Annotated in this window: 53 protein-coding genes (2 of these 53 only partly in view); 37 read left to right on the forward strand and 16 right to left on the reverse strand. The window is 41.9% G+C overall.

The genetic code is table 11. From position 1 onward, the window contains the following. Positions 1-2,909 carry the 5' portion of a reprolysin-like metallopeptidase gene (locus PY091_RS11155; protein ID WP_275649734.1) on the reverse strand. The gene continues 886 nt to the left of window position 1, outside the view, so the window shows 2,909 of its 3,795 coding nt (coding positions 1-2,909); the start codon lies at positions 2,907-2,909; the stop codon falls past the left edge of the window. Between the two features lie 56 nt (positions 2,910-2,965). Between PY091_RS11155 and PY091_RS11160 the strand changes: the two genes are divergently transcribed. The 17 genes from PY091_RS11160 to PY091_RS11240 all read left to right on the forward strand — a co-directional run bounded on the left by PY091_RS11160 (position 2,966) and on the right by PY091_RS11240 (position 15,888). Further along, complete coding sequence (locus tag PY091_RS11160; protein ID WP_275649735.1) at positions 2,966-3,895, forward strand: bifunctional riboflavin kinase/FAD synthetase; 930 nt, start codon at positions 2,966-2,968, stop codon at positions 3,893-3,895. After that, positions 3,896-5,212: an HTTM domain-containing protein gene (locus tag PY091_RS11165; RefSeq protein WP_275649736.1), complete on the forward strand. Its 1,317-nt coding sequence runs from the start codon at positions 3,896-3,898 to the stop codon at positions 5,210-5,212. Between the two features lie 50 nt (positions 5,213-5,262). Further along, positions 5,263-6,534, forward strand: a complete 1,272-nt coding sequence (gene serS / locus PY091_RS11170) for a serine--tRNA ligase (protein WP_275649737.1) — start codon at positions 5,263-5,265, stop codon at positions 6,532-6,534. Between the two features lie 77 nt (positions 6,535-6,611). Further along, on the forward strand, positions 6,612-8,396 hold the full coding sequence (locus PY091_RS11175) for a tetratricopeptide repeat protein (protein WP_275649738.1): 1,785 nt from the start codon (positions 6,612-6,614) through the stop codon (positions 8,394-8,396). Positions 8,397-8,431: 35 nt separating this feature from the next. Next, on the forward strand, positions 8,432-8,749 hold the full coding sequence (locus PY091_RS11180) for a DUF4286 family protein (protein ID WP_275649739.1): 318 nt from the start codon (positions 8,432-8,434) through the stop codon (positions 8,747-8,749). A gap of 3 nt (positions 8,750-8,752) precedes the next feature. After that, on the forward strand, positions 8,753-9,061 hold the full coding sequence (locus PY091_RS11185; protein ID WP_275649740.1) for a gamma-glutamylcyclotransferase family protein: 309 nt from the start codon (positions 8,753-8,755) through the stop codon (positions 9,059-9,061). 18 nt (positions 9,062-9,079) lie between these two features. Beyond that, positions 9,080-9,952, forward strand: a complete 873-nt coding sequence (gene rsmA, locus PY091_RS11190; RefSeq protein WP_275649741.1) for a 16S rRNA (adenine(1518)-N(6)/adenine(1519)-N(6))-dimethyltransferase RsmA — start codon at positions 9,080-9,082, stop codon at positions 9,950-9,952. Then, complete coding sequence (gene mgtE / locus PY091_RS11195; protein ID WP_275649742.1) at positions 9,939-11,291, forward strand: magnesium transporter; 1,353 nt, start codon at positions 9,939-9,941, stop codon at positions 11,289-11,291. The genes rsmA and mgtE overlap by 14 nt, the downstream gene beginning before the upstream one ends. 23 nt (positions 11,292-11,314) lie before the next feature. Next, positions 11,315-11,680, forward strand: coding sequence for a nuclear transport factor 2 family protein (locus tag PY091_RS11200; RefSeq protein WP_275649743.1), 366 nt, complete (start codon positions 11,315-11,317; stop codon positions 11,678-11,680). A 12-nt stretch (positions 11,681-11,692) separates the two neighbouring features. After that, on the forward strand, positions 11,693-12,058 hold the full coding sequence (locus PY091_RS11205) for a cupin domain-containing protein (protein ID WP_275649744.1): 366 nt from the start codon (positions 11,693-11,695) through the stop codon (positions 12,056-12,058). 19 nt (positions 12,059-12,077) lie between these two features. Then, positions 12,078-13,010 (forward strand): 2-hydroxyacid dehydrogenase, encoded by a 933-nt coding sequence (locus tag PY091_RS11210; RefSeq protein WP_275649745.1) that lies wholly within the window; start codon positions 12,078-12,080, stop codon positions 13,008-13,010. Positions 13,011-13,019: 9 nt separating this feature from the next. Beyond that, on the forward strand, positions 13,020-13,430 hold the full coding sequence (locus PY091_RS11215) for a response regulator transcription factor (RefSeq protein ID WP_275649746.1): 411 nt from the start codon (positions 13,020-13,022) through the stop codon (positions 13,428-13,430). A gap of 98 nt (positions 13,431-13,528) precedes the next feature. Continuing rightward, complete coding sequence (locus tag PY091_RS11220) at positions 13,529-14,035, forward strand: DUF4199 domain-containing protein (protein ID WP_275649747.1); 507 nt, start codon at positions 13,529-13,531, stop codon at positions 14,033-14,035. A gap of 7 nt (positions 14,036-14,042) precedes the next feature. Continuing rightward, entirely contained in the window at positions 14,043-14,501 is a 459-nt protein-coding gene (locus PY091_RS11225) for a DUF1801 domain-containing protein (protein ID WP_275649748.1), read from the forward strand. Next, positions 14,498-14,884 (forward strand): VOC family protein, encoded by a 387-nt coding sequence (locus PY091_RS11230; RefSeq protein ID WP_275649749.1) that lies wholly within the window; start codon positions 14,498-14,500, stop codon positions 14,882-14,884. The genes PY091_RS11225 and PY091_RS11230 overlap by 4 nt, the downstream gene beginning before the upstream one ends. Before the next feature lie 52 nt (positions 14,885-14,936). Continuing rightward, a complete protein-coding gene (locus PY091_RS11235) occupies positions 14,937-15,317 on the forward strand; it encodes a TM2 domain-containing protein (protein ID WP_275649750.1) in 381 nt (126 codons plus the stop codon). A 79-nt stretch (positions 15,318-15,396) separates the two neighbouring features. Continuing rightward, the gene (locus PY091_RS11240; RefSeq protein WP_275649751.1) at positions 15,397-15,888 is read left to right on the forward strand and encodes a GNAT family N-acetyltransferase; all 492 of its coding nucleotides are present in this window, start codon (positions 15,397-15,399) and stop codon (positions 15,886-15,888) included. On the opposite strand, the gene PY091_RS11245 is transcribed toward PY091_RS11240, so the two are convergent. The 3 genes from PY091_RS11245 to PY091_RS11255 all read right to left on the reverse strand — a co-directional run bounded on the left by PY091_RS11245 (position 15,885) and on the right by PY091_RS11255 (position 19,553). Then, entirely contained in the window at positions 15,885-17,714 is a 1,830-nt protein-coding gene (locus PY091_RS11245; protein ID WP_275649752.1) for a lysophospholipid acyltransferase family protein, read from the reverse strand. The two genes, PY091_RS11240 and PY091_RS11245, sit on opposite strands and share 4 nt — an antisense overlap. 78 nt (positions 17,715-17,792) lie before the next feature. Beyond that, a complete protein-coding gene (locus PY091_RS11250) occupies positions 17,793-19,043 on the reverse strand; it encodes an aspartate kinase (RefSeq protein ID WP_275649753.1) in 1,251 nt (416 codons plus the stop codon). A gap of 18 nt (positions 19,044-19,061) precedes the next feature. After that, on the reverse strand, positions 19,062-19,553 hold the full coding sequence (locus PY091_RS11255; RefSeq protein ID WP_275649754.1) for a GNAT family N-acetyltransferase: 492 nt from the start codon (positions 19,551-19,553) through the stop codon (positions 19,062-19,064). A gap of 113 nt (positions 19,554-19,666) precedes the next feature. On the opposite strand from PY091_RS11255, the gene fbp reads away from it, so the two are divergent. After that, the gene (gene fbp, locus PY091_RS11260; protein WP_275649755.1) at positions 19,667-20,674 is read left to right on the forward strand and encodes a class 1 fructose-bisphosphatase; all 1,008 of its coding nucleotides are present in this window, start codon (positions 19,667-19,669) and stop codon (positions 20,672-20,674) included. Here the strand turns inward: fbp and PY091_RS11265 are convergent. Beyond that, the gene (locus PY091_RS11265; protein ID WP_275649756.1) at positions 20,671-21,102 is read right to left on the reverse strand and encodes a tellurite resistance TerB family protein; all 432 of its coding nucleotides are present in this window, start codon (positions 21,100-21,102) and stop codon (positions 20,671-20,673) included. The genes fbp and PY091_RS11265 overlap by 4 nt on opposite strands. 98 nt (positions 21,103-21,200) lie before the next feature. Here PY091_RS11265 and PY091_RS11270 point away from each other — a divergent pair, with 98 nt between their 5' ends. The 3 genes from PY091_RS11270 to mfd all read left to right on the forward strand — a co-directional run bounded on the left by PY091_RS11270 (position 21,201) and on the right by mfd (position 28,057). Next, positions 21,201-23,663, forward strand: a complete 2,463-nt coding sequence (locus PY091_RS11270; protein WP_275649913.1) for a ligase-associated DNA damage response DEXH box helicase — start codon at positions 21,201-21,203, stop codon at positions 23,661-23,663. A gap of 199 nt (positions 23,664-23,862) precedes the next feature. After that, positions 23,863-24,495, forward strand: coding sequence for a ligase-associated DNA damage response endonuclease PdeM (pdeM, locus tag PY091_RS11275; protein WP_275649757.1), 633 nt, complete (start codon positions 23,863-23,865; stop codon positions 24,493-24,495). A gap of 166 nt (positions 24,496-24,661) precedes the next feature. Continuing rightward, a complete protein-coding gene (gene mfd, locus PY091_RS11280) occupies positions 24,662-28,057 on the forward strand; it encodes a transcription-repair coupling factor (protein ID WP_275649758.1) in 3,396 nt (1,131 codons plus the stop codon). On the opposite strand, the gene PY091_RS11285 is transcribed toward mfd, so the two are convergent. The 4 genes from PY091_RS11285 to PY091_RS11300 form a co-directional block, all read right to left on the reverse strand. Further along, positions 28,054-29,211 carry a serine hydrolase domain-containing protein gene (locus tag PY091_RS11285; RefSeq protein WP_275649759.1) on the reverse strand — a complete coding sequence of 386 codons (1,158 nt, stop codon included), beginning with the start codon at positions 29,209-29,211 and terminating at the stop codon, positions 28,054-28,056. The genes mfd and PY091_RS11285 overlap by 4 nt on opposite strands. 136 nt (positions 29,212-29,347) lie before the next feature. Then, positions 29,348-31,354 carry a DUF3352 domain-containing protein gene (locus PY091_RS11290; protein WP_275649760.1) on the reverse strand — a complete coding sequence of 669 codons (2,007 nt, stop codon included), beginning with the start codon at positions 31,352-31,354 and terminating at the stop codon, positions 29,348-29,350. 53 nt (positions 31,355-31,407) lie between these two features. Next, the gene (locus PY091_RS11295) at positions 31,408-32,067 is read right to left on the reverse strand and encodes an aspartate kinase (protein WP_119607470.1); all 660 of its coding nucleotides are present in this window, start codon (positions 32,065-32,067) and stop codon (positions 31,408-31,410) included. Positions 32,068-32,120: 53 nt separating this feature from the next. Next, positions 32,121-32,480, reverse strand: coding sequence for a YraN family protein (locus tag PY091_RS11300; protein WP_275649761.1), 360 nt, complete (start codon positions 32,478-32,480; stop codon positions 32,121-32,123). A gap of 170 nt (positions 32,481-32,650) precedes the next feature. Here PY091_RS11300 and PY091_RS11305 point away from each other — a divergent pair, with 170 nt between their 5' ends. From PY091_RS11305 to PY091_RS11335, 7 genes are all read left to right on the forward strand, one after another. Continuing rightward, positions 32,651-34,162: a DUF1800 domain-containing protein gene (locus PY091_RS11305; RefSeq protein WP_275649762.1), complete on the forward strand. Its 1,512-nt coding sequence runs from the start codon at positions 32,651-32,653 to the stop codon at positions 34,160-34,162. Positions 34,163-34,172: 10 nt separating this feature from the next. After that, positions 34,173-35,891 carry a DUF1501 domain-containing protein gene (locus tag PY091_RS11310; protein ID WP_275649763.1) on the forward strand — a complete coding sequence of 573 codons (1,719 nt, stop codon included), beginning with the start codon at positions 34,173-34,175 and terminating at the stop codon, positions 35,889-35,891. Positions 35,892-36,034: 143 nt separating this feature from the next. Further along, positions 36,035-38,110, forward strand: coding sequence for a methionine--tRNA ligase (gene metG / locus PY091_RS11315; RefSeq protein ID WP_275649764.1), 2,076 nt, complete (start codon positions 36,035-36,037; stop codon positions 38,108-38,110). Positions 38,111-38,121: 11 nt separating this feature from the next. Beyond that, positions 38,122-39,567, forward strand: a complete 1,446-nt coding sequence (locus PY091_RS11320; protein ID WP_275649765.1) for a hypothetical protein — start codon at positions 38,122-38,124, stop codon at positions 39,565-39,567. Between the two features lie 49 nt (positions 39,568-39,616). Further along, positions 39,617-41,749: a Tex family protein gene (locus PY091_RS11325; protein ID WP_275649766.1), complete on the forward strand. Its 2,133-nt coding sequence runs from the start codon at positions 39,617-39,619 to the stop codon at positions 41,747-41,749. Next, positions 41,750-42,652, forward strand: coding sequence for a histone deacetylase family protein (locus PY091_RS11330; RefSeq protein ID WP_275649767.1), 903 nt, complete (start codon positions 41,750-41,752; stop codon positions 42,650-42,652). Between the two features lie 30 nt (positions 42,653-42,682). Further along, complete coding sequence (locus PY091_RS11335) at positions 42,683-43,525, forward strand: phosphatase PAP2 family protein (RefSeq protein WP_275649768.1); 843 nt, start codon at positions 42,683-42,685, stop codon at positions 43,523-43,525. 286 nt (positions 43,526-43,811) lie between these two features. Here the strand turns inward: PY091_RS11335 and PY091_RS11340 are convergent, their stop codons facing one another. Then, positions 43,812-45,314: a succinate CoA transferase gene (locus PY091_RS11340; RefSeq protein ID WP_275649769.1), complete on the reverse strand. Its 1,503-nt coding sequence runs from the start codon at positions 45,312-45,314 to the stop codon at positions 43,812-43,814. A 327-nt stretch (positions 45,315-45,641) separates the two neighbouring features. Here PY091_RS11340 and PY091_RS11345 point away from each other — a divergent pair, with 327 nt between their 5' ends. Continuing rightward, positions 45,642-47,195, forward strand: coding sequence for a M20/M25/M40 family metallo-hydrolase (locus PY091_RS11345; RefSeq protein ID WP_275649770.1), 1,554 nt, complete (start codon positions 45,642-45,644; stop codon positions 47,193-47,195). Between the two features lie 73 nt (positions 47,196-47,268). Here the strand turns inward: PY091_RS11345 and PY091_RS11350 are convergent, their stop codons facing one another. The 5 genes from PY091_RS11350 to PY091_RS11370 all read right to left on the reverse strand — a co-directional run bounded on the left by PY091_RS11350 (position 47,269) and on the right by PY091_RS11370 (position 50,439). Next, positions 47,269-47,676 carry a hypothetical protein gene (locus PY091_RS11350; RefSeq protein WP_275649771.1) on the reverse strand — a complete coding sequence of 136 codons (408 nt, stop codon included), beginning with the start codon at positions 47,674-47,676 and terminating at the stop codon, positions 47,269-47,271. A 142-nt stretch (positions 47,677-47,818) separates the two neighbouring features. Continuing rightward, on the reverse strand, positions 47,819-48,151 hold the full coding sequence (locus PY091_RS11355; protein WP_275649772.1) for a single-stranded DNA-binding protein: 333 nt from the start codon (positions 48,149-48,151) through the stop codon (positions 47,819-47,821). 354 nt (positions 48,152-48,505) lie between these two features. Then, entirely contained in the window at positions 48,506-48,637 is a 132-nt protein-coding gene (locus PY091_RS11360) for a hypothetical protein (RefSeq protein WP_275649773.1), read from the reverse strand. Then, positions 48,609-49,298, reverse strand: a complete 690-nt coding sequence (locus PY091_RS11365; RefSeq protein WP_275649774.1) for an NYN domain-containing protein — start codon at positions 49,296-49,298, stop codon at positions 48,609-48,611. The genes PY091_RS11360 and PY091_RS11365 overlap by 29 nt, the downstream gene beginning before the upstream one ends. A 208-nt stretch (positions 49,299-49,506) precedes the next feature. Further along, positions 49,507-50,439: an IS1595 family transposase gene (locus PY091_RS11370; RefSeq protein ID WP_275649775.1), complete on the reverse strand. Its 933-nt coding sequence runs from the start codon at positions 50,437-50,439 to the stop codon at positions 49,507-49,509. A 796-nt stretch (positions 50,440-51,235) separates the two neighbouring features. Between PY091_RS11370 and PY091_RS11375 the strand changes: the two genes are divergently transcribed. The 5 genes from PY091_RS11375 (at position 51,236) to PY091_RS11395 (ending at position 53,740) form a co-directional block, all read left to right on the forward strand. Continuing rightward, positions 51,236-51,448 carry a hypothetical protein gene (locus tag PY091_RS11375; RefSeq protein ID WP_275649776.1) on the forward strand — a complete coding sequence of 71 codons (213 nt, stop codon included), beginning with the start codon at positions 51,236-51,238 and terminating at the stop codon, positions 51,446-51,448. Positions 51,449-51,585: 137 nt separating this feature from the next. Next, complete coding sequence (locus PY091_RS11380; RefSeq protein WP_275649777.1) at positions 51,586-51,768, forward strand: hypothetical protein; 183 nt, start codon at positions 51,586-51,588, stop codon at positions 51,766-51,768. Positions 51,769-52,009: 241 nt separating this feature from the next. Continuing rightward, a complete protein-coding gene (locus PY091_RS11385) occupies positions 52,010-52,504 on the forward strand; it encodes a Dps family protein (protein WP_275649778.1) in 495 nt (164 codons plus the stop codon). A gap of 53 nt (positions 52,505-52,557) precedes the next feature. Then, positions 52,558-53,028 (forward strand): hypothetical protein, encoded by a 471-nt coding sequence (locus PY091_RS11390; protein ID WP_275649779.1) that lies wholly within the window; start codon positions 52,558-52,560, stop codon positions 53,026-53,028. Between the two features lie 109 nt (positions 53,029-53,137). Continuing rightward, positions 53,138-53,740, forward strand: a complete 603-nt coding sequence (locus PY091_RS11395) for a GNAT family N-acetyltransferase (protein ID WP_275649780.1) — start codon at positions 53,138-53,140, stop codon at positions 53,738-53,740. Here PY091_RS11395 and PY091_RS11400 read toward each other — a convergent pair. Further along, positions 53,737-54,873: a glycerate kinase gene (locus PY091_RS11400; RefSeq protein ID WP_275649781.1), complete on the reverse strand. Its 1,137-nt coding sequence runs from the start codon at positions 54,871-54,873 to the stop codon at positions 53,737-53,739. The genes PY091_RS11395 and PY091_RS11400 overlap by 4 nt on opposite strands. 123 nt (positions 54,874-54,996) lie before the next feature. Between PY091_RS11400 and PY091_RS11405 the strand changes: the two genes are divergently transcribed. The 3 genes from PY091_RS11405 to PY091_RS11415 all read left to right on the forward strand — a co-directional run. Beyond that, positions 54,997-55,695, forward strand: coding sequence for an SIMPL domain-containing protein (locus tag PY091_RS11405; RefSeq protein WP_275649782.1), 699 nt, complete (start codon positions 54,997-54,999; stop codon positions 55,693-55,695). 38 nt (positions 55,696-55,733) lie between these two features. Further along, the gene (locus tag PY091_RS11410; protein WP_275649783.1) at positions 55,734-56,225 is read left to right on the forward strand and encodes a DUF6265 family protein; all 492 of its coding nucleotides are present in this window, start codon (positions 55,734-55,736) and stop codon (positions 56,223-56,225) included. 114 nt (positions 56,226-56,339) lie between these two features. Then, a protein-coding gene (locus PY091_RS11415; protein WP_417957159.1) for a VPS10 domain-containing protein crosses the window boundary here: on the forward strand, positions 56,340-57,671 show its 5' end (the start). 1,767 nt of this gene lie beyond the right edge of the window; 1,332 of the gene's 3,099 nt are visible here — the first part of the coding sequence; it begins with the start codon at positions 56,340-56,342; its stop codon lies off the right edge, out of view.

Consider the following 57,671-nt stretch of genomic DNA (forward strand, 5'->3'; position numbering starts at 1 on the left):
TCTTGAATCTCCAATATCCATTCTCCTAAAATTGATTCTCCCTTTAGAGAAGCCAAAGAACCCAATGGGGAAACCACACCTGAAATCGCCGGATTTCCGTTACACTCGATCGGGCTTCCATCATCATCAAAAACCGCATTGATATTATTCAGGTCCCCACAAGTATTGGAAACTAGCGCTACTTCTGTTCCCGAAGGTGAAATCAAGGTGATGATCAAATCTTCCAAATAGGTATGGTCCAATTCAAGATTCACGTTGACATCGGAAATGGGCAAGTCCTCCAAAAACAAAATGGAAGTTGTTACCGTTGGCGTACCCGACGACGGAATGGTCAATGGCAACTCATTGGATTCCCTGTTCTTACAGTCCACTTGAGAAGTGAAAAAACTAAAAGGCGGACCAAAGGTTCCCGTACCACAACCGTTGGCCGGTCTTACACGCCAAAAGTATTCGGTCTCCGGCACCAAACTGGTGGCCTTATAATTAGTAAAGGGAACATTGGCCGTTTCAACAATATTGGCAAAACCAACATCTGTGGCCACTTCCACATCATAACTGGAATACAATGGGTTTTCTTCCCAATTGAGGGCTGCATCCAACGATACGCCTATCTCACCATTTGCTGGCGACAATAACGCTGCATCCGAAAAAGTACCATCCTGTACCGTTAACGTGAGCACCACACTTTTAGTTACAGAAGCGGCCGTTGAGGTCACAACAATATCATACACACCGGTTGCCACCCCAAGGGTATTGGAAAGTGTTAAATCCACCGCGGTATCATCAGCACTGGCATTGACAGGAGTAAAATTAGCAGACATCCCTACTGGCACATCGGCCGAAAATGTTGAATTTTCATTAAAACCTGCATAGGTTTCATAAACAAATGGGATAACAATATCGTCCGGCTGGCAAACCTCATAATCCAAAGCATCGAAATGTAAAACCACCTGCGACTCCTCGATTATAAAATCCGAACTATTGACCGCAAAAAATATATTACCACTGGCCTTTACCATAACCCTCGCATTGGAAGTCACCTCACCAGGCAATAGAATTTCTGCCGTACCATCGTTCAATGTGTTCTCCAGGAGCAATATGGGAAAGCTGAGGCCCCCATCCAAGGATAGGTATATGTCCACTTCTTGGGCATTGATAGGCGCAACATTGGTATTGGCAACATCCCACCTGATTTCTTGTACAGTACCTGCTTGATAAATTTCATTGTCCGCTTGGGAAGTCACAACAAAAGGTCCTGCGGACTTAATTACATTCACATCCAATACATCGGAAACAACCTGTCCACCGCCCGGTGCATTATCTCGTACGGTAAAAGCGAAGGTAAAATTCCGCTCTATATCGGAGACAGTTTCCCATGATTCCCCAACGGAGGGCATTGTTTGAGTCAAATTTCCCTGGGCCACTTCGGACAATCTGGGAAAATAACGTATCGGTTCCAAGGTTGGGGGAAGTGACCTAAAATTAGCACCACTAGGATTGGTAGGACCAAAAGAGGAAACGGTTACCACACCATCATTGACCTGTTCCCATGTATAAGTAAGCACATCACCTAGGTTGGGGTCGGTCGCACTTCCCTCTAATACAAAGGCCGTACTCCTTGGAATAGTAAAATCATCCACTGGGTTGACTACCGGAGGTGAATTCACCAAAACATTGGTCTGTGCACAACTTGTTGTTTCGAGATAATTGGCTATCTGCAATATACTGTTGTAATGAAAATAATCATCTCCGTTGGGTGCAACATTGTTCTCACCAACTATTCCCGCATAACCCATTATGGTAGTTCCACTGGCAGGTTCTGCCTGAACTCCTGTTCCTTCAGACTCGAAAGACCAAGTATGATTGGCCCCGAATTGATGCCCCAATTCATGTGCAACATAGTCCAGATCATAAACATCACCTTGTGGAATAAAGGCCGAAGAAAAAGCACTTCCTTTTCGATTATCTATACAGACGGCCCCAATAAACCCAGCGTTACCATTATCCTCACCTTCGTTGACTTTGTGAAACAAATGCCCCACATCATAATTTTCTTCTCCGATAATCGAGGTAATTGTTGACTGTACTTCAGAATTTAAGCTACTGTCATAGGGATCGGTGGCAGAATTGGTAAATATGATAAGGTCATTGTTTGGAATAAGCTCTAAAGTGACGCCCAAATCAGTTTCAAAAACTTCATTGACCCGAGTAATGGTAGCATTGATTCCAGCAAGGGCATCTTCAACGGTGCCTCCCATTTCTTGGGTGTACTCCCCCGTTGCAGAAACTGCGATCCTATACCTTTTCAAGACCTGATCGTCAACTAGTGGGACTATGGTCTTGTCCATTGCACCAGTGGTTTTGCTACCGGCCCCATACAAATCCTTATTGGTCGCACAGATGAAATCCATTTTGGATGCAAATTCTGTAGCATCATCGTACAAAACATAGGCATCGGTACTATTGGAAACCGGCTCCATAAAAGTAGCTGAATTGTCCTTAAGGTCAACCAGCATGGATTGCAGCCCATTTTTAGAACTGCTGAGCTTTAGTTTGTACCTTCCATCCAAGCTTTTACCTGTATAGGACTTAATATCCGGAAATTTCTTGGCAAGATCGGGATGCAGTACCGAAGTTTCCCTCACACTGAACGGAACAATATTTCCTTCGCCATTGGGCAAGTATATAATTTGACCATTTGCTTTTGAAGCAGCGAAAGGTTTCAATTCTTTGGAAAAGCCCTCTTTGTTAAGGGAGAATACCTTTTTAGCACTGGTAATATCCTTTACCGAAGCACTATGTAGGTTGGCTTGTTTGGGAATTGTTTTCCAATAACCTTGCTGCCCATAAATACAAAAGCAGCTAAAAAATATGGTTATTGAAAAAACAAGATGTAATTTAGCTTTCATACACGGTTAGGGCATAGTATAAATTCAAATGTAAGCCTTTTTTATTTCTTGATCAGTTGGAAACAATCCACAACATTTCTCATTTTAAGGACATTCCGCACCATACTGTGGTGACCATCGGCACGTTTGATGGCGTGCACCTAGGACACCGCAAGATATTGGAACGCATCATAAACAATGCCAAAAACACAGGGCTAAAATCAACTGTACTTACTTTTTTTCCCCATCCGAGAATGGTCTTGCAAAAGGATGTGGACATCAAACTATTGAACACCCTCGACGAAAAAAAACAGATTTTAGAAACCTTGGGGCTGGACTATTTGATCATACATCCCTTTACCAAACAATTCTCCAGGCTTTCCGCCATAGATTTTGTTCGGGATATTCTTGTGAACAACATTAAAAGCAAAAGGATTATTATAGGCTACGACCATAGATTTGGCCGTAACCGTAATGCCAACATACAAGACTTGATTTCCTTTGGAAACACCTTTGATTTTGAAGTGGAGGAAATACCCGCCCAAGAAATCGATGACGTATCGGTGAGCTCCACAAAGATCAGAAAAGCACTTTTGGAGGGCGATGTTGAAACCGCAAACAGTTACTTGAGCTACGCCTACATGCTCACCGGAACAGTAAAAAAAGGTAAAGGCTTGGGCAGGGATTTTGGTTTTCCGACCGCCAACCTACATATTGCCGAAGAGTATAAACTCATCCCAAAAAATGGTGCGTACGTGGTCCGTAGTGACATTGATGGCAAAGAATACTTTGGCATGATGAACATCGGGTTCAATCCCACCGTGGACGGATCTCAAAAAAGTATAGAGGTCAACTTCTTTGATTTTGATGGTGATCTGTACGATAAAAAAATTCAGGTGTCACTATTGCACCGCATACGAGACGAGCATAAGTTCAACTCAGTGGAAGAACTTAAGGAACAATTAAAAAAGGACAAAAGCCACTCTTTGGATCTAATCTCCAAATAAATGCTCGACCAATTTCTATTTAAGAAAATCGACAACGCACAATTGGTGGTGTTCCGGGTTTTCTATGGTCTTCTGGTAAGCGCAGAGTGTTATGGCGCCATAGCCACCGGTTGGGTACGCCGAACCCTTGTAGAGCCCCAGTTTACTTTTTCATTTATCGGGTTTGAATTGTTGCAACCACTACCTGGCAACGGTATGTACATTTACTTTGCAGTGATGGGCACCTTGGGCCTTTTGATCGCTATGGGGTATAAATATAGGTTGAGCGCATTGGCATTTGCCGTTCTTTGGTCGGGTGTGTATTTGATGCAAAAAACATCTTACAACAACCATTATTACCTATTGATGCTCCTAGCATACATCATGGCATTTTTACCTGCCAGCCGAGATGCTTCCCTAGATGCAAAACTGAATCCAAAGCTGCGGTCACAGTCCATGTACAATTGGGTTCGATGGGTCATCATCCTGCAGTTGTTCATTGTTTACACCTATGCATCGGTTGCCAAATTATATGCGGATTGGTTGGATTTTAGCATGATCGAGGTTTTGATGAACTCCAAAAAAGATTACTTTTTGATCGGTGAGTTCCTCCAACAAAAGTGGGTACACAAAATAGTGGCGGTTTTCGGCATATGCTTTGACCTACTGGTGGTACCTGCCCTACTTTGGAAACCGACACGAAAGATCGCCTTTATCCTGTCCATCTTCTTCCACTTGTTTAACAGTGTTGTATTTCAGATAGGTATTTTTCCGTACCTCTCCCTTGCATTCACCGTTTTCTTTTTTGAACCACAGACTATCCGAAACATCTTTTTAAAGACCAAAAAAACAATTCCGGAGACCGAGGTCATCGTCCCAAAAACAAAGAATATCACCTTAACTGTTCTAGGTGTTTATTTTTTGATTCAATTGCTTCTGCCGTTACGTCATCATTTCTTCAAGGGTGATGTACTTTGGACAGAAGAAGGCCACCGTTTAAGCTGGCGCATGATGCTACGCAGCCGTGGCGGAATGATAACTTACAAAGTAGTAAACGCCCAATCCAACGACACCACCAACATCAACCTGAACGACTTCCTCACCAAAAAACAACAACGCAGGGTATCCTCCTACCCTGACTTTATCTGGCAGTTTGCACAACATCTCAAAAAAGAATACGCCAAAAAAGGAGAAAACATTCAGGTTTTTGTGGAGAGCAAAGTAAAAATAAACCAAGAACCTTATCGTCAATTTATTGATTCAAAGACAGATTTGGCCAGTGTTCCATGGAAACATTTTGCCCACAATGATTGGATTCTGCCCTCTCCCAAGGAATAAAGTTGGGCACTTCTTCAGATTAAATTAAATTTGCGGCTCAAAACAAGGCCATGCTTCAAATACAGAACATCAGGGAAAACCAGGAAAGTATCATCACCGCTTTAAAAAAGCGCAATATCGATGCAGCACCTATGATATCAAAGGTTTTGGAACTCGACGAAAAAAGACGTTCCATACAGACCGAACTGGACGCTACCCTGGCCGAATCCAACAAACTTTCCAAAGAAATTGGAATGCTTTTCAAAACAGGAAAGGCACAGGAAGCCAATGTTCTCAAAGAAAAAACCGCTGGTCTCAAAGAAGCTTCAAAAAAATTAGGGGAAGATCTAAACACTACTGCAGAAGAACTTCAGCAAGAATTGTATTTGATACCCAACGTTCCCCACGAATCCGTTCCTTCGGGAAACTCCGACGAGGACAACGAGGAAATCTTCAAGGAAGGCGATATCCCAACATTATCCGAAGGAGCACTTCCACACTGGGAATTGGCCAAAAAATACGACATCATCGATTTTGAACTCGGTGTTAAGATTACTGGAGCTGGTTTTCCAGTGTACAAAGGAAAAGGTGCCCGTTTGCAACGCGCATTGATCGCCTATTTCTTGGACAAAAACGCCGAAGCTGGATATACCGAAATGCAGGTACCACTTATGGTAAACGAAGATTCTGGTTATGGAACAGGTCAGTTGCCCGACAAGGAGGGGCAAATGTACCATGTACAGGCAGATGACCTTTACCTTATTCCAACGGCAGAAGTGCCTGTGACCAACTTGCATAGGGGCGATATTTTGGCAGAAAGTGATTTTCCTATAAAATATACCGGTTACACCCCTTGTTTCCGTCGCGAAGCGGGAAGTTACGGTGCGCACGTTCGAGGACTCAACCGTTTGCACCAATTTGACAAGGTGGAAATTGTAAGAATGGAGCACCCGAATAATTCATACCAAGCATTGGATGAAATGGTGGAGCATGTAAAAAACATCCTTCGCGAACTCAAATTGCCTTATCGCATTTTGCGTCTTTGTGGAGGTGATCTAGGGTTTACCTCCGCCCTGACCTTTGACTTTGAAGTATTCTCTACCGCACAGGATCGTTGGTTGGAAATAAGTTCCGTATCCAATTTTGAGACCTTTCAGGCCAATCGTCTAAAACTTCGCTTCAAGGACGAAAACGGAAAAAGCCAATTCGCCCATACCTTGAACGGAAGTTCGTTGGCACTACCAAGGGTACTTGCCGGGATTTTGGAAAACTATCAAACCGAGGAGGGTATTAAAATACCCGAAGTACTGGTTCCTTATTGCGGTTTTGACATCATAGATTAAGGTTTTAAGCCATTAATTTGGATTCGGTTAACAGAATCCCCCACATTTCTGCGTTATATTTGAAATAAAACAAGCTATTGCGACGTCTTTTATTTCTCATACTACTGTTATCCAGTTTTATTGGAGTGGCCCAAGAGGATTTCTTGGCCAAACAATATTTTCAGGACGGTGATTATGAGAAAGCCGTTGTTTTCTACGAAAAATTGGTAGAAACCAACCCAAGGCGTACCGATTATGCCGAAGGACTTGTGGCATGTTACCAGCAATTGGAGCGTTATGATGATGCCGAGACGTTTTTACTTCAAAAAATTGAGGACAGCTACGCATTTCCGACTTTTTACATAGAGCTGGGTTACAATTTCACCTTGAAAAATGAAGGCGAAAAGGCAAATACCTACTACGATAAAGCCATAAACAAAATTGAGGACAACCCCAATTATGGATACAGTGTAGGTTATCGCTTTCAAAAATATGCCCTATTGGATTATGCCATTCAGGCCTATACAAAGGCGATGCAACTAAAGCCCGACCTTAACTACGATTTTCAGTTGGCGCGCATTTATGGAGAACAAGGAGATATTGCCAAAATGTACCAATCCTACCTCAACCTTATCTGGGAAGGCCGTACCTCCCGTTCCAACGTACTGCGCAACATCGATGATTTTATCTCCGAGGAACCATCCAACGAAAACAATATCCTATTGCGAAAAGTATTGCTGCAGAACGCACAGCAAACGCCCGACCTGCTTTGGAACGAGCTTTTAAGTTGGCTTTTTGTACAGCAAAAACAATACAGTAGTGCCTTTGGTCAAGAAAAGGCCATTTATAAACGAAGTGAAGGGCAATCCGTGGACAGATTGGAAAACCTCGGGGACATTGCTTTGGAGGACAAGGACTGGGAAACCGCAACCGAGATTTACGAATATATTGTGGACAACACGGAAAATCCAAGGACCAGGCTCAATGCAGAACTCAACCTGATCGATATCGCCCTGGAAAAGCCATCCGATAAAGTTCTAAAAGATGTAGAAAAAAAGTTTGAGGACTTGGTAGCAGTATACGGAAACCAGAGCATCACCTTACAACTCCAGATTGCTTATGCGAACTTCCTTACTTTTAAAAAAGAGCAACCGGAACCTGCCATTGCCATGCTCAAGGAAAGTCTGGAACTACCAATGGGAAGAATGACGATGGCCTATGTAAAGTTGGCCCTTGGTGATATTTTGGTGTTCGACCAAAGATTCAATGAAGCATTGATTCTTTTTACCCAAGTGCAAAAGAGCGTAAAGAATGATGTCCTTGGGCAAGACGCCCGTTTTAAAGTGGCTCAGACCAGTTTTTACAAAGGAGATTTTGACTGGGCACTTACACAATTGAAAGTGTTACGGAGTTCCACATCACAACTTATCGCCAATGATGCCATGCAGTTGAGCTTGCTTATATCAGACAATTCACTGGAAGATTCCACGCAGACGGCACTGAAAAAATATGCCAAGGCAGATTTACTGGCATATCAAAATAAAAACATTGAAGCCATCGATGTGCTAGAAGATATTTTACAAAATCACAAAGGGGAAAAAATCGAGGATGAAGCTTTGCTAAAGCAGGCGCGACTATTGGTAGAACAAGAAAATTATGAAAGTGCCAAGTTCAACTATCAAAAAATAGTGGAGTTTTATGCCGATGGAATTTTAGCCGACGACGCCCACTTTGCACTAGGGGAATTGTACGAAAACATCTTGAACGAACCCGAAAAGGCCAAGGGCCATTACGAGAAGATCATTTACAATTATCAGGATAGTTATTATTTCCCAGAAGCGCGAAAGAATTTTAGGCGACTCCGCGGGGATGCGATTAACTAATTCTTTCCTACTTTAGCCCCACAAAACAAAGGCACATGCTCATTTACAACGTAACCATCAACATTGATGAAAGTGTCCACGACCAATGGTTGGACTGGATGAAGGACAAACACCTTCCGGATATGCTGGCCACGGGAAAATTTTCCCATGCCAAAATGGTAAGGGTATTGGTTGAGGAAGACTTGGGAGGCGTCACCTATTCCGTACAATACACCACTCAGGACAGGAGCACTTTGGACGCCTATTATAAAGAGGATGCAGAACGTTTGCGCGGCGATGCACAAAAGATGTTTCCGAATAAATTCGTAGCCTTCCGTACTGAACTGGAAGTCATCAGCCAACAAATACCTTGATCTTTGGAATATCTTTTTTCCTATGGAACCCTTCAGGACCTGCAGGTTCAGGAGTATATTTTTGGCCGCCTGCTCAAGGGGAAAACAGATATGGTATTGGGATTTAGAAAGCTCGACAATGCCGTATATGGTCGATATCCCCTGGTCATCAAGACCAATGACCCCAAAGACAAGGTTCCGGGAATGGCCTACGAAGTGAATGCAGATGACTTAAAGAAAGCGGATATTTACGAAACCAGCGCTTACAAACGTCAAAAATTTCCTCTGGAATCTGGGGCCGAGGCATGGATCTATATCGAAAATTCCCATTAACTTGCAAAAAAACCGCCCGTGTCCAAAAAGAAAAAAAAGAAGTACTCCAACGGTTCCCAACGCAACCCTAAACACATTCAGGAAGACGGTGCTGTAAAAGCGAAAAAACACTTGGGCCAACATTTCTTAAAAGATGAGTCCGTGGCCAAAAAAATAGCGCAAACCCTATCGTTAACAGGATACAAGAATGTACTCGAAATTGGACCGGGCATGGGAGTGCTCACCAAACACCTACTACAAAGGGATTTGGACCTGGTAGCCATGGACCTGGATGAAGAATCCATTGTGTACCTTAATCACAGTTTCCCTTTGGAACATGCCGATATTTTAAAAGCGAACAACAGAATAAATATAGTGGAGGCAGATTTTCTCAAATTTGACCTTACCCAACTCTATGGTGACGAACAATTCGCCATTACTGGCAACTTTCCCTATAATATATCCAGCCAGATAGTTTTTAAAATGTTGGAAATGCGACATCAGGTCCCTGAATTTTCGGGAATGTTCCAAAAAGAAGTGGCCAAACGTATATGCGAAGGACCGGGCAGCAAAACCTATGGAATACTTTCCGTATTGGTCCAGGCATATTATGATGCAGAATATTTATTTACTGTTCCACCAGGGGTTTTTGACCCGCCACCAAAGGTAGACTCGGGGGTACTACGATTGGTGCGTAAAAAAGAACTTAACCTTCCATGTGATGAACGTTTGTTCTTTAAAGTGGTGAAATCAGCCTTTAACCAAAGACGAAAAACCATTCGTAACAGCCTTAAAACCTTTAACCTTTCCGATAATCTAAAAGAAGATGCTATCTTTGACCAACGCCCCGAACAGCTAAGTGTAGCTGACTTTGTAACGTTGACACAGAAGATAGCCAATGACCCCGTTTAAACTCACAGAAGAACTTTTAGAAGAAATCAGGCAACTGATCATGGACGGCAAGGATGCCGAACTACAGTCCATGATGCAAGAGTTCCACTATGCCGATATTGCGGAAATAGCGGACGAACTGGATGTTGATGGAGCTACCTATCTGATCAAGTTATTGGACAGTGAAAAAACTTCGGACATCCTTGCGGAAATGCACGAGGACATCCGGGAGGCCGTACTTAAAAACCTTACCGCCAAAGAAATTGCAGGGGAGCTTTCGGAACTGGACACGGATGATGCAGCGGATATCATCAACGAACTCCCAAAGGAACTTGTCCAAGAAGTTATCTCCGAAATCGAGGACCGGGATCACGCCAAGGACATTGTGGACCTACTCCGTTACGAAGAAGATTCCGCTGGTGGTCTTATGGCCAAAGAGCTGGTAAAGGTCAACGAGAATTGGACCGTGACCACTTGTGTAAAGGAAATGAGGGCCCAGGCCGAGAATGTTACTAGGGTACATTCAATATATGTCGTGGACGACGAAGGCAAGCTCAAGGGACGTCTCTCGCTCAAAGATCTACTTACGGCACCCACCAAAAGCCACATCAAGGACATTTACATTCCAAAAGTGGATTCTGTGAATGTAAACGAAAAAGGAGAAGAGGTTGCAAAGATCATGTCTAAATACGATTTGGAAGCAATTCCGGTAATAGATGAAATAGGAAGATTGGTCGGTCGCATCACCATTGACGATATCGTGGATGTTATCCGTGAAGAAGCCGATAAAGATTACCAAATGGCAGCCGGTATCTCCCAAGATGTTGAAGCTAACGACAGTATTTGGATACTGACCCGGGCAAGATTGCCCTGGCTTATATTGGGCCTTTTGGGCGGACTTAGCGCAGCAGCTATCATGGGAACCTTTGAGGATATGATATCCAAACATGCGGTATTGTTCTTTTTTACACCACTGATCGCTGCAATGGCAGGTAATGTTGGTGTACAATCGAGTGCCATTGTGGTTCAGGGTCTTGCCAACGATGACCTTAAAGGAAGCGTAAGCAACCATCTGATCAAAGAAATGCTATTGGCCCTTTTAAACGGGCTTATTCTGGCCATTCTATTATTAGTGTTCACTTGGGTCTGGAAAGGCACTTTTGCCACGGCACTTGCCATCTCGCTTTCCTTGGTGGTGGTAATTGTAGTTGCCGGATTGATCGGTACATTTATCCCACTGTTCCTTCATAAAAGGAACATTGACCCCGCAATAGCAACGGGTCCTTTCATCACTACAAGCAACGATATTTTTGGTATCCTGATTTATTTTTGGATCGCGAAGGTAATCCTCGGAATATAATCCAAAAAGAAAAATCAAATCTCATGAACAATAGTCCAAAGGATATAGTGGCACAATGGGTCGAGGTGTTCAACCAAGGTGATGCACTTAAAATTAGTGAGTTTTACCATAACGACGCTGTAAACCATCAAGTAGCGAACGAACCCATTAAAGGCAAGGAAAATATATATCAAATGTTCTTGAACGAGTTTAAAATGGCCGAAATGGTCTGTATCGTAGAGCACATTTTTGAAGATGGGGAATGGGCCATTCTGGAATGGAAAGACCCATTGGGCCTTCGCGGATGCGGATTTTTTCATGTTGTCAATGGAAAAATCAAATTTCAACGAGGATATTGGGATAAACTATCTTTTTTAAGAATGCACAATCTACCCTTGCCCACCGAATAAAATCGTACACATATGAAACCTATCAATATCAAGGAAAAGCATGCCGAGTTTACCAAACAATGGCATCCCCATCAAATAGCCGTAGTGGATAACATGCAAGTGTTGTTGGCAAAACTCGAAGGAGAATTTGTTTGGCACGCCCACGAAAACGAAGATGAACTGTTCCAGGTGATCAAGGGCACACTTTATATGCAATTTCGTGATAGGACAGAGGTTGTGAACGAGGGTGAAATCATTGTGGTGCCCAAAGGGGTAGAACATAATCCCATCACAAAAAATGGAGAGGAGGTCCATGTACTCCTTTTTGAGAAAATAAGCACCGCACATACCGGAAATGTAATCCACGAAAAGACCCAGACCGACTACCCAAAAATCTAGGAGTCGTATATTTGCCACCATGAAAGTTCTCCATCTCGACACCAATCACCCATTGCTCATCGAACAATTCGAAGAGCTTGGGTTCGAAAATCATGAAGACTATACCTCATCCAAAGAACAGGTAGAAAAAAAGATCCATGAATACGATGGTATCATCATACGGAGCAGATTTACCATAGACCAGCAGTTTTTGGAAAAGGCCACCAACCTCAAGTTTATCGGAAGAGTGGGTGCAGGGCTGGAAAATATAGATGTGGACTATGCCAAATATAAGGACATATTTATGGCATCGGCACCGGAAGGAAATAGAAATGCCGTGGGGGAGCATACCCTTGGCATGCTACTTTCCATTATGAACCACATGTGCAAAGCCGACCGCCAGGTCCGAAAAGGAAAATGGAAACGTGAACAGAACAGAGGCGTTGAGCTCGATGGTAAAACCGTTGGCATTATCGGGTATGGAAACATGGGCAAGGCCTTTGCAAAAAAACTACTTGGATTTGACGTAGAGGTGATCTGTTATGATATTATCGGAGGTGTCGGTGATGATAATGCGCGTCAAGTGGGCATTATGGAATTCCAACAACGATGCGATGTGGTGAGCTTGCATGTACCTCAGACCGAGCAAACCATCGGCATGGTGAACAAAGAGTTCATAGACAAATTCCATAAACCTTTTTGGCTTTTGAACACTGCACGCGGAAAATGTGTGGTAACGAACGATTTGGTAGATGGGCTAAAGTCTGGAAAAGTGCTGGGTGCCGGATTGGATGTGCTCGAATACGAGAAGAAATCCTTCGAAAATATGTTCGCATCCAAACCAAAGGCTTTTAAATATTTGCGCAAGGCCAAAAATGTACTGCTCACCCCACATGTTGCCGGATGGACCGTCGAAAGCAAGGAAAAGCTAGCTCAGACAATCGTAGATAAAGTCAAAGAAAGATTTTGCTAATTTTAGTGGGTGAAAAAGACCATTTTTGTTTTCTCTGCACTTATCATCTCCTTATTGTTGCTATTCAAGTTGAGCAGTTATGCCTATCTATCCGGTGATATTTCCAAAGAAATTGTAATCGGCGTCATTGCCATTGTCTTTTTTGTTATCGGAATCTATATCAATAAAAAATCGCTGAAAAAAGAAAAAACCAACTTCATCGATTATAAAAAAATAGAAGAGTTGGGCATCAGCAAACGAGAATACGAAGTTTTGGTGCAAATTTCCAAAGGGCTTTCCAACAAAGAAATAGCAGATGCCCTTTTTGTATCTGAAAGTACCATAAAAACCCATGTGTCCAATCTTCTGGTAAAATTGGATTCCAAACGAAGAACCCAGGCCATACAAAAAGCCAAAAGTCTTCAAATTCTTTCCATATAGCTCTTTTTAAAGCCAATAAACACTGTTTTTGGTACTTTAGTATGAGTCCCGAATATGCTGGTACGATTAGATTTGTTCCGACCATTAAATAAAAGAACATGAAAAAAACAATATTGAGATTTGGCACATATGGCTCCATCACCATCTGTATCCTTTTTCTAATCAGCTGGTTTTTATTGAATGATCTTCCCATGTCTCTACAGGAAATTCTGGGTTATGTTTCCATGATTGTTTCCTTGGGCTTTGTCTATTTTGGAATCAAGCACTTTAGGGACAAAGAAAATGAAGGGAAAATAAGTTTCAGAAGGGCCTTGACCATCGGCATACTGATCAGTTTAATTACTGCTTTGGTATTTGGATTATTAGATGTTTTATACACCGAAGTGCTCAATCCCGAATTTATGGATGAATACTATAGTGAGGTAATTGACGACATGAAAGCAAGTTTACCCGACAACGAATTGGATGCCAAATTGGCCGAACTGGAAGCCCAGCGCGAACAATTTTCCAACCCGATTTTTTCATTTGCTTTTATGGCCTTGACCGTTTTTATCATCGGATTTATAATTACCTTGTTATCATCGTTGATACTCCAGCGTAAATAGGATTGTTATGACCATAGACGCCAAAACACCTGACGAATACATAGAAAAATTGCCCGACGAACGAAAAACAGTGGTTTCTAAACTTCGCGAAACCATAAAAAATGCTCTGCCGGATGGGTTCAAAGAATGTATCAATTATAAAATGATAGGTTTTGTAGTACCCCACTCCCTATACCCCGACGGTTATCATTGTGACCAAAAACTCCCCCTCCCCTTTATCAATATTGCTTCGCAAAAAAACTTTATCGCTCTTTACCATATGGGCATATATGCTGACCAAAAATTATATGATTGGTTCGTAAACGAATATCCAAAACATATGACCACAAAATTGGATATGGGCAAGAGCTGCATCCGTTTCAAGAATATGAACAAAATACCCTTTGACCTGATAGCGGAACTTTGCCAAAAAATGACTCCACAAGATTGGATCGAACTATATGAACTAAACACTAAGAAATCATGAAAAACAGAGTAACCGGACTCGGTGGTTTTTTCTTTAAAAGCAAAGACCCTGACCAGATCAAAGAATGGTACAAGAACCATTTGGGATTAAACACGGACCAATACGGGTGTACCTTTTGGTGGAAAGACAAAAAAGGGAACGATTGTTCCACACAATGGAGCCCCATGGATGAAAAAACTTCCTATTTTGAACCGAGCGACAAGCAGTTTATGATGAACTTTAGAGTTGAGAACTTGGTTGAACTAATAGAGGTTTTAAAGAAAGAAGGTGTCACCGTAGTAGGTGAAATCCAAGAGTTTGAGTACGGTAAATTCGGATGGATATTGGACCCCGAAGGCAATAAATTGGAACTTTGGGAACCTGTTGATAAAGCCTTTCTATAGGTATTGATTATTTTGCTACATTTAACCTACATTAACCAACACATTCACAAACATGTCAGAAGAGAACAAAGACTTTGGCGATAAGGCTGAAGACGCAGCAAAAGATTTTAAGGAAGAAGCAAAAAAAACCGCTGAAGAATTCAAGGAAGGAATACAAGGCGCTGGAGGTGACAACAAAAAAATCCTGGCTGGTATCTTAGCCATAATAGTAGGTTCCTTGGGAATCCACAAATTTATTTTAGGCTATAATAAAGAAGGGTTTATCCTCTTAGGAGTATCCATTGCCGCATATGTTTTATCCTGTGTTGGTATTGGACTTCTTTTTGTCTGGATTCCAGGGATTGTAGGTCTAATTGAAGGTATCATCTATTTGACCAAATCAGACGAGGAATTCTACAACACTTACCAAGTGGGCAAAAAACCTTGGTTCTAAAACTTTTAAGGCCGAATAGTTTTATTCGGCTTTTTTTAATTCCCTATTTATCGTAATATTACAATAAAATAAAAGGTCCATGACAATTAGAAACATGACCTCTTCTGACTGGGACGCTGTCTCCAACATTTATATGGAGGGAATAGCCACAGGATTCGCCACTTTTGAGACCAAAGTACCATCTTATGAGCACTGGGACAAGGCGCATATCGACGACTGTCGCTTGATCGCTGAGGACAACGGTACGATAATGGGCTGGGCAGCGCTTTCACCTGTTTCCAGCCGTTGTGTTTATGGAGGTGTGGGCGAGGTCAGTGTGTACATATCAAGAAATAGCCGTGGCAAGGGTGTTGGACAAGCCCTTATGCAACACCTGATCCAAGAAAGTGAAAAAGCTGGATTTTGGACCATCCAATCCGGCATTTTTCCGGAAAACCGGGCCAGCATCAAACTGCATGAGAAAGTAGGTTTCCGCTACATTGGCAAAAGGGAGCGCGTTGGCAAGATCAATGGGGTATGGAAAGACAATCTTTTATTTGAAAAACGAAGTGACAAAGTAGGTGTGGACTAATCCGCTAGGTCATCATTACCATTGGTATGCCCCTCTGCCACTTTACGTTCGAGTTCGGCCTGGAATTCTTCCATAACCGGCTTAACCGTACTCTCGGGTAGATCAGCAATCCTAATGTACATGAGTCCATCCACCGAATTATTGAACAAAGGGTCTACATTAAAGGCCACCACTTTGGCATTTTGCTTTATATACTTTTTGATCAATACGGGCAATCGCAAACTTCCGGGTTCCACCTCGCTGATCAGTTTATCGAACTTGTTCAAATCGGCCTGGGTCTCATCGAACACAAACTCTTTATCAGCATCCTTGAGCTTTACCTTGAATTCTTTTTTGGGCCTGATATACTGGGCCACATATGGATCCCAATAATTGGATTTCATAAACTCGATCATCAAGGATTTGGAAAAATTGGAAAACTGATTGCTAATGCTCACCCCTCCTATCAAATACCTGTGCTCGGGATGTCTCAGGGTGGTATGCACTATTCCTTTCCATAGCAGGAACAGGGGCATTGGTTTTTGCTGATATTCCTTAACAATATAGGCTCGTCCCATTTCGATGGATTTCTCCATCATTCCGTAGAGTTCGGGTTCAAATCGGAAAAGGTCCTGAAGGTAGAATCCATCGATTCCATACTTATTGAAGATTTCCGAACCCAACCCCATGCGATAAGCTCCGACTATGGCCTTGGATTCATCGTCCCACAAGAACAAATGGTGGTAATATGAATCAAATTTATCCAGATCGATGGCATTGTTGGTCCCTTCGCCTACTTCCCTAAAGGTGACTTCGCGCTGACGACCGATTTCGTTCAAACAAAACGGCATGTCCTTCGCCTGTGCCAAGAACACTTCGTAATTCTTGCTCTGCAACAACCGGCAATCCTTTTCGCGCAGTTTTTCGATTTCTCCATTGAGAACTTCAGCACTGATCGCCGTTGCTATTTTTTTGGGAGGCTTTGGAATTTTAAGGGAGGTGGGCACCTTATCCAGAAATCGTTCCTTTTCAAAGGCATTCGCCAATAAATAAGTTTTTTTTCGGAGCAATTCAGCAAAACCTTCCAGGGTCTCTTCTTCATTCTGTGTGCTTACCGATATGGGCTGGCCAATTCGGACCTTGATGGGCCTACGGCTCTGTGACGTGAGCTCCGATGGCAGTTTAGCCGTTCGAAACACATCATCTATCTTGGACAAACGGTAGAACAATCTACTGTTACGTGCGTGAAAATAAATGGGAACTACAGGTACTTCAGCCTTTCTGATCAGTTTTATGGCCGCTTCTTCCCAAGGTCGGTCCACGACCAATTTCCCATCCCGGTAAGTGGATACTTCCCCCGCAGGAAAGATACCAAGCGGATGTCCGTCCCTAAGATGTTGCAGCGCACTTTTAAAACCGGCCACACTGCTCTTGGCATCCTTATGGTTTTCAAAAGGATTTACGGGCATAATGTAGGGTTTCAATGGCTCAATACGGTGCAATAAAAAGTTTGCGATTATTTTATAATCGGGTCTTTCGTGCAATAGCAATTTTAGCAATAGCACCCCATCTATGCCGCCAAGGGGGTGGTTGCTTATCGTAATATACGGACCGGATTTGGGAAGGCGCTTAATATCCTCTTCCGGTAGTTCAAAATCGATTTCGTAGTGATCAAGAATGGAATCGAGGAATTCGGGACCGGAAAGTTCTTTGTTCTTGTCATAAAATCTGTTGATCGTGCTGATTCTGGTGGCAACCATCAATAGCCATCCTACAAAAGTGCCCAAAAAGCCATATTTGTCCAGATGGATGACCTTCGCCACCTCTTTAGCAGAAACCAAGCCCATAGATAAAGTATTTAGGTACCTGTAAAGATAGAAAATTAACCCTATAGGGCTTTTTACCTAAATATTAAGTATAATAACTTATTTTACAACAAGTTGAACGGTTTCCTTACCTCTTTGCTCTACCAAAACGGATTTTCCATTTTGAAGTGATTTCACCGAATCATCATTAAAATGACGAATGGTATAAAGCGAAACATCCTCATGGCATACAACTTTGAACTTGCGCTTGAGTTCTTCCAACAATGGCTGGAGGCCCCTGAATTTATTGTCCAAACAGACTGAAAAACTAATGGCCGAATTTTGGATAAGGTCGACCTTGAGTCTATGATCATGGAACAACTTAAAGATTTCACTGATGTTATCCTCTACGATAAAAGAAAAGTCAAGGGACGAGAGTTTTAAAAGCACCTGGTTTTTTTTAACGATAAAACAAGGTACTTTTGGCTCTATACCGTTCCCCTTGCCTACAGTTGTACCATTATCCTTTGGGTTCACAAAGGATTTTACTTTTAAGGGTATTTCTTTTCTCTGCAAGGGCTGCAATGTTTTCGGGTGAATCACCGAAGCACCGTAAAAAGCCAATTCGATCGCTTCTCGATAGGAAATCTTGTCCAATAATTGTGCATTCTCGAAATTCCTTGGGTCGGCGTTCAAAACACCTGGAACATCTTTCCAAATGGTAACGGATTCGGCATTTAGGCAGTAGGCCAAAATAGCGGCCGAGTAATCCGAACCTTCCCTGCCCAAAGTAGTAGTAAAGTTGTTATCGTCGCTTCCTAAAAATCCTTGGGTAATGTTCAATTTGGACACATCCACTTTGGAAACCACCTCTTGCTGGGTACGTTCCCATTGTACCTGGGCATCCCTATAGCTGTTGTCTGTTTTAATAAGAGTCCTGACGTCCAACCATGTATTGGAAACACCAACCTGGTTCAAATAGGCGCTGACAATAGTTGTGGACAAAAGCTCCCCATAACAAACCACCTGGTCGTATACGAAGGCATATTTTGGGGATTTGTTCCAGGCCAAAAACCCCTTGACCTCTTCAAAAAGTGTCCTGACCTTTTCATAAACGGGATGACCAGGATTTTCGAAAAGATCGGAAAGTATCCCATTGTGATAATCGACCACTTCTTGTATGGAAGCAGATAATTGATCCTTATCGTTAAAATAGGACTCCACTACCTTTTCCATGGCATTGGTAGTTTTTCCCATAGCGGAAATCACTACCAATGTATCGTTATAACCAACCTGCTGTAGAACGTTCACTACATTTTTTACCGCATCCGCATCCTTTACCGATGCCCCTCCAAACTTAAATACCCTCATGTATTTATTTGCTAATATTTAGGATGCCCCATTTAGGCTCTCCATATAATTTTTGATTCCTTTTTCATCTAACTGGACCACGTCCCAATCCCTTAGGACATTGGCCCCTTTCTTTTCATAAAACTCAATGGCAGGATCGTTCCAGTCCAAGACCTCCCAACATATACGTTTCACTCCCAAACTATGCCCATATCGGACCACCTCATTCAATAGTGCGGTTCCAAGACCACTTCCGCGCATCTTCTCGGAAACGATCAAATCCTCCAAATGGATGGCAGGCCCCTTCCAGGTCGAATACCTTGGGTACACCAATGCGATTCCGACAATGCCTTTTTGGGTATCGGCCACAAAACAATGGAACATCTTCTGGTCACCAAATCCGTGCTTTACCAAATCCTGTACAGTAATTTCAACGGCTTCAGGTTCCTTTTCAAAATCGGCCAGTTCTTGGACCAAGTTTAGTACCTGACTCATATCTTCTGCTCGTGCCTCTCTTATCGTATACTCCATAATTGTTACAAATAAAACTCAAAGTTATAAAATTACAGAATTAAAGTCCTTCGAAAACGATATAGTTTCACAAAATGCCCGATATTTGTCCTTAAATAAAACAGTCTCTTCCAATGTTTGACAAACAACGACTAACCATGGGCGAGTTCATCATCGCCAACCAAGAATCCTTTCAATATACTTCCGGCGAACTCTCAAGACTTCTGAACGGAATTCGCTTGGCCGCAAAGGTCGTGAACCATGAGGTGAACAAAGCTGGTCTTGTTGATATCACCGGTGCTGCAGGCGACACGAATATACAAGGCGAAGATCAGCAAAAGCTGGACGTTCTGGCCAATGAGAAGTTTATTGAAACTCTAAAAAACCGGGAAATCGTATGCGGCATCGCTTCCGAGGAAGAAGATGATTTTATTAGCATCAACAGCTTTGACAAACAACATCAAAATAAATACGTGGTATTGATAGATCCATTGGACGGGTCTTCCAATATTGATGTAAACGTTTCCGTGGGAACCATTTTTTCAATTTATAGAAGGGTGACCCCGGTTGGCACCCCTGTTACTTTGGAAGATTTCCTTCAACCCGGAAAGAATCAAATAGCCGCTGGTTATATCATCTACGGCACCTCAACCATGTACGTTTACACTACCGGACACGGAGTAAATGGGTTTACCTTGAATCCGGCGCTGGGTACTTTTTATTTGTCCCACCCCAATATGCAATTCCCTGAATCAGGACAAATCTATTCCGTAAACGAGGGTAACTACATCCATTTTCCCCAGGGTGTGAAGGATTATATTAAATATTGTCAAATGGAGGAAGGCGATCGCCCTTATACCTCAAGATATATTGGTTCCCTCGTTTCCGATTTTCACCGTAACATGATCAAAGGCGGAATTTATATGTACCCTAAGAGCAGCAAAGCACAGAACGGTAAACTCCGTTTGCTCTACGAATGTAATCCTATGGCATTCTTGGCCGAACAGGCCAATGGAAAAGCCAGTGATGGCTATAGACGAATAATGGATATTCAGCCCACGGAATTGCACGAAAGGGTACCATTTTTCTGTGGAAGCAAAAATATGGTGGAAAAAGCTGAGGAGTTTATGGCAAAACGTTAGTTACACTCGCGCTTAACCAACACATGATAATCCTCAAATGCAATCTGTCCGGAGAAGATGGCTATCGACTTATCGATGATATCCGAAGCTTTTTTTGGGGCAAAACCAAGACCTATCGCATACTTTTCAACGATTTTTCGCTCATCATCATCAATATAGTGGTCGGAGAAAATAATCTGGAAAAATTCGAATAGCCTTTTAAATCTTTTCTCACCGCTATGTGGGGTTTCTATAGGGTATTTATTCTCTTTTTTCATTACCTCTTTAATCTCTTCTTCGGTAATGTTGAGCTTAAAAGCGAATTTATCCAAAACTGCTTTTTCCTTTGGATTGATTTCCCCATCTACAGCTGCCAAACTTGCCAAGGTGGCAAAATGGGCCAGATTTTTTCTATGGTCACCGTGCTCGTATAAATCTAAAATTGGCATATCGAAAATTTTATACGACAAATATAATTCTTATCGCAAAAAGCCCGTGTATAGGCATGAAAGAATTTCGTATTTTTCAATTCAAAGCCTAATTCAAACTGCGAGACCTACAACTTTATCATATTGCCGAAGATTGGTTCCAAAAACAGAACTGGAGACCCTTTACCTTTCAAAAAGACACGTGGCAAGCTTTTTTGGATGGTAAGCATGGCCTTTTGAATGCTCCTACGGGTAGCGGAAAAACCTATGCCCTTTGGTTTCCGATCGTACTCAACTACATCAAAAACAATCCTCAATACAAGACCAAACATAAAAAAGGGTTGAAAGCCATTTGGATTACGCCCTTACGAGCACTTTCACAAGAAATAAAGCAATCTGCCGAGCGCATCACGCAAGATTTGGGCATGCAAATGACCGTAGGTATCCGTACGGGAGACACTTCAGCAAAAGAAAGGGCAAGAATGCGAACCAACATGCCCGACCTATTGATCACCACCCCGGAAAGTTTGCAGTTATTGCTCTCATCAAAGGGATACGCCAAAACTTTTAAGGATTGTTCCGCCATCGTCGTGGATGAGTGGCACGAACTTTTGGGCACTAAACGAGGTGTTCAAATGGAATTGGGCCTTTCCCGATTAAAAACCGTTTGTAAGGATATGCGTATTTGGGGCATATCGGCCACTATCGGAAATCTAGAACAGGCTCGCGAAGTCTTGCTGGGACCTACATCCGCGGAATTGGGAAATTCGGTATTGATAAAGGCCGACCTGAACAAAAAAATCACGGTAAAAAGTATTATTCCAAAGGAAATGGAAACCTTTCCATGGCGCGGCCATTTGGGATTACATCTTTTGGATCAGGTAGTGCCCATCATCAACAATAGTAAAACCACTTTACTCTTTACCAACACCCGAAGCCAGTGTGAAATCTGGTTTCAAAAGATACTGGAAAAATATCCGGAATTCGCCGGGGAAATGGCGATGCACCATGGCAGCATTAACAAGGAAACCCGATTATGGGTAGAACAGGCCATTCGCAACGAAAGCCTTAAAGCAGTGGTCTGTACATCAAGTTTGGACCTTGGAGTTGATTTTGCTCCCGTGGAAACGGTGGTCCAAATCGGAGGACCCAAAGGTGTTGCCCGCTTTTTACAACGTGCAGGTCGCAGTGGCCACCGCCCTGGCAAGGAAAGCGTCATCCATTTTCTGCCCACTCATGCCATAGAACTGGTCGAAGCCTCGGCCATGCAAAAAGCGGTACTGAACAGCGCTGTGGAAGACCGTATCCCCTATCTGAACAGTTTCGATGTCCTTATTCAATATTTAACAACCTTGGCGGTTTCTGATGGTTTTTATCCTGATGAAATCTATCCCGAAATCAAACAAACCTTCTGTTATCAAGCTATTTCGGATGAGCAATGGCAATGGCTGCTCAATTTTTTGGTGATGGGAAGCCAAAGTCTCAAGAGCTATGATGAATACAAAAAAGTAGAAGTCGAGGAAGATGGAAAATTTAAAGTCAACAGCAGGGCCGTGGCGATGCGGCACCGTTTCCAAATCGGAACCATTGTCGGTGACGCTACGATTTCGGTACGATATCAAAAAGGTGGTTACATTGGCAGTATCGAAGAATATTTCATCTCAAAATTGAGCCCGGGCGATGTTTTTACCTTTGCAGGGCGAAATTTGGAATTCATCAGAATCAAAGGGATGGCGGCTCACGTTCGCAATTCCAAAAAAAGGACGAACAAAGTCCCTAGTTGGATGGGAGGACGATTGAGCTTTTCCGCAAAAATGTCGGAATTGTTGCGTCAAGAGCTGTACACCGCCGAATTGGAATTTTCGAGGCAATCAGAAGAAATCCAGGCCTTGCAACCGATGTTCTCCAAGCAAAGGGAAGAAAGCATTGTTCCCCAGCCCCAGCAATTTTTGATTGAAACCTTCAAGACCCGCGACGGCTACCACCATATGTTCTACCCTTTTGAAGGCAGGGCCATCCACGAGGGCATGAGCAGCCTGTTGGCATATCGTATCAGTTTACTGGCGCCCATAACCTGCTCCCTTGCCTTCAACGATTATGGTTTTGAATTGCTATCGGATAGGGAAATCAACATTCAGGAAATTTTGGACAACAATCTCTTTTCTCCGGAATATATGTTGTCCGACCTTCAAAAAAGCCTGAATTCCAACGAAATGGCGCGTCGAAAGTTCAGGGACATAGCCGTTATCAGCGGTATGGTGTTTACTGGTTATCCGGAAAAGGGAATCAAAATGAAGCACCTGCAAAGCAGTTCGGAATTGCTGTTCGATGTTTTCAGGGATTTTGAGGATGATAACCTGCTCTACCAACAGGCCTATACCGAAACCTTTGAGCACCAATTGGAAGAAGGTCGTTTGCGCTTGGCCCTGGAAAGAATCGCGCAACAAGATATGGTTTGGAAGCAATGCTCGCAGCCTACACCCCTCTCCTTCCCTATCGTCACGGACAGGTTGCGGGAAAAATTATCCAACGAAAAATTAGCGGACCGCATTAAAAGAATGGTGGCTAAATTGACCAAATAACCAACCAACATCCGTATATCTGTCATTCCGTGCCCCGACACGGAATCTCATCCAATAAGGGTACTGAAATATGTTTTGAATCACCATGTGTGGATATTTTAATATAAAACAGACTATCATTTGAGAAATTCAGCGTCAAATAGATTTCTCGACTGCGCTCGAAATGACAATTGAACTAAATTTGCAGCACCCATTACGAATGATTCAAAAAATCAAAATACTAAATCAAGAATTTCAACTCCACCCTTTGGGTGGCCTCTTTTGGGAGGAAAAATCACTCCTGCTGATCAGCGACGTGCATTTGGGGAAGGTGTCCCACTTTAGAAAGTTCGGTGCAGCAGTTCCCAGAAAAGCCATCCACAAAAACTTTCTGCTGCTGGATAAAATAGTGTCCGATTTCCAGCCCTTCCAAATTTGTTTTTTGGGCGACCTTTTTCATTCATCATTAAACAAGGAATGGGAATTGTTCGAGAACTGGGTCGCTAAAACTCCTGCTGAAATTTTATTGGTGGCAGGCAACCACGACATTATCGCTCCTGAAAAGTTCGAAAAACTGAAAGTTTCCATATTCCCTGAATTGATCATCGACTCTTTCTTATTGACCCACCACCCTGAGGAACGTGAAGGCTGCTTTACATTTTGTGGGCATGTTCATCCATCCATCAAACTCAAAGGTTTTGGCAAGGAACGTATAAAACTTCCCTGCTTTTTCAAATCCAAAAGCCAGATGATTCTCCCTGCTTTTGGCCAATTCACAGGAACTCATTCCTTGGATCCAAAGCATTCGGATGAAGTTTTTGCTATTGTTGAGGATAGTATTATTAAAGTCTGAGGTTTGCTTGTCATGCAGAACTTGATTCAGCATCTCGTTTGAATTGGTTAATTAGATTTCTCGACTGCGCTCGAAATGACAAGATATTTTAGACTGAAAGAGAAACTCAAAAAAACATTTTCAGTAAAAGTTTCCGCGGTTTATCTTTGCCGCAAAGTTTTTTGGATTGACCAAAACCCCGATTTCCCAACTTTTTGAACAGTCTCCCCAAATTGGGAAACTGAGGGATACCATTGCCCAAACTCAAGACAGCCCTTCTGGTTCATCAGAAAAAATAAATATCAAAGGGCTTGTAGGCTCCTCGCTTTCCTTTGTAATTGCTGAAACTTTCAAATCAACCGATGCCCCATTCTTGCTGATATTAAACGACAAGGAGGAAGCAGCCTATCATTTGAACGATTTGGAACAGCTCCTGGGTGAAAAGGATGTACTTTTTTATCCCGGAAGCTATCGAAGGCCATATCAAATTGAGGAAACGGACAACGCGAATGTATTACTTCGTGCCGAAGTGCTCAACCGCATCAACTCCAGAAAAAAACCGGCCATCATTGTCACTTATCCCGATGCACTTTTTGAAAAAGTGGTCACCCGAAAGGAACTGGACAAGAACACCCAGAAGATAAAATTGGGCGATGAGATTTCGTTGGATTTTTTGAACGAGGTTCTTTTTGAATATCAGTTCAAACGAGTGGATTTTGTGACTGAACCAGGGGAATTTTCGGTTCGAGGGGGGATTGTGGATGTCTTCTCATTCTCGCATGATGAACCCTACCGTATCGAGTTTTTCGGGGATGAAGTGGATAGCATCCGAACTTTTGATGTGGAGACACAGCTTTCCACGGACAAAGTGAAGAAAATCACCATCATTCCAAACGTAGAAAACAAGTTCACCGAAGAAATACGGGAAAGTTTCTTAAAATATATTTCCGCCAAAACGGTTGTCTTTGCCAAGAATCCGGCTTTGATCTATGATCGCATCGATTCCTTTTTTGAAAAAGCAGAGGAAAGCTTTGCCAAGTTGAGTGAAGAAATCAAACACGCGAAGCCCAAAGAACTGTTTTTGGATTCAGCTTTGTTAAAAGAGCAGCTACAGGATTATTTATGTGTTGAGATCGGAGTTTCCAGTGAGACCCTGAAACAAGTTCAGGGTGAGGAAATCGTTTTCCATACCAAACCCCAACCTTCCTTCAACAAAAAGTTTGACCTACTCATTGAAAACCTCAATGCTAATCGGGATGCGGGTTACAGTAATTATATTTTCTGCTCTACGGAACAACAGGCCAAGCGTTTTCACGATATTTTTGATGAAGTTGACCAAACGGTCCATTACCAGACCATCATATTTCCATTGTACCAAGGTTTTGTGGACCCGGATTTGAAAATCGCCTGCTATACCGACCATCAAATCTTTGAGCGCTACCACAAGTTCCATTTAAAGAATGGCTATGCCAAAAAACAGGCCATCACCTTAAAGGAACTCAATAAACTGGAGATTGGGGATTACGTGACCCATATTGACCACGGTATCGGAAAGTTCGGTGGGTTGCAAAAAATTGATGTGGAAGGTAAGAAACAGGAGGCCATCAAACTGATCTATGGCGACCGTGACATTTTGTACGTTAGTATCCATTCGCTGCACAAAATATCCAAATACAACGGTAAGGACGGGGCTCCTCCAAAAATCTTCAAACTTGGTTCCGCAGCTTGGAAAAAACTGAAGCAAAAGACCAAGGCCAGAGTCAAAAAAATTGCTTTTGACCTTATCAAAGTATACGCCAAACGTCGATTGGAAAAAGGTTTTCAATGTGCACCCGACAGCTATCTACAGAACGAATTGGAAGCTTCTTTCCTTTACGAGGACACCCCGGACCAAGAAAAGAGCACCCAAGATGTAAAAAAGGACATGGAAAGCGAGAGACCCATGGACAGACTTGTCTGTGGTGACGTAGGATTTGGGAAAACTGAAGTTGCCATCCGTGCTGCATTCAAGGCGGTAGACAACGGCAAGCAGGTTGCCGTTTTGGTCCCTACCACCATTTTGGCTTTCCAGCATAGCAGAACGTTCAGGGAACGTTTAAAGGAGATGCCCGTAACGGTGGATTACCTCAACCGATTCCGCACCGCAAAGGAAAAAAAGGATGTTTTGGAGCGTTTGGCCGCTGGCAAAATCGACATCATTATCGGAACCCATCAACTGGTAAACAAAAATGTTCAGTTCAAGGATTTGGGACTACTGATTGTGGACGAGGAACAAAAGTTCGGGGTTTCGGTCAAGGAAAAACTGCGTTCCATAAAAGAAAATGTGGATGTACTCACCTTAACGGCGACACCGATTCCAAGGACACTTCAATTTAGTTTGATGGCCGCTCGTGACCTATCCGTCATCAATACCCCGCCACCAAACCGTTACCCTATCGAAAGTCAGGTGATCCGGTTGAACGAAGAAATTATCCGAGATGCCATTTCTTACGAAATCCAACGGGGTGGACAGGTTTTCTTTATCCATAATAGAATTGAAAACATCAAAGAGGTAGCTGGAATGCTCCAACGTTTGGTTCCCGATGCAAAAATTGGCATCGGCCATGGACAAATGGAGGGAAAAAAATTGGAGTCTTTGATGCTCTCCTTCATGAACGGTGAGTTTGATGTGCTGGTTTCAACCACAATCATCGAAAGTGGATTGGATGTCACAAATGCCAATACCATTTTCATTCACAACGCCAATAATTTTGGATTGAGCGATCTCCACCAGATGCGTGGACGAGTAGGCCGAAGCAACAAAAAGGCATTCTGTTATTTTATAACTCCACCCTATGAAGTGATGACACCCGAAGCCCGTAAACGTATCGAGGCTTTGGAGCAATTCACAGACCTGGGAAGTGGCTTTAACATTGCCATGAAGGATTTGGAAATCCGTGGTGCGGGTGACCTATTGGGAGGTGAACAAAGTGGTTTCATCAATGAAATTGGATTCGAGACCTATCAAAAAATATTGTCCGAAGCGATTGATGAACTCAAGGAAAATGAATTCAAGGAATTGTATGAGGAAGTTGAGGGCAATAAGGAAAAAGTGTATGTCAAAGAGATGCAGCTCGACACGGATTTTGAACTGCTCTTCCCTGATGACTACATCAATAATATCACCGAGCGCCTTAACCTGTACACCCAATTGAACGATGTGGAGGATGAGGAAGGCCTTCAAAAGTTTGAAGCACAGCTCGTAGATCGTTTTGGAGAGTTACCAGAACCCGCAGTTGACTTGATGAACTCGGTTCGAATTAAATGGATCGCCACCCATATTGGACTTGAAAAAGTAATCATGAAAAAGGGCAAATTCATCGGTTACTTTATTGCCGACCAACAATCCAGTTTTTACCAAAGTGCCATATTTACCCAAATATTGCAATATGCGCAAACACATCCTCAACAGGTAAAACTCAAGGAAAAACAGACCCGAAATGGACTCCGGTTGTTATTGGTGTTTGAAAGGATTACCAGTGTGGACAAGGCGTTGAAAGCACTTCTGCCTTTCACACCCCAAAAAGAAGATGTTTCTGTTTAAAAAGCCTCGTACACTTGCTTTACAAACTCCCCAATTTTTGAAGGTTCCAACCAACGGGTCACAATGACCAATCCACTTGTTTGATCTACAATAATAAAGTTGCCCCCAAAACCAGCAGCATAAAAAACATGTTCGGGAACACCATCCCAGTGACGACCACCTTGCTGGTTGAGCCACCACATATAGCCGTAATTCACGTTAGGTATTGAAGGAGTAGTTGCTTTCTTGATCCAATCCTCACTGATGATCTGCTCATCTTCCCATTTCCCGTTGTTCAAGAACAAGGTTCCAAAACGGGCCATATCCTCGGTAGAAATAAAAAGTCCGGCACCTGAGTGTCCACCCCCCGTAACAGATTTCATTTTAATACCATCAACAACGGTCCAAGCGTTGTCGTAACCAAACCATCTCCAAGAAGTGGTCGCCCCAATTTTGTCCATCACTTCTTCTTTGAGGACCATAGGAACAGGTTTTCTCCACACATGGGTAAGTGAATAGGCAAGTACGTTAACACGAACGTCGTTGTATTCCATTACGGTACCGGGTTCGTTGAGTGTACGGAACTTCCAATCGTCCAGACCACCTTCGCTCGGTGGACGGTCGGCCCAATCCTTTCCTCCCCAAAGTTCACCTGACCAATCGGAGTTTTGTTGTAACAAATGTTCCCATGTTATCTTGGAATTATGTTCACCATCAAAAGTGCCATCCCAGATATAATCTATCACTTTATCCTTAGTGTCATTGATCAAGCCTTGATCCTCGGCAAGTCCAGCAACGGTGGATAAAAAACTCTTGGTAACACTGAAGGTCATATCCACACGTTTGGTATCGCCCCAAGAGGCCAAAACAAAACCGTCCTTCATAATCATACCAGCTGGACCTCCACGCTTTTTTGTCGGACCCAAAACATCATGAAAAGGTTCCTTTTCAAAACCTTTTAAAATGGCAATTCGTAAATCCCTAGACCCTGAATATTCGTTGGCGTTGGCAAAATCCACAGCCTTGTCCAACTCCGCTTGATCAAACTTGAATTGGCCCTTCTCGGCTGCTTTCCAAGTTTCGTAGCGTTCTGGGAAATTGATTTCTTGTGCGTTGGTGTCCAGTGTTGTCGTAAATGCAACAAGAAGAGCTGCTGCAACTAGCATGTTTTTCATTTGTCGGAGGTTTGGTTTGGGCAAGAAAGTTAGTGATTGTTGGGGAATTTATCGTCAACAATAAGACTTTGGATAGTTTCGGCAATCACTTATTTTGGATGAGATTCAGTGTCGGGGCACGGAATGACAGTACGGATTAAAACCGTTTTTTATGGACTTGGTTACCTTCCTTGTTATAAAACCGCCAAGTACCCACCTGTTCATCCTCTCGAAAACGACCGCGGATCTTGCGGGTACCATCGGGATAAAATTCCTCATAACGGCCATGCTTTAATCCATCTTTCAAATCCACTTCAAAACGGATATTCCCATTGGCATATTTTTTACTGAAGGATTGGGCATTTAAGTCCGTTGGATAAATAGGGCTTAAATTGAAAACCGCATCGGTGATTTCGGTGGATGTCGTATTTTGAGTTTTAGGAGTGTCGGAAGTGTTGATGCTTTTTGGCAGACTTATCGCTTTTTTCACTTCTTCCACATCCTGATAGTTAAGTACCAAACGACTTTCGAACAAATCATCTTCCGGTGTCAATTGCAATCCCACCTGAGGAAAACAAATGATAAAATCCTTGTTCTTGCGCATTTTTTGTTTGGTAGGTGCATCGGCCAAGGCATACATATTATCAAACAGCAAAGGCACATTGCTGTACACGAACACTGTGGACTCGGAATCGAACTTTTCATCAAAACTTTTGAATTCCTCTGAAGCTGCAAGAATCTCACCCTCCGTTACTTTATCAATTATACCTTTAAGGGTATTGGGGCTATCGCTAAAAATCACAAAGTCTTCAATCTGGGTGAAATATGGTTTGTCAAATTCATCGAACCTACCGCCCAGTAGCATTTTAAAGAATCCTTTGATGGAGAGGAAATTGATTTCGTAACCCTTATAATCCACCGCTTTGAACTTTACGGGCGTTTTTTTACGAATCTGCTCCACCACAAAATCCAGATTGGTCTTGGCATCCTCAGCATCGTCTGTTTTTAACACCAGAGCAAGGTCATTTTTGCCCTGATTAATGTGTGATTTGATCTGTAGTACCGCAATCTCGTCCCCAATCCAGCTCACAAAGTTCTCCTTTACATCGATCTTGAGAAATTTTTCCACCTTCGCAATCCCTTCTTGATAGCTTTCGAACTGCTCGGGATCGTTCTGTTGGACCATCTCGAAATTCTTATAGAACTCGGTGAAACTATCGAAACCATAACTCATGTAAAGTGCGGTGGTGTTTGGTGCAATTTGAGGAATGGACCGCTCTGCTGTACCGGATTTTTGAAGCGCTTCCAAATAATATTCATTTACTGCGCTAATATTGGTGTATCCGTTGGCGGTAAGGGTACTGTTCTCGTCCAAATCAAAATAAAAGCCAGAGAACAAAAAGTTTTCACTCACCCGCTTTACCCAATCGGAAGGTCTGTCCGAATACATTTTAATATAATCGTCAAAATAATGGTACTGGGTATACAATCGAAACAAATCCTCATGCCCGACTTTTTGATTGATTTCCAAAAAATTGAGGTTGCGCCCCAACACAGGTTCATTGTATTGATCTATGGAAGCTTCTACCAACGTATGGGTATAGGAGGCCACCAATTGATTTTTGATGAAGGATAAGTACATGGTTTCCTTACTATCACGATCGTGCACCTCCAAAATCTCGTGGTCGTGATAGGTTCTTTTGCTCAACACATAGCCATCATCCAATAGGGTGTTCAAATAGGTTTTAAGAAGTTGGAGTTTAGCTATGCGCTTTAAATCCAACACATAAAAAATCCCATAGTCCTTTGGGGAGATCATATGGATGGAAATAAAAAGGGAACGGTCGTCAAAAAACTCGAACAGTTTATGATTGTCGTTGAAAACCGTGTCCACCCTTTGAATGTTCTCGGTAAGTTCCGAAAAATAAACGTTCTTTTTAAGGTGGCGCCAAGCTTCACTTTCGCTGACTTTTTTCCAACCTTCAACTGGTTGCTCCGATTCAATGACGAAAACTGCATCTTTCGGAATTAAATAAATAGACTGTAAATTGGTCTTGGGAGAGAGAATAAAAATATAGGCCAAATAGCACAAATACAGTACAAATAGGGCCAAAAAACCGTAAAGAATCCTTTTCTTGGTCATTTTTCCAAAAAGTGTCTTCATCTAGAACGAAGAAGATTTCGTTTTAGTTTAGACCACCAAAAGGGAAACTTGTTTTAAAGTGATTTTAAATCTTTTATGGTTTTGAAAGCAACATCGACCTGCTCATCGTTCACCAAAATGGTAAACTCGTTGGTGGTGGATATCACCTCGTACAACACAATACCTTCCCAAGCCAATCGCTGAAATATGAAATAGTAAATCCCAGGTACAGAAACGTTCTCTGCAGGCAACTTTACCGTGATGGAAGAAAGCCCCTCGGCTTTTTGGGTACAGCGTTCCATTTTAAAATACTTCTCCACTACCCCGTCCATCACATTACTGATCACGATGTTTATTTCATTTACACCACGTGATGACGTATAGAATACATCTTGATTGGCATTCACTTCTTCCAATAATCGTGCTTGTTGTTGCAGAATGGTATCAGAGGCCAAAAAGGTGTAATCCGTAAGATTGGAACGCACCGTGATCTCACCAATATTCTTGAGCACTTTTACAATTTTATGTGTGGCCCTAAACTCTAGGTCATCAGACAATCGTTTAAGTGCCATTACAATGGCACCGTCCTTTACGTCCTTGCCCAATTCTTCCGCAATTTCTGGTTTAATTTGGCGAGACAAAGAAGTTAAATTGATAATTCCTTGTGCCAAAGCAGTTTGCAAAAAAGGCTTTTTCTTAATGTAGTGCTCCACTACAGCAGATATTGTTTTCATTTTGCTGTTGGTTTTGAGCAAAAATAACATATTGTTACAAAACAAACAAATGGTTAAAAATGATAGAATGCATTTTCAAAATGCTCTATTTCAAAATTATCACCATTTTTCACCACAGTGATCACATCAAATCTAACCTCAAAATCCTCTTCGTTTTCTTCCAAATAATGATTGGCCGCCAAGGTCAATAGTTTAATCTTTTTGGGCGGGATAGCATCTGACATATCTTCGAGAAAGCCCTTGTTTCTTGACTTTACCTCAACAATGACCACTATCCCATCTTTTTCAGCTATGATGTCCACTTCTGCATTGAGATACCGATAGTTACGTGCTTTGATTTTGTAACCCGAAGACATTAAAAAGTCCACTGCTTTTTGCTCGCCTATTTTTCCAAATGTGTTATGACCCACCATACAATTTGTAAAAATGTAAAAATATTATGCATTTCATCGAAAAATTTGGTCGTTCATGGACTTTAGAACGTTAAGATTGTAATTTGTTGGCTCAATTGAACCACATCCAACACTAGCATAAGCATATAGTTGCCCCAAAACTATGTACCTAATTAACGCCAGAAATTGCTATGGAGTACTTTATCAATTGTAATTCCTCAACTTTGGCGCCGTACACTACTCCATTGGATGAGTTACGTGCGGCCCACTTGTACCGAAGGCTTGGTTTTAGCGCCTCAGTACAAACTATTAATTCCGCCGTGGGACAAACAGCGGATTCGCTCGTAGATAATTTAGTCAATCAAGCACTTGCAGCACCCATAATTCCTCCTACGGAATGGGCTGATTGGAATGACACCAACTATCCTGCGGACGATGACCTGGCCCGTCAATTGCGAAGGGCCCATATTGAAGATCTTACTACTGCTTACGGAAATGCATTGATGGACAACGAGCTTCTCGACAGAATGAGCTTTTTCTGGAGCAACCATTTTGTAACACAGTTGGAGACCTATAATTGTCCACAATTCCTCTATTATTACATCAATTGTCTGCAAAGGAACGCCTTGGGCAATTTTAAAACATTTACCAGTGAAATTGGCTTGACCAGTGCCATGCTATACTATTTGGATGGGGTCCGTAACCGAGGAAACAACCCCAACGAAAATTATGCACGTGAACTGTACGAGCTTTTTACCTTGGGAGAGGGAAACAACTATACCGAAGAGGATATTATTGAAACTGCAAAGGCGCTCTCAGGATATACCGAACGAGGCGAGGAAGGCTGTATGCAGGTAACCTTTGACCCGACTGAGTTCAACAATGAGAACAAAACCATATTTGGCCAAACAGGCAATTGGGGATATGATGATGTGATCGATATCCTTTTTAACCAAAGACCAGATGAGATCGGATGGTATATCTGTAAAAAATTGTATGAGTTCTTTGTACACCCCGATTCCACGAACGAAGATGGAGGAATTGCTCCACAAATCATTGATGGATTGGCTCAAACCTTTATTAGCAATGGTTTTGAAATAGCTCCGGTTCTTCGTCAACTATTTAAAAGTCAACATTTTTTTGACGAAACCGCGATTGGCGTTATAATTAAAAGTCCGGCTGATCTATATTTCAATTTATTAAAAGAAACAGGCTTCACCTATGATGATGGAACCATCCTTAACATGATAGATTCCTGTTCACTGATCGGACAACGGTTTTTTCAGCCGCCAGAGGTTGAGGGTTGGCAAAGGGATCGAACCTGGATCAACACTAATTTTATAATTGGTAGATGGCTGACTGCAGAGGTTTTCTTGGATCGCTTTTTCCAAAACGACCCCGAACAGTTCAGAAATCTGGCCGTAGATGCTGTAGGCCCCGCCAACAGCAATACCAGTAACCCAGAAATTGTGGTTAGGGCTTTGGTGAACAAATTTACACCCAAGGGCCTTTTGACAGATGCCGATTTTGAAAGGGCCATGGATGCCTTTAAAATTGACGATGTACCTGAGGAATATTACTCTCCCGATTATTATCCCGGAGGTACTAGCCAATGGATGCTGCAATTGAGTGCGGAATCCCCTACACAGGTCTATATCCTGTTGCGTCACTTGTCCAGAGAACCCGAATTTCAACTCAAATAACCCCATCATCATGTGCGATAATCACCATAACCACGATAAATGCCCCTACAAAGGCATAGAACACGATGGCCACGATTTAGAACATAAAAAATGGAGCCGACGTTCCTTTATCCAAGCATTGGGTATTGCAGGTTCAGGATCCATGTTCTTGGGAAGCCATATGATATCCGCTTCATCACCCTCTCCACTTACAGCGGCGGTGGCAGCGGCAGAAACGGACAACATTCTAATATTGATTCGATTATCGGGCGGAAACGACGGTCTTAGTACCGTAATCCCGATTCAACAATACGATACCTACGCAAACGCAAGGCCCAATATTTATATCCCGGAAAGCAAGGTCCTTAAACTTACAGATGATTTTGGGATACCTACTTATATGAGCGCCCTGGAATCCCTTTGGGGAGACGGTCAATTTAAGGCCGTACATGGCGTAGGATATCAAAACCAAAGCCTTTCCCATTTTACCGGATCGGATATTTTTGCCAACACCGATTTGACTACTACTGGTTTCTCCGGGGAGAACACCGGATGGATGGGCCGTCACTTTGAAGAACTTTATCCTGATTATCTCATCAATCCACCAGCTGCCCCTGCAGCCATTCAAATTGGGAACTTGGCCAATTTGGTTTTCCAAGGAGAGGAAACCAATTATGCCTTTGTGACCAATAATGTAGATCAGTTGGAACAGATAGCGGAAACAGGATCTTTTTATGAAATAGAGAACGCTCCGTTCGACGACTGTATGTATGGCGACCAACTTCGATTTTTAAGAGGGGTGGCCAACACGACTTATGAATATGCCGGCACGATACATGATGCCTATATGAGAGGTCAGAACCAAGTAGAATACCAAGACAACGGTTTTGCCAGACAATTGGCACTGTTGGCACGATTGATAAAGGGCAATTTGGGCACCAAAGTATATATGATCTCCATGGGCGGGTTCGATACACATGGTAATCAGCCCATAGTTCACGAACGTTTAATGTCCAATCTATCTGTTGCCATCAATAACTTTTATGAGGACCTCACCTTTACCGAACAAGATGATAAGGTATTGAGCATGACCTTCTCCGAATTTGGACGTAGAATTTTTGAAAACGGCTCCAATGGTACTGATCATGGAAAGGCGGCCCCAACCCTGTTCTTTGGATCGGGATTGAGCGGTAGTGCCTTTGTAGGTGATCACCCATCGTTGGACGAGCCCAACAATCGAGGAAATTTGGAATATACCATGGATTTTAGAAACCTCTATGGAACCGTTTTGGCCGAGTGGCTATGTGTTCCAAGGGAATCTGTGGAGCAGCATTTATTGGGACATCCGTATCAAGCCATTGACTTGGGCTTCAACTGTAGTGGTGAGACCTTTGACGATATTGCAATGGACAATGACCCACCGACCCTACCGGAAACACCGCCAAGTCAAGACCCGAACAATCCGGATATCGATATCTTGGACGGCATTGCACATGCCGCAGTATATCCGGCCACATCGCCCCGAGACCCCTATATTCACTTGGAAATGCCGGTTTCGGCACATGTGGACATCGAGCTCTTTAACATTTTGGGCCAACGCGTAGGTACCCTTTTCAACGAAATGATGCTGGAGGGTCAAGTAGATATTAATATTCGCGAACGCATGCGAGACAGTTTATCCACAGGAAAATACATTTACCGAATTTCCGTGGGAGATAAAAAAATGAGCAAATCAGTAATGATAGCCTAAAGAAGCGGGACAATTTGTAATCCATTTTGTGGAGCCCTTCGATAATGCACCCCTCACCCCAAACAGGGTCGCATTTTCGGAGGGTTCCTTTTTTGTGTCTATCCCGTTAAAATCAGTATTTTTGGGGCCTAATTTAGAATTAAATGGCTCAAAATACAGCACCTACCCGATATACCATTACAGCAGCACTGCCCTATACCAATGGTCCCATCCATATTGGACACTTGGCCGGCGTTTATGTTCCTGCCGATATATACTCACGTTATTTACGATTAAAAGGCAATGATGTCGCCTTTGTTTGCGGTAGCGATGAGCATGGCGTGGCCATTTCAATGAAAGCCAAAAAAGAAGGTGTAACGCCAACTGAGATTATTGACAAATACCATGGTATCATCAAAAAATCCTTTGCCGATTTTGGTATTTCGTTTGATAACTATTCCAGGACATCTGCGCAGGTCCACCATGAAACGGCCTCAGAATTTTTCAAAAAAATGTACGATCAAGGTGACTTCATCGAAGAAGAAACCGAACAATTGTACGATGATGAGGCCAAACAGTTTTTGGCAGACCGATTTGTCATCGGAACATGCCCCAAATGCGGACATGAAGAAGCCTATGGCGACCAATGCGAAAATTGTGGGTCTTCTTTGAATGCCACGGATCTTATCAATCCAAAATCTACCATAACCGGAACAGTTCCTTCCTTAAAAAAGACCAAACATTGGTTTTTGCCTTTGGATCGCTACGAAGGGTTCCTTAAAAAGTGGATACTGGAAGAACACAAATCCGACTGGAAACCCAATGTGTACGGACAGTGCAAATCGTGGATCGATGAAGGTCTTAAGCCCCGTGCCGTGACCCGCGATCTGGATTGGGGCATACCTGTACCCGTGGAAGGAGGTGAAGGAAAAGTACTTTATGTTTGGTTCGATGCACCCATTGGCTATATTTCCTCCACCAAGGAATGGGCTGAACGCGAAGGCAAGGATTGGGAGCCGTATTGGAAGGACAAAGACACCAAATTGGTACACTTTATAGGAAAGGACAATATCGTTTTCCACTGTATCATTTTCCCAAGTATGTTGAAGGCCAATGGTGATTTTATCTTGCCCGACAATGTGCCGGCCAACGAGTTTTTGAACCTTGAGGGCAACAAACTTTCCACCTCCAAAAACTGGGCAGTCTGGTTACATGAGTATTTGGAAGAATTCCCCGAAATGCAGGATGTACTCCGCTATGCCTTGACAGCAAACGCACCTGAGACCAAGGACAATGATTTTACCTGGAAAGATTTTCAGGCAAGGAACAACAATGAACTAGTCGCCATTTTTGGAAACTTTGTAAACCGAGTTGCTGTGCTGACCCACAAATACTATAGTGGGGAAGTACCTGTACCTTCGGAACTTACAGAGGTGGACAAAGAAGCCTTGAATACACTAAAAGAATTCCCGGAAACACTTGCCAGGTCCTTAGAGCGGTACCGTTTCCGTGAAGCAAGCCAAGAATTGATGAACTTGGCTCGATTGGGCAATAAATACCTCGCTGATCAAGAGCCATGGAAATTGATAAAAACTGATGAGGAGCGTGTAAAAACCATCATGTACGTGGCGCTGCAAATCGCAACAGGTTTAGCCTTTTTGAGCGAGCCTTTCCTTCCGTTCACTTCGGAGAAATTAAAGGGTATCCTGAATGTCGGGGCGAGTTCCATAAAGATAGATTGGGACGGTATCGCCGCTGCCGAAGCTTTGCTCCCGGCAGGTCATTCCATCAACAAAAGTGAATTGCTCTTCAGAAAAATCGAGGACAAAGAAATCCAACAACAACTGGACAAATTGGAAGCCACCAAAAAAATCAATGCCCAAATGGAAAAAGAAGCTGCCCCACTGAAAGAGACCATAACTTTTGATGATTTTGCCAAATTGGACCTGAGAGTGGGAACCATCATAGAAGCTGAAAAAATGCCCAAGGCCAACAAGCTTTTGGTGTTACAGGTGGATATGGGACTTGAAACCAGAACTATTGTATCGGGCATTGCCAATAGCTTTGCTCCCGAGGACATTATAGGCAAAAAAGTTACCGTAGTCGCCAATTTGGCCCCAAGGAAACTGCGGGGAGTTGAAAGCCAGGGCATGATTTTGATGACCGAAAACAAAAATGGTAAATTAGTTTTTGTAAACCCGGATGAACAAGATGTCACCAACGGGGAAACCATTAACTAATTCAACCTTTCATGAAATATCCCTTTTTGATTCTTTGTCTCGTATTTTTCCAGTCGGTGTCATCCCAAGAGAGATTTCTGGAAATTGAAAATGACATAAAAAACGGCAACCGAAAAATGCACACTGCCTTTTCCGTTGTTGATGATGAAACAGGGAATTTTGCCGTTTTTCTGGATGACGACAACATGATGTACGGTTTTTTGTATTCGCCTTCATTACAACTTATCAGACGATTTGCATCGGAAGGCCTTCCCAAAAAATATAACCAAATAATCGGCTACTCCATTCTGGGACAAAAAATCCGGCTTTTCTTAAAGGATAAGAACGATAAAACCTTTGGCAGTGTACTTTTTGATTTTCAAAACGGAAGTACCCATGAAACTCTTTACGATTTTAAACTGAAGCAAGAGTTTTATGTGGAAGGATATTCGAACGGATCTAAATTCCATCTGATCACCATGCCCAAAGACAGTAATATATTTCAGGTATATGTTTTTGAAGAAGGCAAGGAGCAAATAAAAAGCACCATTGACCTATCCAACGAATCTTTTGTGGACAATCAAGCAGAACCACAAAGTCTCAATACCATAATGTCCACCGGTGGAAATATCTACACCACGGGAAGTCAGTATAGGTTTCAAGTTGACAAGATTGACCCTGAATCACCCAATTCCATAGAAACTACGAGTAAAATCGTAAAAATGTATCCGAGCAATACCGGTTTCAAATTAACAGTAGATACCCAAAGACACACCTATTTGATAGATGTATCCGCACAAAATTTGGATTATACCTTATCGACGATAGAAAAACCCTATTTGTCCACTACTATGGCCAACTCCAATTCTTTTTTGCTGGACGACAAGATATATCTGATCTCGTCGACACTCGAAGAAATGGTGTTTTCCGTAAAATCATTGGACACACAAGAAGAACTAAAGAATATCCATATCACCAAACACGATAATATTACCTTTAAAAACACCCCCATTATTCAAGAAGGAGGCACTTATAAAAACTATAGGGAATTGGATAAAACAAGTAAATTCCTCAGAAGACTGGCCAATGAAGATATCGGCATTGTTGCTTCCAAATATAACAACCACTATATTGTCACCATCGGATCAAAAAAGGAAATCAACCGAGGTGGTGGCATGATGATGCCCGGTTTCGGATTTCCCGTTGCTACAGCGGGCGCATTTACCGTAACTTTTAATCCAACGTATTTTGCCTATGGCAGCTATTCATCAACAAAAGCAACAAGGATTGAATGTATTTTCGATGAGGGTTTTAATCATAAAGAAGGAGAAGTTCCTCAAAACACGTTTGACAAGATCAAAAAGGCTGCTGACAAATTTCCAAAAAAGGAAGCTGAAACTGTATTTAAACTTAATGACGATTACATCTGGGGGTTTTATAATAAGAAACTGGACAAATACATGACCTATAAATTTTGATCCACCATTAACCCTCAGTCCCCAAATCCCCTACTTAAAACAATAAGCAATGCAACTTGTCCCCTATATAGTTCGCCACACAAATCTATCTGAAAAAAGTGTGGAAAACACGGTCTCCCTGTTGAACCAGGACTGCACCGTACCCTTTATTTCCAGATACCGCAAAGAGCTCACCGGAAATTTGGACGAAGTTCAGATTGGATCCATTGTAGAGTTCAAAAACCAGTTCGAGGCACTGGAAAAGCGAAAAGCCGCCATTATCAAGGCAGTTAAGGAACAAGATGCACTTACTCCCGAGCTGGAAGCCAAATTTTTAAATTGTACCGATCTGACCAGCTTGGAAGATCTTTACCTTCCATTCAAAAAGAGTAAAAAGACCAAAGCGGAAACCGCTCGCAAAAATGGATTGGTGCCTTTGGCCAAAATCATTATGGCACAAAAGAGCGATGAAATTGAGTACATTGCCTCCAAATACCTCAACAAGAAGGTCATCAACGAGGATGATGCATTGGAAGGTGCCCGCCATATTATTTCCGAATGGATCAATGAGCGCACCGACATACGAAACCAACTTCGGGGTCAGTTGGAACGCCATGCACTTATTACCACAAAAGTGGTCAAGACCAAAAAGGATGACGAAAAAGCACAAAAATTTCGTGACTATTTTGATTGGAACGAACCCTTGAGCCGTTGCCCTTCGCACCGTTTTTTGGCCATTATGCGGGCCGAAAAAGAAAGTTTTATCCGAGTAAAGATCGAAATAGATGATGAACGTGCATTGCAAAACATGGAACGCCGTTTGATCAAATCCAATAATGCTTGTGCAGAACAAATAGAACTTGCCATCTCAGATGCTTATAAAAGGCTATTGCTTCCATCGCTGTCCAACGAACTTTTAAAAACCGCCAAGGAAAAGGCAGATACGGATGCCATTCAGGTTTTTTCGAAAAACCTAAAGCAATTATTGCTCGGTGCCCCACTGGGCGAAAAACGAATCTTGGCCATAGACCCCGGATTTAGAACGGGATGCAAAATAGTGTGCTTGGATGAACACGGTGATTTAAAACATAACGAAACCATATATCCACATCCGCCACAACGGGATAGTTCGGGAGCGATCAAAAAAATAAGTTCTTTGGTGGATACTTATAAAATAGAGGCCATTGCCATAGGCAACGGTACAGCATCACGTGAAACAGAGCAATTGGTCAAAAGAATCCCATTTAAAAAAGACATTGATGTTTTCGTGGTAAGTGAAGCTGGCGCATCCATATATTCCGCATCAAAAATCGCGCGTGAAGAATTCCCGAACTACGATGTTACGGTTCGAGGTGCCGTATCCATCGGACGGCGTTTGGCCGACCCTTTGGCAGAATTGGTAAAAATTGACGCTAAATCAATCGGTGTGGGGCAGTACCAACACGATGTGGACCAGACACAATTAAAGAATTCTCTGGATACGGTTGTGGAAAGCTGCGTGAATTCCGTTGGTGTCAATATTAATACGGCGAGTGTACCTCTTTTAAGTTATGTATCCGGCATAGGCCCCAAACTCGCCGAGAACATTGTTGTTCACCGAAACGAAAAGGGGGCGTTCAAAAACAGGGAAGAAATCAAAAAGGTGCCTCGCCTGGGAGGAAAGGCCTTTGAGCAGAGTGCCGGATTTTTACGCATCAAAAATGGAGATAACCCCTTGGATGATTCCGCAGTGCACCCTGAGCGATATGGATTGGTGACAAAAATGGCAAAAGACCAAGGTATCTCCATTGAAGAAATTATTGGAAACACTTCAGCTCTAAAGGATATCAACCTAAAAACCTATTGTACCGAAACCATCGGAATGCCCACTTTGGAAGATATTATAAAAGAATTGGAAAAACCTGGTTTGGACCTAAGGGAAAAGGCCAAGGTATTTACCTTCAATCAAAATATCAAAGAAATTACGGATTTACGTCAAGGTCAATTGTTACCCGGCATTGTCAACAACGTTACCAATTTTGGTTGTTTTGTCGACATCGGCATCAAAGAAAGCGGGCTCATACATATTTCAAATCTGTCGGATACTTTTGTAAAAGATGTCAATGAACATGTTAGTCTTCACCAACAGGTAGTGGTAAAGGTATTGGATGTTGATGTGACCAGAAAGCGAATCCAATTGGCGTTGCACAAACAAGGTAGCTAAATGCTCAAAATCGCATTTCATCCCATTTACAAGCACCCGTTGCCCAAAGGGCATAGGTTCCCCATGATCAAGTATGAGCTCTTGCCACAGCAATTACTTTATGAAGGCACCTGCACGGATGACAACTTTTTTGAGCCCTCGTTTGTAGAAGACCGATATATTTTGGAGGCCCATGACAGGGTTTATTATAGAAACTTGGTCAACTTGGAACTATCCAAAAAGGAGGCCCGAAAAATTGGATTTCCCCTAAGCAACGAACTTGTGCAACGCGAACGCATTATAGCCGACGGCACCATAAAGGGGTGCCATTTTGCTCTGGAACATGGAATTGCCATGAACATTGCAGGAGGCACGCACCACGCTTACTCCAATAGAGGCGAGGCATTTTGCATGCTGAACGACCAAGCTATAGGCGCACGATATCTTTTAAAAAAAGGATTGGCCAAAAAAATACTGATAGTGGATCTGGATGTTCACCAGGGCAACGGAACCGCGGAAATCTTCCAGACAGACCCTTCTGTTTTCACATTTTCCATGCATGGTAAGGGCAATTACCCCTTTAAAAAGGAAACCTCGGACTTGGACATTCCTCTGGAAAAAGGCACCAAGGATGATGAATATCTATCTATTTTAAAAAAGAAACTGCCCGAACTATTGGAACAGGTACGTCCCGATTTTGTTTTCTACCTCTGCGGGGTTGATGTCCTTGAAACCGATAAATTGGGCACCCTTTCCATGACAGTAGAAGGATGTAAGGAACGGGACCGTTTTGTACTTCAAACTTGCCACTATGCCAACATTCCAGTTCAATGCAGTATGGGTGGCGGTTATTCTCCAGAAATTAAAATAATCGTAGAGGCCCATGCCAATACTTTTCGCTTGGCACAAGATATTTATGAGTAATTTTACCGACTACATTTGTTTTGATCAACCATGAAGCATTTAAAATTCCTCGTTCTTATGATCTTGGCCACCACTATGACAGGTCAAGAATTACAGCAAAAACAAGACAAAAACCTTTGGAACAACTTTACTTACGATGTAGGTAACATTTTTGGCGGAGTAGGATATTCCTATTCCAGACCATTCCATTGGAAAGGCAACGATTGGGCGAATTTTGGTTATTTAACGGGCGGTACTTTGCTACTTTTTACCGTTGATGATGAGCTCAACAGATGGAAAAATGGATTTGAACAGGACATTCCCGACTTTGTTAAGGACTACGGCCATGAATATGGGAGTCCGGAAAACAATTACATGTTAACTGGAGGGGTTTACCTTGCTGGTCTGTTTACCAAAAATGAAAAACTAAGACGGACCGGTGTTCTGTTGATTTCATCCGCTACCGCGGGTGGCTTTCTACAGCAAGTGAGCAAAAGAATCATTGGAAGGGCACGACCAAAAAGTGGAGCTGGTTCTGCTACTTTTGACCCATTGCATTTAGATCGTGTCTATGATTTTGATTCCTTCCCATCTGGGCACGCCATGCTAGCGTTCAGTAATGCCTATGCCATTGCAAAACAGTTTAAAAGTCCTTGGATCAAAGGTGGGCTTTACACAGTGGGCATGATTCCCGGACTTATACGGGTCATGGATGATTTTCATTGGGTATCCGATGTAGCATTTAGTACCGTGCTCAGCATTTTCATCGTCGAATCCATTGATAGATACCTTGATTCCAAATACGATGAAAAATACAACGACCAAAAGTCGAAAAATGTGAGTTGGAACCTTTCTTTTGGGCCAAACACTTTAGGCGTTTCCCTTCAGTTTTAAGGAATTGAAAACTGTTTTGTGTTAAATTTTATTTAGATTCATTTAAAATAATTATTTTTGTCTCCTATTTCACTTCTGGTAATGGGAAAGAAAAAGGACAAGAAGAAACTCAAAAAAGCCTTGCTTCGCGAACTGCCCCCAACGGGTAAAGTCAAATCCAAGTGTTGTAAAAAGTATAAGAAAAGCGAAAGCAAGCGCTGTAAAAAATGCCCTTGCTTTGATTTGCTTAAAAAGGTGGCCTAGATAAAGGCCACCACACCCATAAATCCGAGAATTTCTCGGAACTTTAAGATAGTTTCATCGTTTTATTGTCCCGAAAATTGATATGCCAAGAAAATGCCTTTTCCAAAATATGCGGTGTATGCCCCCCAAGCGCTTTGGCCTCTTCAAAATAGTTACGTAGTTGTTGTTTGTACTCTGGGTGCACACAATTGTCCAAAATTACCTCGGCCCGCTCAATGGGCGACAATCCCCTCAAATCTGCCAATCCTTGTTCGGTAACCAAAATATCGACATCGTGTTCACTATGGTCTACATGGGGAACCATAGGAACAACATGGGATATTGTATTGTTCTTGGGTGCCGATGGACATACAAAGATGCTGAGGTACGAGTTCCGGGCAAAATCTCCAGATCCCCCTATTCCATTCATCATTTTGGTACCCAAAATATTGGTGGAATTTACATTGCCGTAAATATCAAATTCTATGGCGGTATTTATGGCGATGACACCTAGCCTTCTGATCACTTCTGCCGAATTGCTTATATTCTGTGGACGCAGCACCAATTTGTCCTTGTAATTTTCAAAGTTGGAAATAAAATGTCCGTGACATTCTTCCGATACAGTGATGGAAGAGGCAGAGGCAAAAATCATCTTGCCGGCATCCATTAGCTCAAAGGTACTGTCTTGGAGTACTTCGGAATACATGGTAAGCTCCTTGAATTTACTATCCTTAAAACCGGACAATACAGCATTGGCGATCTTTCCAATTCCTGCCTGCAAAGGCAGTAAAGATTTGGTCAATCGGCCATCTTCTACCTCTTTATCGAAAAACTTCAATAGGTGATGGGAGATGGCACTGGTATTCTCATCCGGTGGTGAAATCCGTGCCGGACTATCTGGCTTATTGGTAAAGACCACGGCCACGACCTTTTTAGGGTCAATTTTCATGTACTCAGTTCCAATCCGGCCATCAGGCTCGGTAATATGGAGTATTTCACGCTTGGGGTATGGTTTGGGTATGTAGATGTCGTGAATTCCCTTAAAGGATAACGGAATGGACATGTTCACTTCCACGATAATCTCATCGGCGGATTCGGTGAACGAAGCAGAATTGCCTACGGAAGTGGTCGGCACAATGTAACCGTTGGCATCCACATAGGTCGCTTCTACAATGGCAAGGTCTATCTTTGGCAAATGACCATTGTGCAGCATTTCAGCCGTTTCACTTAAATGTTGATCTACATAAAGGGTTTGATGGGTATTGATACTGTTTCGAAGGGTTGGATCGGCCTGAAAGGGCATTCTTTTGATCAAAGCTCCGTTCTCGGCGAGGTCGGCATCGGTATTGTATCCCAATGAAGCGCCGCTCAATAGTGTGATCTTAATATCTTCCTCCTTGGCCCTTGCGGCAAAAGCAGGAAGTACTGATTTGCTGTCGCCAGCTTTGGTAAAGCCACTGACTCCCACAATGTAATTGTTCTTGATAAATTTTGCTGCTTCTTCGGACGTAAGAATCCTCTCCTTGTACGGGCTGTACAAGATTCTTTCCAATTGTTCTGTTTTCATTTAGTTTTTATGGACATTAATTTGGCAGCCCTACTTGATTGTGATGGAGAGATGTATTCAGGGCTGCATTGAGTTTAGTATCCCTAAAAATACGGATATGACAGGGCTAATCATAATGTTTTATAAAGCCTTAACAGCAAAAAACGATTTTAAAAACGAAGCGCCCATAACCGTGCAAAAACCTTAAAAAACAAGATGCATATTTAACAAATACACAATAGGCAGAATATCCAATATGCATAACTTTCCATTTTTCAATGCAGCAAATAAGCTTAATATCCATCATGGATGTCACAATTGTTCTATTTTTAGGGCAAACTAGAAACCATGATCAAAAAAATCTCTCTTTTACTGGCACTTTTCCTTGCCTCTGGCTCCCCGCTGGTGGCACAGGATAAGGATGCTGTAATCAAAAGTATTATCGATGAAGCCAACAACAATTCCCAATTGGAGCATTTGGGCCATGAACTTATGGATGGTATCGGCCCCAGGTTGGTGGGTACACCGCAAATGAAGAATGCCCATGACTGGGCAGTTGACAAATATAAAAGTTGGGGAATTTCTGCCCGCAACGAACAATGGGGCGAATGGAAAGGATGGGAACGTGGAATCAGTCACATAGATATGGTTCATCCTAGGGTTCAGAGCCTAAGGGGAACACAATTGGCCTGGAGTCCCAGTACTTCAAAGAAAGGGGTAACGGCAGAATTGATCGTTTTACCAACCGTAGTTGATTCCTTGGAATTTGTGAACTGGTTGCCCAATGTAAAAGGAAAGCTGGTTATGATATCCATGCCACAGCCCACAGGCAGACCAGACTATAACTGGGAAGAGTTTGCCACTGAAAAATCCTTTGACAAAATGAAGAAGGAACGCGAGGCCTTGAACGAAGCTTGGAACAAAAACATGGGCCATACTGGTTTGAACAGACGCACCTTGCCAGTTGCCTTGGAAAAGGCCGGCGCTTTAGGCGTAGTAGCATCCTACTGGTCCAGGGGCTTTGGGGTAAACAAGATTTTCGGGGCCTACACCAAAGAAATTCCGACCGTGGACCTTGAATTGGAGGACTACGGTATGTTATATCGTTTGGTAGAGTCTGGACAAAAGCCTGAACTACATATAGTGGCAGAATCCAAAGAATTGGGAAAAGTGCCCACGTTTAATACAATAGCTGAAATAAAAGGGTCTGAAAGACCCGATGAATATGTTATACTCTCCGCTCATTTTGATTCTTGGGACGGCGGTACCGGTGCAACGGACAATGGTACTGGAACCTTGGTGATGATGGAGGCCATGCGCATTTTGAAAAAGGTCTATCCAAATCCAAAAAGAACCATATTGGTCGGGCATTGGGGCAGTGAAGAACAAGGACTTAATGGCTCAAGGGCATTTGTGGAGGACAATCCGGAAATAGTAGATGGTGTCCAGGCAGTTTTTAACCAAGATAATGGAACCGGCCGAGTTGTAAGGATTTCCGGTGGAGGCTTTTTGGATTCCTATGATTATTTAAGCAAGTGGCTCTACGAGGTACCCAAGGAAATTACGGACGAAATTGAAACTACTTTCCCTGGTACACCCGCACGTGGTGGATCTGATTATGCGTCGTTCCAAGCAGCGGGAGCACCAGCCTTTAGTTTAAGTTCCTTGAGTTGGTCTTATTGGAACTATACCTGGCATACCAACAGGGACACCTACGACAAAATAATTTTTGATGACGTTAGAAACAATGCCATCCTAACTGCAATTCTTGCTTATATGGCCAGTGAACACCCGGAAAAGACATCAAGGGAAAAAGCTGTCCTGCCAATAAGCACAAGAACAGGTGAACAACTGGAATGGCCCACACCACGTTCCCCTGAACGCAGTGGCGGACAAAACTAGTTTGTTTACCATATATTAAAACAAAAAGGCGCCCAAATGGGCGCCTTTTTAATTAACTAACTAAAATGCACATTTAAAAACTTCTGGGAGAAGCAACTTGGACTATTGATCCGGCGATTGCTTCCTTAGTGAAATTTTTATCACCTATATATGTAAAATAATAACTGGCCTGTTCGTAATAAAAGTCGCTATGCGTACAATGATCTCCGCATAATTCGGCATGCTCTGAATATGCCGATCGTTTTGCGTTCATGTAAACAGTGTATGAATCCTTGTCTTTGGATTCCAAATCCTTTTCATACTGGTTCTGATCCTGCCAGAAATCCTTTTCATCTTCCAAAGTGGCATAAGTAGCAGACTGTTCACGGATAGCATCCTTTAAAGCCTGTTTCCTAAAAAATGAATCTTTGCCTTCTTGAGCCATTCCCATTGCCGCCAACGCCAGAGTAAAAAATAAAGTGATGTGAACTTTTAATCTCATTTTTCTGAGTTTTAATAAATACGTTGTTCATTTACTAAAGTTCTGGCGTTTGGTTATGTAACAACTCAAATTGGATTTACCCTAACCGTAAAATAAAAAAAGTTACTGTTACCCTTATTTGGTCGTTAAACTCTCTTAGTACTTACTTTCCAAGCATCAACAATTCGTTGCACTTGATTTCAGTGATATATCGTTTTTCTCCATCGCTGGTTTCATATGAGCGATTGGTTAATTTACCTTCAATGATCACCTCTTTGCCCTTGGAAAGAAAATCCTCGGATATCTCCGCCAACTTGCCCCAAGCTACAATATTGTGCCATTGTGTATCCGTAACCTTTTCTCCATTGGAGTTTTTGTAAGTTTCGTTGGTTGCAATGGAAAACTTGGCCAATTTGCTTCCGTTTTCAAGTGTAATGATTTCAGGGTCGTTACCAAGGTTTCCAATTAACTGTACTTTGTTTTTAAGTGAATTCATAATAAGTAAGATTTAAGTTTTAATATTTCTCATCGAACTCTCACCGTCCGACAAGGCAAACTTAGATGCACTTAATAACTGTATCTGAATTGTAATCATTTGTTTTCGTTTGTAAACGTATGTAATTATTTACAGCTAATTACAAGTGGGCACCTATATACAATATGGGACAGGAAGGAATAATATTTCTGGGATATACCGTGAAGTAATTTTTTTTGGCGGAACCTCCCTTTGTGGTTAAATGCCCGCTAATTCAGACATCCAGAGCAACGGGGCGACCTATGCGCCCTACGAAAGGATTACCACATTTTTAATGAGCGTTGCGACACTTTACCCATTCAAAGCTAACATTGGTTAGTTATCGCCCTTCTTCTTATCGACGGACAATTTTAGCACATCGTCCAAAGTACCGTCAATCTTTAGTTTCTTTTCGTACTCTTTGGCACGTTCTTTCTTTTTATTTTGTTTTTCTTGTTCTTCTGCCATTGTTAGGTCTTGGTATTTTTGTGATTAAACCATCTATATGTTCAAACAAATGAGGCTTAATGGGATTATACATATTATCAAGTATAAAATCAATTCCCTCTCTCCTTGCAAGTTTTGCTGCTGGCACAAAATCGCTGTCGCCTGAAATCAATATAATTTGATCAACCTGCTTTTTAAGGGTTATAGAAGCAATATCTAATCCAATTTTTATATCTACTCTCTTTTGGGTAAAATCAAATTGTACGTCTGTTTCGGTTAAATCATCTACTTCTATTTTCTTTGATAGTAAATCCTTTGTTTTTGCAGGCTTTATAATCCATCGTTTTCTGTCCTCTAGAACACCAAGCCTTAAAGCAACTTTTCTTTTTTTCTTTAACTCTTCAAAGAAGTTAACCTGAAAATTATATTGCTCTGTTTTTGCAAAATCAATTGACTTTCCAGTTACAGGATTATGCTGTTTCTTATCATAGGGCAAACAGTCATAGTAAAATATTCTGTATAATGAGTATGTTTCGCCTTTAGCTTGCGTTAAGTGATCTAAACACATTTCCCACAAATCATTAGCTGTTTTTTGTGGGTCAAGCTTTTTAACTTTTTTGATGGATCTATATCTTTTTAAAAAAAATCCACCATCTACTAGAATTGCGGTTACTTTTGGCATGGTATGAATATAAACAAAAAAGCTCTTGGGTGGGCTTCCTCTCTATTTTAAAAGGTGAGGAAACGTGGCCAAGAGCACTATTGTTTGTTTTAAACAGGATTACTGTTTAAAGCACAATTCTGATTTCAGGTACAAAAGTACAATTTTTATGCCGAAATATCAAAATATTTTTATATACAACATATATAGTCTATTGATAAACAAAATGTTATGCTATAAGTTGCTTATAGTCCAACACACTCTCCGCGTCCACCAAAAATCCATCAAACCTCTCTTGTGGTGTTAAATCTCTTGTATTGAATCTAGCTGCAAACTCGTCCAAATAACGACTTACGTGTTTATCACTCACTTGATGGTATATACCATAGATACCACGCTTTAGGATGCTCCAAAAGTTCTCAATCGTGTTTGTATGAACATCACCCTCGACATATATACTTAAAGCATGGTTCACGCTATCGTGCGTATATGTTTTATGCAACTGTTTGTATACTGTGGCCTGATCAGAATAAACGGTGGAGTTTTCCGGCACATGCTTTTTAATGAACGACACCATATTCCTGGCATCTGCTCTCGGGACATACTTTAATAAAACCTTTCCGTTACGCTCTATAAGACCAACAATGACCTTTTTAGGCTTATACGGCTTACCTTCATTAGTAAGTTCAAGGTTTTCTTCTGAACGTCTTTTATTACGGTGCTTGTTTTTCTCTTTTCCACCGATATAAGCTTCGTCAACTTCTACCATATTATTTTCACCTAACATTTTAGGACTTTTCTCTTTCAGCATTTCACGGATGCGGTGCAACACAAACCAAGCCGTCTTTTGGGTTATGTTCAACTGTGTTGCAAGTTGAACGCTGCTGATACCTTTTTTACTGGTAGTTGCCAAGTAGATAGCAGCAAACCAAATACGGAAAGAGATTTTAGAGTTTTCAAATATGGTTCCGACCTTAACAGTAAACTTCTTATGACATTCTTTGTCACGGCATTTCCAACCTCTATTGGTCTTGTATGGGTTAACACAACCACAATGTGGACAAGCAGGCTCATTGCCCCATCTTATACGCTCATAATATTCTATGCACGTTTCTTCGTCTTTGAAGTAATCTAAAAGCTGAATAAGTGACTTGAATTCCATCGGTTTTAATTAGATACTTAAAGATACTGTTTGTCCCATTAAATACCTAATAAATGAATAATTATTTTACTAAAAAAGAACACTTTTTTATTGATTTACGTAAACAAACCATTCTTTAGATGCCTCAAAACGTGATCGTTAATAAATATGTTAAAATCTTTGTTGAATTTTATATAAGGCTTTATGGCTTTTTTTAAAACTTTGTAGGGACTACACTAATTGAACACCACTACAAACTTAGGGATTCCATTGCGGGGAATTTTCAACTCAAATAACCGCACAAAAAAAGCATATGCTACGAACATATGCTGATTTGACCTGTACTGGATTAATTTCCGAAAGGGCAGCAGGATAAATACCGCCATTTAAAAACTTCTAAAACCACATGCGTTATGGCGTCACGTGTAATTAGGAGAACCACTACAGTATCTAAGCCTTGTGTAAGGGTTAGGGTAACACGTACGGTTCGGATTACTACTCGAGTAAAGAGGTAATCCAAATCAGGGAGAAGTGCTGAAAAATAGTAAGCGACTCCCATTTGTTTAAAAATGGTATCAGGGGACGAAGATGGTCTCATTAGCCATTCTTAGTTGAGTTATGGTAAACTTCAACCCTGATTTCCAATTTTTCAACGTCAGTATTAACGGTACTGGCGTTTTTTTATGCGACAAAATTAAACATCAAAGTTCTCATTGTCAAGATAAAGATATAAAAAAAATACTAAATACGTCTTTATATAGTAAAATATATTTCATACGTCCATATATAGTACATTTGTGGTCTCAACTAACCATTTATGAACAAACACGTAAAAAACCTATATGTCGCTATTTCAGACAATCGTGTTGTTCATGCTTCCACACAGCTAAAAGAGTTCCATAGGACTATTGACGGCCTAATTACCGATATAAGAAGTCTTTCCTATTACGAAAAGAAATTTAAGAAGCAATCCAGAATTGAACACATGGACAATCTTGGTAAAAAATACTATTTCGAAAAATTTATTTAAGCTCCTGTCCCATATTGTATATAGGTGCCTACAAGTGACTTTTTTGAACCAGAGGTGTCCCAATAGATTAACCAAAATGCTTCAAGCCTATGCTAATCAGAAACATTAACAAGTTTAAGGTCGTAAAACGATTTAGCTTGTGTAAAAAGATGTACGATCTTTCCGAAACCATATATATCCAAGAACTAGATCCTATCCATGAGGAAACACAAAAAGTATTTGGTGAGGACAAAGAATATTTGACCGACATTTCCTCCGATGTATTCCTTTCGTTATGTAAAGGATTCATTGTGGAACTGGAGGAGGCACCAACTTCCTAAACCATCCCTAAGCTTTCGTTAAACAATGTTAAATACTTGATATTTAATTATATATAATTATTTTAATTAGTAGTTGATTCATAATCAACATTTCAAAAAAGATAGTTTTTGAATCGATATTATATCGTTTTGAACTAAAAACAGTATCCAAAAATCTTTAGCGTCAAGATTTACATCTATTCCATCGATCATCGCGATTGTGAATCGGTAATTTTATATCAACAAATTAAAAATCTATTATATGGAAGCTATTAAAGCAAAAAATAAAACATTCAAAAAATTGGGATTCACTTATTTAGAAACTGCTGAAATTGTAGTAAGTCTAAATACGCTATTGGCGAATTACCAAGTATTCTACAATAAACTGAGAAATTTTCACTGGAACATTGAAGGACCTGACTTCTTTGAATTACATGAGGAATTCGAAAATGAATACAATACAGTAAAGGAGAACATTGATGAAGTGGCGGAAAGAATTCGAGTATTCGGGGTAAAGAGCAACTTTACCATGAAAAAAACCTTGGAGCTCTCCAAAATTGAGGAACAGGAGAAAAATCTATCGGCTCTGGAAATGGTAAGAGAAGTATTGCACGACTACGAAATTTTGCACGATAGCATGTTGGATGCCGTTAACGCTTCTCTCGAAACCGGAGATGTTGTTACCGAAAACATGTTGACAGAGTTTATGACCGAACTGGAGAAAAGACACTGGATGTTCACTTCCTTCCTAAAGTAGTAAACATTCAATCTTTAGAGAAAACAGATTTATTCACCATTAAAAATTATACTATGAAAAAGCTATTCACTATACTATCATTTGCAACTTTAACCGCTTTTGCCGGATACGGTCAGAGCCAAAATTCAGGCGTAATGAAAGCCACTACACAACTTAAAACTTTTACCGTTTCTGAAAACGGCGTGGAGAAAGAGTACAGCGTAAAGGTTATGGAGCGAAGAAAATATGGTCTGGAACTTAACAACAAGGATAAAGGTATGGTCAACCAAGATAGAAAACTAACCTCTCCTTTTGTAACCAAGTTAGTGGCTATCGACAGCAATTCAGATGCTAATTATGATGACTATATGGTATTGAAATACAAAGGTAGCGAGAACAACGATTTTGAAGTTGTACAGACCGATAACGGTTTTGATATCAATGTGGATAATAAATCCATGCACTACAATGTTTTGGAGAACAATTATCTCGTAGACAAGAAAAACAAAAACTTCTTTATTATCGAAGAGTTTGAATCGAAATAGATTATTTAATTTCGTTTTTTGATTGATGATGAAGCCAGGGATTAACCCTGGCTTTTTCTTTGACTGAATGAATCGATTAAAACTTATATTTGAAACTTAAATTCAACCTATGGATTCTTGGTTACGCCCTGTTCAATTGGAAGGCGAATTGGTAAAACTTGTCCCCCTGCAGAAATCGCAAAAAGTGGACTTGGTCTTTGCCGCTTCCGATGGCAAGCTTTGGGAGCTTTGGTACACTTCCGTTCCTTCCCCAAAAACCATAGATTCCTATTTGGATATTGCCCTTTCCGACCAAGAAAAGGGGAAAGCGTTGCCTTTTGCGATCATCAACAAGAAAACCAACACCATAATTGGGAGTACACGCTTCTTAAATGTAGATGCAAAAAACAAAAGAGTGGAAATCGGAGCCACTTGGTATGCCAAAAAAGCGCAGCGGACAGGAATAAATACAGAGAGCAAATACCTCATGCTAAAGTATGCTTTTGAAAATTTGAACTGTATAGCGGTAGAGTTTCGCACCCATTTTCATAACCATCCTTCCCGAAACGCCATTCTCCGTTTGGGCGCAAAACAAGATGGTATTTTAAGAAACCATAGAGTGGATGAGTTCGGAAATTTTCGGGACACCGTTGTTTTTTCCATTTTGAACAGCGAATGGAAGACTGTAAAAACATCCTTAGAATATAAGATGGGGAAGAGCTATTTGGGCTAGTCTTTGCCCAACTTCAACAGTTTTGCAAAATTGTAACTGGCCAGTTCAAGGTTTTCCACGGTCCTGGCCTTGGCATCGTCTAAATTCCCGATTTGATTAAGGATAGAAACCGCATAATCCAATCCCATTTTTTCCATTTCATCAATCGTCACATCTATGGAACCGCAAAATGCCGCAATAGGAACCTGATGTTTTTTTGCAGATTGCACTACCCCATTAATGGTTTTACCTGAGAACGTCTGCCCATCCAATTGTCCCTCACCGGTGATGACCCAATCAGCGCCTACCAAGACTTTATCAAAATTGGCGATTTCCATCACCAAATCCACCCCTGAGGCCAGTTCAGCATTTAAAAAAACCACCGCGCCACCACCAAGTCCACCAGCAGCTCCTGCACCAGCAATTTGTTGCACATTAATTTTAAAAGTGGATTTCAGTACACCCGCAAAACATTCCAGTCCTTTATCCAAAAAGGTTATTTCTTCAGTTGATGCGCCTTTTTGTGCCCCATAAATTTTGGCCGCACCATTTTCCCCGTAAAAGGGGTTGTTGACATCACAGGCCACTTGAATTTTGGCATCGGACAACTTAGGGTTCACCTTGTCTTTTTTGATATCCTTCACCTTGCCCAAATTTTTCCCTATGGGCTCCAGTTCATTCCCTTCAGCATCCAAAAAAGAATAGCCCAAGGCCTTGGCCATACCCATGCCCCCATCATTGGTGGCACTTCCTCCTATACCCAACACAATACTTTTCGCTCCCCTTTCAATGGCATCCACAATCATTTCACCAGTCCCCAAAGTGGTGGTGTCCATGCAGTTCATCTCGGATTTTTCCAACAATTTATAGCCCGATGCTTCCGACATTTCAATAAAGGCTGTTTTCTTTTCCTTGGAGAATAAATATTCCACCGTGATTTCACGAAACAAAGGGTCCTTTACCTTTACAGAAACTGAAGAGGCATTGAGGTAATCGGCCACCACGTCAATGGTTCCATCACCTCCGTCCGCCAAAGGTCTATTGACTATTTCCGCAAATGGAAAAACTTTTTTGATGCCTCGGGCAACGGTTTCACAAAATTCGCGTCCTGTTAAAGAGCCCTTATATTTATCGGGTGCCAAAATAAATTTCATCCCTACAATGTACTCAAGTTAATCGAGTTAACCCAGAGAATTTCATCTGTATCGGCACAAAATACATTGCGGCACAAGTTTTGAACATAAAGAGCAAGTACATACCTTTAATAAAATTACATCATGAAAAAAGCAATCATTTTTATAGCGACCGCATTGTTCACCACAACAATGTTCGCCCAATCCAAAAACTTTTTGGACATCCCATATTTGGAAACACATGCCCAAGTTGACACCATGGTCACTCCAGATAAAATTTACCTCAACATCATCATCCAAGAGAAGGACACTAAAGGCCGAGTTTCCATAGAGGAGCAGGAAAATCAAATGGCTCAACGCCTAAAAGCACTAGGGATTGATCTAGAGGAACAACTCGTGATAAAAGACGCCAGCAGCAATTTCAAAAAATACTTTTTGCGCCAACAAGAAGTGCTAAAAAGCAAACAATACGCTCTGCTGGTCTATTCCGGTAAAGAACTGGGCGATGTAATGTTGGCCCTTGAGCAATTGGACATTGCCAATACCAGAATCGAAAAAACAGAATACTCCAAAATGGACGAACTGGAACTGGAACTTAAATCCAAGGCGGTAAAAAAAGCCATGCAAAAGGCCGATGCCCTCACAAAACCTTTGGGACAAAAGGTAGGTATGGCCATACATATTGCGGACAATTCCCAATATTATCCGAGGTACAACCAAGCTCCCATGATGGAAATGAAGGCCGTTTCTGCGGATATGGGCCAGGCACAGCCTTTGGACATAGACTTTGAAAAAATAAAGGTGGAAACCACTGTAAATGTAAAATTCGCCTTGTCCAATTAATGGTAAGGCATTCAATCATCAATCAAACAAAACCAATTATGAAATCGATCGCACTTATTTTAATGTTCAGCGCAGGGCTGGTTTCCGCACAAGAAACCATGCAGTTGCAAGAAGGCCAGTCATCACCAAAAGCAAGTTTGGAAGACGTTTCCTGGATAGAAGGTCAATGGACCGGGGAAGCCTTCGGGGGTATTGCCGAAGAGATTTGGAGCGCACCTTTGGGAAATTCCATGATGTTCGTCTTCCGAATGGTCAACGAAGGCAAAGTTTCCTTCTACGAATCTGGCCATATTCAACAGCTGGATGATTCGTTGATACTCCAGCTCAAGCACTTCGATGGCAACATGAAAGGATGGGAAGAGAAAGACCGGACCATCGATTTTAAACTGGTGAAACTCGAACCCAACAAAGTATATTTTGAGGGACTCACCATGGAAAAAATAAGTGACGACCAAATGAATGTTTGGGTCTTGATCGAAGAAGAAGGCCATACCGAGGAAATACTTTTTGCCTACAAAAGAGTAAAGTGATTTAGTTTCATTGGAATAGCTTGAATTAGTATCTTTAACGGACTAACTAATTCCAACACTCTCGTGAAATTAAAACCTCTACTTTTATGTGCCATGTTATTGGCATTGCATCCCATGGATGCCCAACGCAGAAACAAAAAATCAGACCAACCTTCCATTGTTGTCAACGACTCCCTATTCCCAGGATTAAAATGGCGTAACATAGGCCCTTTTCGAGGGGGGCGTAGCGTTACTTCATCCGGGGTTGTGGGACAACCGCACACCTATTATATGGGAACTACAGGAGGCGGCATCTGGAAAACCACCGATGATGGTGTAACATGGAAAAATATATCCGATGGATTCCTTAAAACAGGAACTGTTGGAGATATTGCCGTTTCCGAAACCAACCCCAACATTGTTGTTGCAGGAATGGGTGAGCACCCTGCACGTGGGGTAATGACCTCCATGGGGGATGGTGTTTACAAATCCACCGATGCAGGAAAAACCTGGGAACATATCGGATTGGATTATACACGTCATATTTCCGATGTGATTATTCACCCTACCAATCCCGATGTTATTTATGTTGCAGCTCAAGGCGCCCAATATGGGCCATCGCAAGACCGAGGTATTTACCGTTCTACAGACGGTGGCGAAACATGGGAAAAAGTACTTTATGTCAACGATATAACCGGGGCTTCATCCCTTAGTATGGACATGAACAATCCGCTCATCTTATATGCGGCCATGTGGCAGCACGAAAGAACGCCTTGGACCATTACCTCTGGGGGAGCTTCCTCTGGATTTTACAAATCCACCGACGGTGGGACTACCTGGGACAAAATGGAAAAAGGTCTCCCCAAAGAATTTGGGAAATCGGGCATATCCGTTTCCAGGGCAAATTCCGATGTGGTGTATGCCGTACTTGAGGCCGAAGGCGAAAAAGGCGGCGTTTACAAAAGTACCGATGCCGGAAAAACATGGAAACAGACCAATAAAGACCGCATCAATATCGCAAGATCTTGGTACTACATGGAGATTTTTGCAGATACCCAAAACGAAAATATCGTTTACGTACTCAATGCCCCGGTGACCAAATCCATTGATGGCGGAAAGACCTTTACCCCTGTCCCAACACCACATGGCGATAATCATGATCTTTGGATTCATCCAGATAACAACCAAGTTATGATCAACTCCAACGATGGTGGTGCCAATGTTTCCAATAATGGTGGTATGAGCTGGAGTTCACAAGAATACCAACCTACTGCACAGTTTTATAGGGTAATAACCGATAATCTAGTCCCCTACAATGTATATGGAGGACAACAGGACAATACCTCTGTGGCCATTGCCAGTAGAACAAGGGATGGTGGTATCGATTGGAAAGACTGGTACGCCGTGGCCGGCTGTGAAAGTGCCTATCTGGCATTTGACCCGGACAATCCCGAGTTTGTTTATGGC

The organism is Flagellimonas okinawensis, from assembly GCF_029194005.1.
GTDB lineage: Bacteria > Bacteroidota > Bacteroidia > Flavobacteriales > Flavobacteriaceae > Flagellimonas > Flagellimonas okinawensis.

Excerpts from the sequence above, each read along its gene's own strand:
- PY091_RS11165 (WP_275649736.1), top strand. The coding sequence starts at position 3,896 with ATGCTCGACCAATTTCTATTTAAGAAAATCGACAACGCACAATTGGTG.
- serS (WP_275649737.1), top strand. The coding sequence starts at position 5,263 with ATGCTTCAAATACAGAACATCAGGGAAAACCAGGAAAGTATCATCACC.
- PY091_RS11180 (WP_275649739.1), top strand. The coding sequence starts at position 8,432 with ATGCTCATTTACAACGTAACCATCAACATTGATGAAAGTGTCCACGAC.
- mgtE (WP_275649742.1), top strand. The coding sequence starts at position 9,939 with ATGACCCCGTTTAAACTCACAGAAGAACTTTTAGAAGAAATCAGGCAA.
- PY091_RS11200 (WP_275649743.1), top strand. The coding sequence starts at position 11,315 with ATGAACAATAGTCCAAAGGATATAGTGGCACAATGGGTCGAGGTGTTC.
- PY091_RS11205 (WP_275649744.1), top strand. The coding sequence starts at position 11,693 with ATGAAACCTATCAATATCAAGGAAAAGCATGCCGAGTTTACCAAACAA.
- PY091_RS11210 (WP_275649745.1), top strand. The coding sequence starts at position 12,078 with ATGAAAGTTCTCCATCTCGACACCAATCACCCATTGCTCATCGAACAA.
- PY091_RS11220 (WP_275649747.1), top strand. The coding sequence starts at position 13,529 with ATGAAAAAAACAATATTGAGATTTGGCACATATGGCTCCATCACCATC.
- PY091_RS11225 (WP_275649748.1), top strand. The coding sequence starts at position 14,043 with ATGACCATAGACGCCAAAACACCTGACGAATACATAGAAAAATTGCCC.
- PY091_RS11230 (WP_275649749.1), top strand. The coding sequence starts at position 14,498 with ATGAAAAACAGAGTAACCGGACTCGGTGGTTTTTTCTTTAAAAGCAAA.
- PY091_RS11235 (WP_275649750.1), top strand. The coding sequence starts at position 14,937 with ATGTCAGAAGAGAACAAAGACTTTGGCGATAAGGCTGAAGACGCAGCA.
- PY091_RS11240 (WP_275649751.1), top strand. The coding sequence starts at position 15,397 with ATGACAATTAGAAACATGACCTCTTCTGACTGGGACGCTGTCTCCAAC.
- PY091_RS11245 (WP_275649752.1), bottom strand. The coding sequence starts at position 17,714 with ATGGGCTTGGTTTCTGCTAAAGAGGTGGCGAAGGTCATCCATCTGGAC.
- PY091_RS11250 (WP_275649753.1), bottom strand. The coding sequence starts at position 19,043 with ATGAGGGTATTTAAGTTTGGAGGGGCATCGGTAAAGGATGCGGATGCG.
- PY091_RS11255 (WP_275649754.1), bottom strand. The coding sequence starts at position 19,553 with ATGGAGTATACGATAAGAGAGGCACGAGCAGAAGATATGAGTCAGGTA.
- fbp (WP_275649755.1), top strand. The coding sequence starts at position 19,667 with ATGTTTGACAAACAACGACTAACCATGGGCGAGTTCATCATCGCCAAC.
- PY091_RS11265 (WP_275649756.1), bottom strand. The coding sequence starts at position 21,102 with ATGCCAATTTTAGATTTATACGAGCACGGTGACCATAGAAAAAATCTG.
- pdeM (WP_275649757.1), top strand. The coding sequence starts at position 23,863 with ATGATTCAAAAAATCAAAATACTAAATCAAGAATTTCAACTCCACCCT.
- PY091_RS11285 (WP_275649759.1), bottom strand. The coding sequence starts at position 29,211 with ATGAAAAACATGCTAGTTGCAGCAGCTCTTCTTGTTGCATTTACGACA.
- PY091_RS11290 (WP_275649760.1), bottom strand. The coding sequence starts at position 31,354 with ATGAAGACACTTTTTGGAAAAATGACCAAGAAAAGGATTCTTTACGGT.
- PY091_RS11295 (WP_119607470.1), bottom strand. The coding sequence starts at position 32,067 with ATGAAAACAATATCTGCTGTAGTGGAGCACTACATTAAGAAAAAGCCT.
- PY091_RS11300 (WP_275649761.1), bottom strand. The coding sequence starts at position 32,480 with ATGGTGGGTCATAACACATTTGGAAAAATAGGCGAGCAAAAAGCAGTG.
- PY091_RS11305 (WP_275649762.1), top strand. The coding sequence starts at position 32,651 with ATGGAGTACTTTATCAATTGTAATTCCTCAACTTTGGCGCCGTACACT.
- PY091_RS11310 (WP_275649763.1), top strand. The coding sequence starts at position 34,173 with ATGTGCGATAATCACCATAACCACGATAAATGCCCCTACAAAGGCATA.
- metG (WP_275649764.1), top strand. The coding sequence starts at position 36,035 with ATGGCTCAAAATACAGCACCTACCCGATATACCATTACAGCAGCACTG.
- PY091_RS11320 (WP_275649765.1), top strand. The coding sequence starts at position 38,122 with ATGAAATATCCCTTTTTGATTCTTTGTCTCGTATTTTTCCAGTCGGTG.
- PY091_RS11325 (WP_275649766.1), top strand. The coding sequence starts at position 39,617 with ATGCAACTTGTCCCCTATATAGTTCGCCACACAAATCTATCTGAAAAA.
- PY091_RS11330 (WP_275649767.1), top strand. The coding sequence starts at position 41,750 with ATGCTCAAAATCGCATTTCATCCCATTTACAAGCACCCGTTGCCCAAA.
- PY091_RS11335 (WP_275649768.1), top strand. The coding sequence starts at position 42,683 with ATGAAGCATTTAAAATTCCTCGTTCTTATGATCTTGGCCACCACTATG.
- PY091_RS11340 (WP_275649769.1), bottom strand. The coding sequence starts at position 45,314 with ATGAAAACAGAACAATTGGAAAGAATCTTGTACAGCCCGTACAAGGAG.
- PY091_RS11345 (WP_275649770.1), top strand. The coding sequence starts at position 45,642 with ATGATCAAAAAAATCTCTCTTTTACTGGCACTTTTCCTTGCCTCTGGC.
- PY091_RS11350 (WP_275649771.1), bottom strand. The coding sequence starts at position 47,676 with ATGAGATTAAAAGTTCACATCACTTTATTTTTTACTCTGGCGTTGGCG.
- PY091_RS11355 (WP_275649772.1), bottom strand. The coding sequence starts at position 48,151 with ATGAATTCACTTAAAAACAAAGTACAGTTAATTGGAAACCTTGGTAAC.
- PY091_RS11360 (WP_275649773.1), bottom strand. The coding sequence starts at position 48,637 with ATGGCAGAAGAACAAGAAAAACAAAATAAAAAGAAAGAACGTGCCAAA.
- PY091_RS11365 (WP_275649774.1), bottom strand. The coding sequence starts at position 49,298 with ATGCCAAAAGTAACCGCAATTCTAGTAGATGGTGGATTTTTTTTAAAA.
- PY091_RS11370 (WP_275649775.1), bottom strand. The coding sequence starts at position 50,439 with ATGGAATTCAAGTCACTTATTCAGCTTTTAGATTACTTCAAAGACGAA.
- PY091_RS11375 (WP_275649776.1), top strand. The coding sequence starts at position 51,236 with ATGAACAAACACGTAAAAAACCTATATGTCGCTATTTCAGACAATCGT.
- PY091_RS11385 (WP_275649778.1), top strand. The coding sequence starts at position 52,010 with ATGGAAGCTATTAAAGCAAAAAATAAAACATTCAAAAAATTGGGATTC.
- PY091_RS11390 (WP_275649779.1), top strand. The coding sequence starts at position 52,558 with ATGAAAAAGCTATTCACTATACTATCATTTGCAACTTTAACCGCTTTT.
- PY091_RS11395 (WP_275649780.1), top strand. The coding sequence starts at position 53,138 with ATGGATTCTTGGTTACGCCCTGTTCAATTGGAAGGCGAATTGGTAAAA.
- PY091_RS11400 (WP_275649781.1), bottom strand. The coding sequence starts at position 54,873 with ATGAAATTTATTTTGGCACCCGATAAATATAAGGGCTCTTTAACAGGA.
- PY091_RS11405 (WP_275649782.1), top strand. The coding sequence starts at position 54,997 with ATGAAAAAAGCAATCATTTTTATAGCGACCGCATTGTTCACCACAACA.
- PY091_RS11410 (WP_275649783.1), top strand. The coding sequence starts at position 55,734 with ATGAAATCGATCGCACTTATTTTAATGTTCAGCGCAGGGCTGGTTTCC.